Below are 57,671 nucleotides of genomic sequence, written 5' to 3'. Positions count from 1 at the left end.
GCCAGGCCGGTGCGCTCGCCGCGCTCGAGGTCTTCGGTGTTCGCGGCGACGATGCGGTCGGTGCTCGCGACCAGGGCGTCGGCCAGGGCGCTCAGCGCGCGGTCTTTCTGATCGCGCGGCGCGGTGGCCAGGGCGCGAGCGGCCTGCTTGGCGCGGCCCGCGACCTCGCGGACGGCCTCCCGCACCGGGTCGCTGCCCGCTTCGGCAGCTCCGGTCTCCGGCTCGATTGTCGTGCTCACCAGGCCACTCTAATGGGCTTCACACAGGAGCCCGTACGCCTCGGCGGCCGGCCGGGGGTTTTTGAGGGCTCAGGGACGCGTCGGTCGGCCACCGGTGATCCGGCCCGCCCGCGGTGGTTCAGTCGTCGAACGGGACGATCTCGCCGAGTGCGAAGACCCGGGGCTGATCGTCTTGGTGCCACTGCTGCTGGGCGGTGGCCAGGTCGACGACCTCCAGGCCGCTCACCCGCCAGCCCGGCAGCTCGGCGAAGACCTCGTCGTTGCCCCAGAGGCTCAGCGCCTGGGTGGTGGCCTCGGCCGCGTCGCCGCACTCGTCCCAGTAACGGACCTGGGCGCGGTTGCGGTCGAAGCGGATGCTGACCACGAAGGCCCGCTCGACGCTCAGCCGCTCCAGAGCGTCACGCACCACATCTTGCGCCAGGGCCCCGCCACCGATCGAGACCGTGACGAACCACAGGTCGCGGCCCTCGGCGGCGCCGAGGTCGCGGGCGATGTAGGGCTGCTGCTCGAGGGCGGCCCGCCGCACACACGACGTGGACGGGACGTCGTGACGTGATCCGATTGACACCCCTCTAGTTGAGCAGATGCTGACGCCAACGTCTCGGGAATCGGCCATGAACCGCTGAATTCGTAGGATCAGCACAACCACGCAGGGTGAATGCGTGGTGTGTGCGAAACGGCGCGGGGCGGGTGTTCTGCCCGGGATTGGTCCTGGGCGAGGGGTCTCAGCGGCGGCCGAGCAGCACGATGTCGTCGCGGTGCACGATCTCCCGGGCGTAGTCGGGGCCCATCTCGGCGGCCAGCTCACGGGTCGAGCGGCCGAGCAGCGGTGGTAGCTCACCGGAGTCGAAGTTGACCAGCCCCCGGGCCACGGCCGTGCCCGCCGGGTTGACCAGGTCGACCGCGTCACCGGCGGTGAACCGGCCGTCGACCCTGACCACCCCGGCCGGCAGCAGCGACATCCGGCGCTGCACCACGGCGGCGACGGCCCCCTCGTCGAGCACCAGCCGGCCCATCGGCTCGGCCGCGTGCCGCAGCCACAGCAGGCGGCTGGCGGTGCGCCCGCCCCGGGCCTCGAACCAGGTGCCGACGTCCTTACCGGCGAGCGCGTCGCCCGCGTTGGCGGCGGAGGTGAGCAGCGTCGGGATGCCGGCGACGGTGGCGATGCGGGCGGCGTCGACCTTCGTCACCATGCCGCCGGTGCCGACGTTGCTGCCGACCGAGCCGATCTCCACGCCCTCCAGGTCGGCGGGCCCGGCGACGTTCTCGATGCGGCGGGCGCCGGGCCGGCTGGGCGGGCCGTCGTAGAGCGCGTCGACGTCGGAGAGCAGCACCAGGGCGTCGGCGCGGACCAGGTGGGCGACGAGGGCCGCGAGACGGTCGTTGTCACCGAACCGGATCTCGGCGGTGGCCACGGTGTCGTTCTCGTTGACGACCGGCACCACGCCGAGGCCGAGCAGGCGACTCAGGGTGCGGCGGGCGTTCGCGTAGTGGGTGCGGCGCACCACGTCTTCCGCGGTGAGCAGCACCTGGCCCACGGTGAGGGCGCGGCGGGCGAAGGCGGCCGTGTAGTGCGCCATGAGCAGGCCCTGGCCCACGCTGGCGGCGGCCTGCTGGGTGGCCAGGTCCTTCGGGCGCTTCGGCAGGGTGAGCGGGGCCAGGCCGGCGGCGATGGCGCCGGAGGAGACCAGCACGATCTCCTGCCCGGCCAGCCGGTGCTCGGCCAGCACGGCGACGAGCCGCTCGATCGGCCCGGCGTCGATACCGCCGTCGACCGAGGTCAGCGACGACGAGCCGACCTTGACCACGATCCGCCGGGCCACGGCGACGCCCTGCCGCCCGGGGTCGGGGCTGTTTCCAGAACCTGTTGTCACGACCGTCAGTCCTACAACCTCGAGCTGAGACCCTGCACGTGCTTATCCGGACCCGGCCACGTCGGCCGGGGGACGTCGTGCGTCCCCCGGACCGACGCGTCTTCAGTTCTGGCTGTGCTCGTCGTCCTCGGCGGGATCGACCCAGTGCCCCGCGCGCCGCTCCGCGGCGAGCTCGTCCCGCGCGTCCTGCTTGGCCGTGCGCTGTGCCTCGTACTGCTCGCGCTTGGCCTCGCGGCTGAGGCGGGTGCTCTCGTCGAGCCGGATGTCGGTACCGCGCGGGGACGCGGCCGACGCGGCGGCGATGAGAGTCGGCTCCCAGTCGAAGATCACACCGTCGTCGCCACCGATGACCACCGTGGCGCCGGCGACGGCACCGGCCTTGGCCAGCGCGTCTTCCACCCCGAGACGGGCGAGCCGGTCGGCCAGGTAACCCACCGCCTCGTCGTTCGCGAAGTCGGTCTGGCGCACCCAGCGCTCCGGCTTGGAGCCCCGCACCCGGTAGAACGGGCCGTCGGCGCTGTTCTCGCGGCGCACGTCGAACGCGTCTTTCTCGGCGAGCGGCGTGGGCCGGATCACCACGCGCGGCGCCTCGGCCGGGCCGGCCGCCTCGCGTGCCCTGGCCACCAGGTCACCCATGGCGAAGGTGAGCTGGCGCAGCCCCTCGTGGGCGATGGCCGAGACGATGAAGACCTTCAGCCCGCGGGCCTCCAGGTCGGGCTTGACCATCTCGGCCAGCTCGCGGGCCTCGGGCACGTCGACCTTGTTGAGCACCACCAGACGGGGGCGCTCCTTGAGCGGCTTGGTGCCGGGCTCGACCGGGTAGGCGTCGAGTTCGGCCTCGATCGCGTCGAGGTCGCTGAGCGGGTCACGGCCGGGCTCGAGCGTGGCGCAGTCGAGCACCTGCACCAGGGCGGCGCAGCGCTCGACGTGGCGCAGGAACTCCAGGCCGAGGCCCTTGCCCTCGCTGGCCCCGGGGATGAGGCCGGGCACGTCGGCGACGGTGTAGCGCACGTCACCGGCCTCGACCACGCCCAGGTTCGGCACCAGGGTGGTGAACGGGTAGTCGGCGATCTTCGGCTTGGCCGCGGACACCGCCGCGATCAGGCTGGACTTGCCGGCGCTGGGGAAACCGATCAGGCCGATGTCGGCGACGGTCTTCAGCTCGAGCGTGACGTCGCCGCCGTCGCCCGGCTCACCGAGCAGCGCGAAACCGGGGGCCTTGCGGCGGGCCGAGGCCAGCGACGCGTTGCCGAGTCCGCCCCGGCCGCCCTCGGCGATGACGAAGCTGGCGCCGTTGCCGACCAGGTCGGCGATCAGGTTGCCGTCGGCGTCCTTGACCATCGTGCCGTCGGGCACGCTCAGGATCATGTCTTCACCGTTGGCGCCGTTGCGGTGGTCGCCCTCACCGGGCTGGCCGTTGGTCGCCTTGCGGTGCGGCGACCGGTGGAACTCCAGCAACGTGGTGGTCTGCGGATCGACGACGAGCGTGACGTCACCGCCCCGCCCCCCGTTGCCCCCGTCGGGCCCACCCAGGGGCTTGAACTTCTCGCGGCGCACGGATGCGCACCCGTGCCCGCCGTTGCCCGCCGCTACGTGCAGCGTGACCCTGTCGACGAAGGTCACCATGACGGCCTCTGCTCTCTTCGGTGGTACCCCGCCCGTAGAAATGGATCAGTTCGTGGGTACCAGCGCGAACTGACTAGCCGCTGCGGAGCCGAAGCGAGATGACGAGTACGGGGACGCCCTCGGCCCTGTTGCGTGCTTCTGATCGGTGCAACGTTGTCGGACTACCCACCGGTCGGGTGGGTTCGGTGCATGTCCCGGACCACCGCGTTTTCTGGAAACACGGCGAAGGGCGAGCCGGTCACCCGGCCCGCCCTTCGGGAAAAAGCTGTGTCGGAACCTTACTCGGCGCCGACGATGCTCACGATGCGACGGCCACGACGCTGGCCGAACTCCACCGCACCCGGCGTGAGGGCGAACAGCGTGTCGTCCTTGCCGCGGCCGACGTTCTCGCCCGGGTGGAAGTGCGTGCCCCGCTGGCGGACGATGATCTCGCCGGCGCTGACCTGCTGGCCCCCGAAGCGCTTGACCCCGAGACGCTGGGCGTTCGAGTCGCGGCCGTTACGGGAGGAGCTTGCGCCCTTCTTGTGTGCCATGTCTGTCTGCCTGCCTTCTGCTCAGCCGATGACTACTTGGAGATGCCGGTGATCTTGATCTTCGTCAGCGGCTGACGGTGACCCTGGCGCTTCTTGTAACCGGTCTTGTTCTTGTACTTCTGGATGATGATCTTCGGGCCCTTGGCGGACTCGACGATCTCAGCAGCGACGGTGACCTTGGCCAGGGCGTCGGCAGCGCTGGTGACGTCGGCGCCGTCGACCAGCAGCAGCGGGACGAGCTTCACCGCGTCGCCGGGCGCACCCTCGACCTTGTCAACAGTGAGGACGTCGCCAATGGCAACCTTCTCCTGGCGGCCACCAGCGCGAACGATCGCGTACACGTGAAATCACTCTCCGGTCGGTTCAACGGGGGTGCGGTTCTAATCCCCGACACCCCGGAAGGGTGAGGGCTCAACGCAGGCATATCGATGCCACGCGGCGCACCGCAGTAAAGATTACGGATAGCGAGGCTCAGGAGCAAACCGGCCCCCGACGGCCGAGCATCCGCAGGTCTTCTCAGGTCATCCTCGCACAGAGCCGATCAGGAGAGCCGGGAGGCGTGCGCCTCGCCAGGACGGACCTGTGGACGGGATGAGACGACGGGGGAACTCCACCGGGCACCGGGGCCGTCGGCCGGCCCGGGGGCACCGGTGGCGGAGCCGGGCCGGCCGATGGGCCGCCGCCGGGCGCGGGCTGCTGCGTGCCACCGGGGCCTGGAGCGTGCCCGACGCCACCCGTGCCGGGATCGGCATGCTGCTCGCCTCGGCCGTGCTGCTGACCGTCGACGGGCTCTCCACCACCTACACCGGCGCCGCCCTGGCCTTCAACGTCGGGCTCACCGTGCTGCTGCTCGGGTTCGCGCTGCTGCTGGCCCGCCACGGCCCGCGGCTGCCCCCGCCGAGCTTCCTGGCCATCCCGCTGGCGTCCTCGCTGATGCTCACCGGGATGAGCTTCGCCAAGGGCCAGGGCGACACCGCCGCCCTCCTCGCGTCCACCCTGCCGATCCTCTACGGCGCCGCGATCCTGCGCCCGCTGGGCAGCTACACCCTTCTCGCCTACAACGTGGCCAGCGACGCCGCCCTCACGTTCGGCCTGCTGCCCCCGCGCGAGGCGTTCCGGTCGATGGCCTACCTGCTCGTGGTGGTGGGGGCCAGCAGCATCCTGATCACCCGCGGCACCACGTCCACCCGCGAGCTCACCGCCCTGCTGCGCGAACAGGCCGGTGTGGACACGCTCACCGGTCTCGTCACCCGGCGGGTGCTCGACGAGACCGCCCACGGCGCCCTGACCGCCGGGCAGCACACCGTGGGCACGGCACTGATGCTCATCGACGTCGACAAGTTCAAGACCATCAACGACACGCTCGGCCACCCGGTCGGCGACCTGGCGCTGAAACACCTCGCCGCGGTGCTGGCGGCCAACACCCGCCCGGACTGCGTGATCGGCCGGCTCGGCGGTGACGAGCTGGCCGTGCTCCTGCCCGGGTGCGAGTACGACGTGGCCATCCGCCGGGCCGAGCAGCTCGTCGAGGCGGTCCGCGGCTCCCCGCTGGAACTGCCCGGGGGCGGCGAGCTGCCGCTGAGCGTCAGCATCGGCGTGGCCCACGCGCCCACCGACGGCGCCGACCTGCCCGGGCTCTACGAGGCCGCGGACGGGGCGCTCTACGAGGCGAAGCGGGGCGGACGGGGCCGGTCCGCGCACGCGAAGGGGGTTGGATGATCAAGACATTGGGCGCATGGGGCGTTCCTCGTGCTGCCGCCGGCCCGCTCGATCATGCTCCGGGGTGAGCCGGGATCGGGCTGAGGCGGTGAGACTCCGGCACGGGCCCGGCACGCGTGACCAAGTCGGCGCACGTGACTCGCGCGAAACCAGCAGTACAGGTGTCGGACAACGCTTAGGGTGACGACGTGGCCACGACCGACAGCTGGATCGACGAGAACATCCCTGGTCAGGACGGCCGGGTCGTGGTGGTGACCGGTGGGAACAGCGGCATCGGGGCGGTCACGGCAGGAGCCCTGGCGGCCCGCGGGGCCCGGGTGGTGCTGGCCTGCCGCGACGTGTCCAGGGGCGAGGCGGCCGCCGCCGGGATGACCGGTGACGTGCGCGTGCTGCCTCTCGACCTGGCCGATCTGGCGTCGGTGCGGGCCTTTCCGGAGCGGCTCGGGGAGCCGGTGCACGTCCTGCTCAACAACGCCGGCGTCATGGCCGTGCCGCACAGCACCACGAGAGACGGTTTCGAGCTGCACCTGGGCACGAACTTCCTGGGGCCGTTCGCTCTCACCGGGTTGCTGCTGCCACAGATCACCGAGCGGGTGGTGACGCTCTCCAGCGTGGTGCACCGGCGCGGCCGGATCGACCTCGACGACCTCAACTGGGAGCATCGCCGTTACGCCCGCTGGGGTGCCTACGCCCAGTCGAAGCTGGCCGACCTGATGTTCGCCCGGGAGCTGCAGCGCCGCCTGGCCGCCGCGGGTTCGCCGGTGCTGTCGGTCGCCGCCCACCCGGGCATCGCGAAGACCGAGCTGACCTCGCACACCGGGTCACTGGTGCAGGGAGCGGTGCTGTCGCTGAGCTCGCGCATGGCCGGGCACTCCGCCGAGATGGGCGCCCTGCCCCTGCTTTACGCGGCGGCGAGCCCGGACGCCTCCCCCGGTGGCTACTACGGTCCGACCGGTCCGGGCGAGGTGCGGGGCTACCCGGGCCTGGCCGCGTCGAGCACGGCCGCGCAGGACAAGAAGGTCGCGGCGGCCCTGTGGGCGCGGGCCCAGGAGCTCACCGGCGTGGCGTATCCCTCAAAGCGTTAGGCCGATGGTGGACGAGGTGCCCGGGATCAGCCGCACCGGCACCTCCCAGCGGCGCCGGTGAAGATGGCACACCGCACCCGGCCCCTGCTTGATGTCGCACGACGCCGCCCTCGCCTCGACGAGGAGCCGGCCGTTGACGCGTCCACCGGAAAGCTCGGCGTCGAAGACGATCTCGCGAGTCAGCCCCGCACCGCTCACCGACTCCACGAGGGCCGGCGGATGAGCCGACACGCTCAGCCAGGTCTGATCCCCCTCGCGCAGATCCACCTCCTCGCCGGGCGGCGGGACGAAGGACACGCTGATCGTGACCTTTGACGGGTCGACATCCCGCACTGCGATCAGAGTGGTCTCGGGGCGGTGTTTCTCGTCGGGCAGCTCGAGGTGGTGCACCACGTGCCGCCCGGCATCGGCGACCCAGACCTGATGGTGGACGACCGACACGGCGGACGGCTCCCCGAGGCCGGTTCGCAGGGTGGTCACCTGGTCGGTGTGCGGATCGTAGCGCCGTACCGATCCGTTGAAAGTGTCCGCGATCAGCACGGTTCCGTCGGGGAGAGCCTGCACGCCGAGCGGGTGCTGCAGGCGGGCGTCCCAGCCCGTGCCGTCGTGCGGGCCGAACTCGAAGAGCCCCTGCCCGATCACCGTCGACACCGCCAGAGTGCCGTCGTCGGCCCGGTACACCAGGCGCAGGGCCGACGACTCGGCGTCCACGACCCACAGCCCCCTGTCCCCCACCGACAGGCCGGAAGGCTGCGCGAACCAGGCATTCCCGGCCGGACCGTCGACGAGGCCCTCCTTGGCCGTGCCCGCGAAGACCCGCGGCACCGGGTCGGCCGGATCCACGGCCCAGAGCTGGTGCCGGCCGGCCACCGCCACCACGATCCGCCCGTCGAACCAGGCGACGTCCCCCGGGGTCGAAAAGCCCTGCGCGACCGTCGTGACGGTGAGGTCCGACAGGCGCAGACCCCGGATCGCATCATTACCGCTGTCGGCCACCACCACGTCGTACCCGACCCGCCCGGCCACGTCGGGCGGGAGCAGGGCCGCACCGAGCGGGTCGGCGAAACGGGCCGTGACCGCGGGGCCGTCCTCGAATCCCCGCACACCCGAACCGATCTGCGCCTGGCCGAGCAGCAGCCGCTGGTGCCCGGTGTCCGAGATCAGCGCCCGGCCGTCGGGCAGGGCGAGAAGCCCGCCCGGGAACCGAAGCCCCTCGGGCACGTCGGGGACAGCACCCACCGGGGCGACCGGGTCGTCCTCAATCCCCGGCCCGGCCGGCCCGGCCACCCCGATCAGCCCGGCCAGCTCCGCGACGTGCCCCTCCCCCGAGACCTGGGCCACCACGTACCCCGCCTGATCGATGAGAACCAGCGTGGGCCAGGCGTTCACGGCGTACGCGTCCCAGGTGTGCAGGTCGGCGTCGTCGAGCACCGGATGCCGCACCCGGTAGCGCTCGACCGCGTGGGCGACCGCCGAACGCGTCGCCTCGTAGGGGAACTTGGGGGAATGCACCCCGATGACGGTCACCCGGTCCTCGAGGGGACGCAGCTCCTCGAGCACGTGCACGCAGTTGACGCAGGCGCCGGTCCAGAAGTCGAGCACGACCCAGCGGCCCCGGAGGTCGTCCAGGGTCAGCGGGGCGGAGTTCAGCCAGCCCCGACCACGCAGACGGGGCGCCCGGATCTTCACCGGACGCCCCGCCTGTGTGCTCAAATGCTCAGTGCTGATGGTTGTTACGGCCCTTACGGCCGCCACCGCCGCCGCCGTTGCCGTTCTCCTGCTGCTTCTTCTCGACCGGCTCGTCGTGCATGATCAGCCCTCGCCCGCCGCAGTGCTCACAGGTCTCGCTGAACACCTCGAGCAGGCCCTGCCCGACGCGCTTACGGGTCATCTGCACCAGGCCGAGCGAGGTGACCTCGGCGACCTGGTGACGCGTGCGGTCGCGGCCCAGGCACTCGAGCAGCCGACGCAGCACCAGGTCACGGTTGCTCTCGAGCACCATGTCGATGAAGTCGACCACGATGATGCCGCCGATGTCGCGCAGCCGGAGCTGGTGCACGACCTCCTCGGCCGCCTCGAGGTTGTTCTTCGTGACGGTCTCTTCGAGGTTGCCGCCCGCACCGGTGAACTTGCCGGTGTTGACGTCGATCACCGTCATCGCCTCGGTGCGGTCGATGACCAGCGAACCGCCCGAGGGCAGCCAGACCTTGCGATCGAGCCCCTTGGCCAGCTGCTCGTCGATGCGGTACTTGGCGAAGACGTCCTTCTCGCCGTCCCAGTGCTGCAGACGCTCGACCAGGTCGGGGGCGACGTGCTGGATGTACCCGTGCAGGGTCTCCCAGGCCTCGTCACCGGAGATGATCAGCTTGCTGAAGTCCTCGTTGAAGACGTCACGCACGACCTTGATCGCCAGGTCCGGCTCGCCGTAGAGCATGGCCGGGGCGTTCGCGGACGACACCTTCGCGTGGATGTCCTCCCACTGCGCCTGCAGGCGCTGCACGTCGCGCTCGAGCTCCTCGTCGCTCGCGCCCTCCGCCGCGGTGCGCACGATCACGCCCGCGTTGTCGGGCACGACCTCGCGCAGGATCTTCTTCAGGCGGGTGCGCTCGGTGTCGGGCAGCTTGCGGCTGATGCCGGTCATCGAGCCGTCGGGCACGTACACCAGGTAGCGGCCGGGCATCGAGATCTGGCTGGTCAGGCGGGCGCCCTTGTGACCGATCGGGTCTTTGGTGACCTGCACGAGCACCGAGTCGCCGGCGTGCAGCGCGTGCTCGATGCGACGCGGCTGGCCGTCCATGCCCGCGGCGTCCCAGTTGACCTCACCGGCGTAGAGCACGGCGTTGCGGCCCTTGCCGATGTCGACGAACGCGGCCTCCATGCTCGGGAGCACGTTCTGCACCCGGCCCAGGTACACGTTGCCGACCGTGGAGGTCTGCGTCTTGCGGGCCACGTAGTGCTCGACCAGCACGCCGTCTTCGAGCACACCGATCTGGGTGCGGCCGTCGCGCTCGCGCACCACCATCGTGCGCTCGACGCTCTCCCGGCGGGCCAGGAACTCGGCCTCGGTCAGGATCGTGCGGCGGCGACCGGCCTCGCGACCCTCGCGGCGACGCTGCTTCTTGGCCTCGAGACGGGTGGAACCGCGCACCGACGTGACGTCGTCGCTGCTGGTGCCGCCGCTGCTGCGGCGGCTCTCACGGCTCTCGCGCACCTTGGTGACGACAGTGGTGCCACCGTCGTCGACGGTCACCTCACCGTCGGTGCCGCCCGAACCACGGCGGCGACGACGACGGCGACGACGGCTGCCCGTCGACTCACCGGCCTCCTCGCCACCGTCGGACTCGTCGTCGGACTCCTCCGGCTCCTCAGCCTCGTCCGCGACCTCGGGAGCGGCGGCCTGCTCACCGGCATCGGCCGTGGTCTCGGCGGGCTCGGCCGCGTCACCCCGGCTGCGGCCCCGGCGGCCACGGCCACCCCGGCGGCGACGGCGACGCGGGGTGACGGCCTCTTCCTGCTCGTCACCCTCCTCACCGTCTTCGTTGTCGTCGTCGGCCTCGTCCGCCTCTTCGGCTTCCTCGGTGCCGTCGAGCTCGTCGAGCTCCTCGTCGGTGAGGTCAGCGGCGGACGAGGTCGCGTCGTCGTTCTCGGCGGCGTCCGCGGCCGGGCCCTCGAGCAGGCCGGTGGCCTCCTCGGCGGCGTCCTGCGCGGAGAGGATCTCGTCGGCTTCCTCGTCCTTGGTGAGCTCGACCGGCTTCGGCGGGCCGGCCGGGCGGGAGGCGGCCCGGCGGCTGCGGCGGGCAGCCGGCTCGGGGGCCTGGAAGATCGGCATGATGCCGGCGGGGCGGGTGGGGGCCACCTGCTCGTCGGCCTGGTCGGCCTCGGTGGCCTGGTTGGCGCGGGCTTCTTCCTCGGCGGCGGCGTCGGCGGCCCGCTCGGCGGCCGAGCGCACGCGGGTGCGCGGGCGGCTGCGGGCAGCGGTGGTCTCGCCGGTCTCGGGCTGCGCGGAGAAGGGCTGGGTCACGGGCGACGCGGCGGGCGCCGGCTCGTCCGCGGTGGTGGCCGGGTCGGTCGCGGTGCCGGCGGACGTGGTGGTCACGTCGGGCGCGGTGGTGCCCGTCGCGCTCGCGTCGGGGGTGCTTGCGGACGTGTCGGGGCGGGTGGCGCCGTTCGCGCGGGTGCTGCCCTGGGCGGCGGTGGCGCGACGGCTGCCCCGGCCGGCGCGGGCCGGGGGCTGCTCGGTGTCCAGCGGCTCGGTGCTCAGCGGCTCGGTGTCCAGCGACTCGGTGCCCGCCGGGGCGATGCCCGTCTCGTCGGTCTCACCCTGCGGGCCGGCCTCGGACGCCTCGAGCGGTTCGGCGGCGCGGGTCGCCGGGGCGCTCGCCTTGCGGGAGCTGCGGCGGCGGGTCGTCTTCTTGGCCGGGGCGACGGGCTCGGCGAACAGGGCGTCCGCGGTGTCGTCGGCCTGGTCGGCGTTCTGGTCGGCGCTCGTCCCGGCAGCGGCCGGGGCGGCCGGCTCGACCTCGGTGCCGGACACGGCCGCGATCACCGCGGCGGTCTCGGCGTCGGCCGGGGACGCGTTCTCCTCGGTCGCGGCCACGCGCTTGGCGGCGGTGCGCTTGCGCGGCGCACGGACCCGCTTGACCGGGGCCGCCGTCCCGGATGTGGCGTCGGCCTCGCTGTCGGTGTCGGTCGCGGCCTCGTCGGAGGCCACGGCCTTCTTGGCGGTGCGGGTGCGGGTGGCACGGCGCCGCGTGGTGGGCGCCGGGGCCTCCGGATCGGGCACCGGGGCGTCGGCCGACGCGGTGCCCGGGCTGCTCTGCGCGGCGTCGGGCACGGCGACGGGCTCGTCGGAGGCCACGGTGACCGGCGCCGTCCGGTTCTCGGCGGCGCGGTTCGGCTCCTCGGCGGCGCTGTTCGGCTGCGGGGCCGCGCTGTTCGGCACGGCCTCGGTGCTCGTCTCCGACCGGGCGGCGGCGCTCAGGTCGCCGACCGGCGTGGTGGTCGCACCCGGATCGGGCGTCGGACCCGAGGACGGCTGGTCGCCGGCCCCCGCTGCGGTGTCCGGAACGACGTGACGCGGACCGGACGAGGCCGGACTCTCGACCGCCTCACCGCCGCGTCCTGCGTCATCCGTCGCCGCAGGTGTTTCTTCGTTGCTCGCCACGGGCGTTCTCCCGTCACCCCGGGCGCCGACCACACCGCGTCGGCGCCGCTCGAGGTACTCGTGTAGGTCGCCGCGCCAACCGGTCGCGGCGGAAGTCAAGGCCTTACGCCGTTCCGGTGCGCGCCGAGCCGGTCAGGGCGGGGGCGAGGCACTGTCAGGCGCCGGCGGCGTCCCGGTCGGGGACCAGTGGGTCGGTCACCGATCCGTCGTCCGCGTCGAGCAGCCCCTGCGCCAGGCGCGTCACTCGGGGTGGTGACGGAGGCGCGAAGTCGGCTACCGCGCGGAAGGCGGAAAGGACGTCGTCGGGTCGCACAGCCGGTGTGTTGTGCCGCACGACCAAGCTCAGTATCGCACAACCGTTACCGGGTCTTGATGTGACACTAGGCTCCACTTCGATCCGGAGGACCGCTTCCCGGGCGTCGAACGTCCTCAGCCCGTTCTTGGTCATCCGCTGCACCTCGACCCGCTCGGCCGTGAGGAAGCGCTCCACCACGTCGCGCACGCGCACGTCGTTCGCCTCAGCGGCCTCGTCGCCGGGCGTGTCGGCGAAGAGCTCGATCTGCCAGACCGAGGCCTGCAGACGGTCGGCCAGCTGCCCCGGAGCGGTCACCTCGACCACGTCGAGAATGTCCAGCCCGTCGGGCAGAGCGGAGTCGAGCGAGGCCCGCAGCTCGTCCGGGTCGACCCGGGCCGCGAGCGCGATCTCGATGTACTCGGCCTCACTGGCGGTGCCGGTGGGGGCGGCGTTGGCGTAGGAGATGCGCGGGTGCGGGTGGAAGCCGGCCGAGTAGGCCATCGGGATCGCGGCCCGGCGCACCGCCCGCTCCAGCGCCCGCTGGAAGTCGCGGTGGCTCGAGAACCGCAGGCGGCCCCGCTTGGCGTACCGGAGGCGGAGCTTCTGCACGACGGGGGGCGGCGGCGGGCCCTCGGGCTGACGTGCCATCAGGACACCGGCCCGGCGATCGGGGTGTGCGTGTGGGTGTGCGTCTGGATGCCCACGTTGATCTGGCCCTGCGAGGGCACGACCGCGAGCGGGAGCAGCGAGCGCCCGGTCGGGCCGATCTGGATCTCGGTGTTCATCTGCGGGCAGACGCCGCAGTCGAAGCAGGGGGTCCAGCGGCAGTCCTCGACCTCGTCCTCGTCGAGGGCGTCCTGCCAGTCCTCCCAGAGCCAGTCCTTGTCGAGGCCGGAGTCGAGGTGGTCCCAGGGCAGGACCTCGTTACGGCCGCGCTCGCGGGTGGTGTACCAGGCGACGTCGACCTCGGACCCGGCCAGGGCCTTCTCGGCCGAGGCCATCCAGCGGTCGTAGGAGAAGTGCTCGCTCCAGCCGTCGAAGCGGCCGCCGTCTTCCCAGACGGCCTTGATCACGCGGCCGACGCGGCGGTCGCCGCGCGAGAGCAGGCCCTCGACCTGGCCGGGCTTGCCGTCGTGGTAGCGGAAGCCGATGGCGCGGCCGTAGCGCTTGTCCGAGCGGATCGCCTCGCGCAGCTTGGCCAGCCGGGCGTCGATGACGTCGGGTTCGGTCTGGCCGACCCACTGGAACGGCGTGTGCGGCTTGGGCACGAAGCCGCCGATGCTGACGGTGCAGCGGATGTCTTTCGTGCCGGAGACCTCGCGGCCGGTCTGGATGACCCGCTTGGCCAGCTCGGCGATCTGCAGGACGTCTTCGTCGGTCTCGGTGGGGAGGCCGCACATGAAGTACAGCTTCACCTGACGCCAGCCGGCGCCGTAGGCCGCGGCCACGGTGCGCACCAGGTCGTCTTCGGTGACCATCTTGTTGATGACCTTGCGGATGCGCTCGCTGCCGCCCTCGGGGGCGAAGGTCAGGCCGGAACGCCGCCCGTTGCGGGAGAGTTCCTGGGCCAGGTCGATGTTGAACGCGTCGACCCGGGTGCTGGGCAGCGAGAGACCGGTGTTGGTGCCGTCGTAGCGGTCGGCGAGCTGCTTGGTGACGTCGGCGATCTCGGAGTGGTCGGCCGAGGAGAGGCTCAGCAGGCCCACCTCCTCGAAACCGGTGGCCTTGAGACCCGCGTCCACCATGGCGCCGATGCCCTCGATGGAGCGCTCGCGCACCGGGCGGGTGATCATGCCGGCCTGGCAGAAACGGCAGCCCCGGGTGCAGCCGCGGAAGATCTCCACGCTCATCCGCTCGTGCACGCTCTCGGCCACCGGGACCAGCGGCTTCTTCGGGTAGGGCCACTCGTCGAGGTCCATGACGGTGTGCTTGCTGACCCGGTAGGGCACGCCGGCCCGGTTCGGCAGGACCCGCTGGATGGTGCCGTCGGCGGAGTACGTGACGTCGTACAGCGACGGCACGTAGACACCCCCGGTGCCGGAGAGACGGAAGAGGAGCTCTTCGCGCCCGCCCGGGCTGCCCTCCTCCTTCCACTCGCGGATCACGTCGGTGATGATGCCCACGGCCTGCTCGCCGTCGCCGAGCACGGCGGCGTCGATGAAGTCGGCGATCGGCTCGGGGTTGAAGGCCGCGTGGCCGCCGGCGAGCACGATCGGGTGGTCGACGGTGCGCTCGGAGGCCTCGAGCGGGATGCCCGCCAGGTCGAGCGCGGTGAGCATGTTCGTGTAGCCCAGCTCGGTCGAGAACGACAGGCCGAGCACGTCGAACGCGCCCACCGGGCGGTGGGCGTCGACGGTGAACTGAGGGACGCCGTGCTCACGCATCAGCTTCTCGAGGTCGGGCCACACCGCGTAGGTGCGCTCCGCAAGGGCGTCGGGCCGCTCGTTCAGGACTTCGTAGAGGATCATGGTGCCCTGGTTGGGCAGACCGACCTCGTACGCGTCCGGGTACATGAGGGCCCAGCGAACCGTCTGCGGCCCGGCGACGTCCCACTCCTTGATCGTGGAGTTCAGCTCGCCGCCGACGTACTGAATCGGCTTGGAGACGAAGGGCAGCAGGGACTCAAGCCTGTCGAAGACCGAGTCCACCGCGCTGGTGTCCGTACGCATCGCGCCAGTTTAAGCGGGACCAACGACCCTGGACGACGTGACCGTCCGTCCGGCCCCTCCGTCAGGCCCTCACCACCGTCACGGGTGACGTCTCCGGGGCCGACTCCGGGGCTGGTTCCGGGGCCGACTCCGGGACTGGTTCGGGGGCCGACTCCGGGGCTGGTTCCGGGGCTGGCTTCTGGGCTGGCTTCTGGGCTCTCTGCACGGCCTCGAGCAGGCGACGGGCCTGCACCACGCTCTTGCCCGATCCCTTGCGCCCCGCGAACGCGGCCAGACCGACGATCGGCGTGCCGTCGGAGAACCGGGCAGCCAGGTTCGTGGCCAGCATCAGCAGGTCGGGCAGTCCGGTCGGTCTACCGTCCAGCACGTAGGGCAGCATCGCCACGATCACGTCCCAGACGTCGGCCTCCGCCCCGGCCCGCGCGGCGTCGGCCAGGGAGGGATAGACCCGGCGGCCGAGGAACGGGGTCTCCCAACGCGGCTCCCCGATCTGCTCGCCGTCGGCGATCAGCGCGCCCAGGTGATCGCCCAGGAGGCGCCCGTCGAGTTCACCGGCGGCCGACAGGTACAACAGGGCGTCGATGCCGGCGGCCCGCACCCCCGCCTCGGTCGACTCCAGGTAGTAGGCGATCAGGAGGCTGGTCGCGGGCCCGGAACGCTCGCCGGCCGAGCCTGCCATCGCCTGCGTCACCCGCCGGCTCAACGACCCCAGACGCACCGACCGCACGGAGCTCAGGGCCCAGGCCGCGATCACCTCGCGATGATCGGGGAACAGGTCGAGCGGCGGTGCCACCCAGTCGTCCTTGGTGTGGGGCGGGCGGGAGTGGTCGAGCCCGAAGAGGGTGCGGTGCAGACCCGACACCGGCGACGCGGGCGGCTGCAGCTCGACCCGGCGCAGCCCGCCGGGCCGAGCCTCGTGCGCCCGGTAGGACCCCGGGGCCGGTGGCTGCGATCCGGTCGTCACCGCGGCCGCCGGGGCCGCCAGCCCGCCCGCCTCGACCACCCCCGCGAAACGCCGGCCCGCCGCGGACCTCAGGTCTTTCGCCCCGGTGAGCAGTTCGGCGTCGGCCGGGATCCGGGCCGGCAGCCGCAGGAGGGCCTGCTCGAAGTCGAGTGGCCAGGGTTCCCAGCCCTCGGCCTCGGCCCGGCGCAGGCGGCTCAGCAGCGCACCCGGGTCGATCACCCCGCTCATCCGGGTGGGCAGGGCCATGAGCAGACGCGGTGTGTTCTCGCGACCGGCGGCCAGGCCGCTCACCACCTCGGCCATCCGCAGCACCCTCACCATGTGCGGGTACTGCGCCCAGCACTGCAGGAACTCCGTCGGCTCACCCCGCAGCAGGGCATCGATCTCGGGACGCACGACGGACTCCCGATTCCCCATCTGCATCGGCTGGAAGGGCCACTGCCGATGGATCATGTAACGGGTCTGGCAGAACGCCCACTGCGGCATCCACGAGCCCGGGTTCGGCACGTTCACCCCGTGCCCGGGATCGACCGCGGCCAGCTCGGTGAGTCCCGCCAGCGCCTGCTCCAGACCGACCCAGCCCGTGGCCGCGGTCTTCTCGTCGAAGAGCTGCTGGAGACCGGCCCGGTCGGTGATCGGGTCGGGCCAGGGTTCGTCGGTGCGGGAGAAGGGCACCGCCCGGTCCGGAGCGTCTTCAGGCGGGGAGACCGCGGTGGACGGGGAGACCGCGGTGGACGGGGAGTCGTCAGCCGCGGCGATCGTCGGGTCGCCCGCCGCCCCGGGCACTTTCGCCCGGGCGGCGCGGGCCAGGTCGGCCGGTAGTTCGCCGAGGTGCTCCCCCAGAACCGTGAGCGCCTCGGGGGGCAGCTTCGTGACCCGCGACAGCACGATCGACAAGGCCCGGTCGGCGGTGGCGAAGTCCTCGGCACCGAAACAGCCCGCCAGAACGGTCACCAGCGCGACCGCAGCGTCCGGCCGGGGCGCGGCTCCCCGCAGGGCCCGGTCGAGCACCGTGAACATGCCCTTGACCACGACCTTCTCGGGCCGTTCGAGCACCGCCGGAGCCACGTCGCAGAGGAGCTCCACGTCGAGGCGGCCCGCGTCGGCCAGTTCTCGCAGACTCCGGAGCGCGGCCCCGGCGACCGGCGACGGCGCCACCGCGGCCAGGTCGCCGTACTCGGCCGCTCTCGGCCCGACCTCGTCGGGCGTGGGCGCGAGCAGGTCGTGCAACCGGGTGAAGAAGCGCAGTGCGGAGGGACGGTCGGGCTGCCGCAGACGCCCCAGACAGCCGTCGATGAGCTCGGCGCGGTCGAGACGCCCGGCATCGGCCAGGGCCACCAGCGCCTGCGCGGCGGGCATCCCGGGCCCGCCCCCACCGAGAGGAGTCCCCACCCCGTTGAGCTCGAACAGCCGGGGCAGCAGAACCGCGAGGAAGGGACCGTGCAGGAACCGCTGGCCGATGATGGTGACCTTCTCGGGCTCGGGCCGGTCCCACCAGCCGCCGGGCGCCTCGGGCACCGACAGCCACGAGACCCAGCCGTTCACGAACCGGTCGTGCTCGGGAACCGGGGCCCCGGTGACAGCGATCAGTTCGGCGACGGGGAGCCAGTCTTCGTCGAGACGACCGGAGCGGGGCAGCCGGTCGGACATGCGCACGGCCAGGTCTCCCAGCCAGGCGACCCCGAGTTTTCCGGCCACCGCGGCCATCCGGTCGACGGGGAGGAATTCCCAGTCGGCCCGCAGAGCGGCCCGGCCGAGCAGCGCGTCGGCGGCGGCCGCCGAGGGCATCAGCCCGACCGCCGCCACCGCGACGGCGGGCAGCTCGGCCCGGTGCGCCTCCCAGCTGGGACCGTTGGCGTTCGAACGGGCCCACCGCGTGAGCTCTTTCGCCAGTTCCGGCCGGTCGACGGCGGCCACCCCGACGACGAACTGTTCCGTCGCGTCGACCTGCTTGGCCTCGAGGTGGCCGCACAGGGTCGTCGTGAGGGTCTGGATGTGGTTGCTCATCGAGCCGTTCCCGTCGTTCGGTCGATCAGGGTGTCGAAGTCGCGGACCGGTGTGCTGGCCGGGCGCGCCCGCACCGACGAGGCCACGGCCCCCGGCACGTCGGCCTCGAGCCGCCCGGTCGGGGCGAGCGCCTTCAGATGCCCCAGCGCGAACGACGCCGTGCCGTAGGCCGCGGTGGCGGCCAGATTCGCGTATCCGGCCGTGTGAGGCGCCACTTCGGCCGGTGACGGCTCGAGCAGGTCGTGGAGCCGGCAGAAGAAGTGCGACGTGGCGTCGGAGCCCGGCTGGGCCAGGCGGGCGACGCAGGCGTCGAGCAGCTCACCGCGGCCGAGAAGGCCCGTCAGGGAGACGAGGGCGGGTGCCAGCTCCTGGTGCTCCAGCCGCGACAGGAGCTCAGGAGCGGCGACCGCGAACATCCGGGGCACCAGATCGGGCAGGAAACCGTCTCGCCGCAGGCGGATTTCCAGATCGGACTCGGCCACCCACTGCATCCAGCCCGCCACGAACCGGGCCATCTCGCGCTCGCGGCGACCGGTCAGGCACTCGTGCAGCTCGGCCGGGATCACGGCTGCGCGGCCTTGCGCTGCTCGATCGCCGCCCGCAGCCGCCGCGCCTGCTGCACCGCCTTGCCCGAACCGGGGCGGTCGGCGACCGCGTCGAGCCCGGGGACCGGGCCGCCGTCGGAGAACCGCCCGGCCAGATCCGCGGCCAGGGCCAGCAGATCGGGCAGGCCCGCCGGACGACCGTCGAGCACGTAGGGCAGCATCGCGACCAGCACCGGCCAGATCTCCCGGGCCGCACCGGCTCTCGCCGCCTCGGCCAGCTCCGGGTAGACCCGGCTGCCGACGACCGGACCGTCGGCGATCAGCGCACCGAGCTGCTCGCCCAGCACCGCGCCGTCGAGTTGCCCGGCCGCGACCAGGCCGAGTACCGCGTCGACCCCGGCCGCACGACCCGCGGCACTGTCGGAGCCCAGGTGGTAGGCGATCAGGAGGGAGGTGGCCGCGCCCGCCGGTTCGTCGAGATCCGGCCCCGCGGGCAGCAGGTCGATCGCCCGGCCCTCGCGCACCGCCTCGATGTCGGTGAGAGCCCAGGCCGAGATGACCTCGCGGTGGTCGGGAAAGACGTCGGCCGGCGGCGGCGCCCCCACCCAGCTACGGGTGAACGGCGGCTGGTTGTGCTCGATCCGGAAGAGCGCCCGGTGCAGGCCGGACCGCAGCTCGCCCGAGGGTTCGATGTCGACCACGCGCACTCCCCCGGGCCGGCCCTCGGCCGCGCGGTAGCTGCCCTCGCGAGCGCGCACACCGCCCCCCACCCGCTGCTCCGGGGCGGGCAGCGGCCCGGCCTCCAGCCAGGCCGCGAACCGTAGGCCGGCGGGAGACGTCAGGCCCGATGCGGCTTTCCGGACCTCGCCGTCGACGTGCCGGGGCAATCGCAGCAGCGCCTGCTCCAGGTCGAGCGGCCACGGCTGCCACCCGTCGGCCTCGGCCCGACGCAACCGCTGCAGCAGCACCTCGGCGGACAGCCGGCCCGACCGGTCGGTGGGCGTGGCCAGCAGGAGCTCCGGTGCGGGCCCGTCATGGTCGGGCAGCTGACCGGCCAGGCCCAGGCCGGCCTCGGCCATGCGCAGCAGCACCACCCGGTGCGGGTAGTCGGACCACGTCTGCAGGTGCGGGAGCATCTCCCCGCGCAGCAGCGCATCTCGGTTCGCCACGAATCTCTCGACGCGGTGAACCTGCTCGGACAGCGTCAGCATCAGCGGGTCGTACGGCCACGAGGCCTTGCGGAGGAACTCCGCCTGGCCGACGTTCCAGTCGGCGGCCCAGTAGCCTGCCCGGCCCCAGAACCCGTGCACCCCGTTCGCCAGTGACCAGAGCACTCGCTGCAGTTCACGCACCTCGTCGGGATACCGCGCGCCGAGCCGGACCACCGCCTCCATGATGTGCTCCCGGGCCACCCACCCGGACAGCTCCAGCTGCCCCTCCAGAGCGGCCTTCAACCCGGCCAGATCGGCGATCGGCTCCGGCCAGGGCTCGAACTCGGCCACCGGCAGCGTCAGCTCCGGAGTCTCTGCGGGAGACTCCGGAGCTCCGGCCGGGACCAGCCCGGCGGCCCGGGCCTTCTCGCGCAGGTCGGGCGGCAGCAGTGCGGCCTGCTCGGAGACGACGCCGAGCTCGGCCGCGTCGAGCCGCTTCAGCCGCCGTAGCACCACCCCGAGCGCCTTCTCGGCCACGTCGTAGACCGGCGACCCGAACGTCGCCGCCAGCACGGCCGTGATGTCGCCCGCCCGCTGCGGGCTCTCACTCACCGCCCGGTCGAGCAGCGTGATCATCGCTCGCACCGTGCCCTTCTCGGACCGCTCGAGCACCGTGGGCGCCACTCCCAGCAGCACGTCGGTGTCGAGCAGCCCGGCGTCGAGCAGCGTGCGCAGGTGCCGCAGCGCGAACGCGGCGATCGGCGACGGGGCCGCCGCGGCCAGGTCGGCGTAGTCGTAGGCCCGCTCGGCCAGCTCCTTCTCGGTGGGCCGCAACAGGTCGTGGAGCTGGGTGAAGAACCGCAGCGCCCCCGGGCGGTCGGGCTGCGCCAGCCGCATCAGGCACCCGTCGAGCAGTTCGCCCCGCTCGAGGCGATCGGCCCCGGCCAGCGCCACCAGCGATGCCGCCACCTCGGCCTCGGGCTGGGCGAGAAGCAGCCCGGTGCCGTTGATCTCGAACACCCGCGGCAGCAGCACGGGCAGGAACGGCCCCTCGAGCAGGCGCCCGCACATCGTGGTGACGCGCTCCGGCACCGCCTCGGGCCAGACCCGCCCCCAGGTCGGCCGGCGCAGCCACGCGGCCCAGCCGTTGACGAACGTGTCGTGCTCGGGCACCGGCGCCCCGGTGACCACGATCAGTTCGGCGACGCCCGGCCAGCCGGTCTCGTCCGGGTCGCGCGGCAGCTTCAGCGCCAGCCGTGAGGCCAGGTCGGGCAGCCAGTCGACACCGCGGGCGGCGGCGACGGCGGCCATCCGGTGGGCGGGCAGGAAGTCCCAGTGCATCTTCAGGGAGGCCCGGCCCAGCAGCGTGGCCGCAGCCGACGACGACGGCAGCAGAGCCACCGCCGCCACGGCCACCGAGGGCAGCGCCGAACGCCTCGGGTCTTCGGTCCACCGGGGCTCGCCCATCTCCGAACGCACCCAGGCCCCGAGCAGTTTGGCCAGCGCCGGGCGCTCGGCCTCGGGCACCGCGACGACGAACGCCTCGGTCTCGTCGGGCCGGAACCGGTTCAGGTGCTCACGCAGCACGTTCCAGTCGGCGCTCATGCCGTGACCTCCGGCACCGAGACCTCGGCCACCGGGATCTGCGGCGCGGATCCCGGTGGCGCCGGGACCAGCGAAGCGGCCAGCACGTGGGCGCACGGCCCCCGGTCACCAGCGTGCTCCTGGAACCAGGTGCAGGTGCAGACCGACGCGGACCCCACGGTGCGCACCAGATGCGTGCGCCCTTCGGAGCCCACGACCTCGGTGCCCGCGGCGGTCACCCGGACCATCCCGTCGGCCAGCAGTTTGCGGGCCCTCCGCAGCCGTGGGTTGAGCTGCTCGACGCCGGGCCCCTGCGGCAGCGAGCGGTGGAAGTAGGCGGCCTCGGCCACGTCGTAGCCCACCCGCCCGGCCGTGGCCAGCACGGTGAGCGCCGCGCGCACCCGCTCGGCCGGAAGCCCGGTGGAGGCGGCGAGATCGGCCACGTCGATCGCCGTGTCCCAGGCCAGCAGCGTGCTCACCAGGTCGGAGTCGGCCTCGGCCTGCGCTCCGGCCAGGTGCACCAGCCCGGCGCCCTCACCCGCGAAACCCCGGGTGGCCTGGGGCGAGAGGGTGAGGGTGAGCCGCATCCCGGGCCCCGACAGCTCCCAGCTGCCGGTGGCCTGCGACTGCCCGGAGCCGGGTGCCGCCCCGTACAGCCGAAGGGTTTTCGCGTGCCGCAGGAACGGCGTGAGCAGCTGCAGCCGGTGCGCCCCGCCCAGCCCGACCGCCCCCGCGACCGGGCGGGCCGTGAGCCGCAGCCCGCGCCCGGCCGGCACCACCCACAGCGTGTCGCGCGTGGCGCCGTGCGGCAGCCGGGCCAGGAACGCCGAGGCGGAGGCCCGGTCGACCTCGGCCCGCACGTCGAAACCCGAGCTGATCACCTGGGTCTCGGTGAAACCGCGCAACCAGGAGCCGGGCAGCGGCACCTTGCGCTCGACCACCCGCTCGGTGCCGGTGGTGACCGTGACGTCGTCCGGCCCGACGTCGAGATGCAGCCGCCCGTCACGCACCCGGGTCAGGGCCTTGCGCAGCGGCGCGTTGATGTCGATGTTGGTGGTGCCGTGCCGCAGGAACCCGTCACCGTCGAGCGCCTCGGGCAGCAGGTCGAGCCGCACGTGCACGCCGGTGCAGCCGGAGAACGCCTCGAACCGCAGCTTGTTCTCCTCGGCGGTGACCACCGGATCGAGCAGCATGCGCATCGGTGCGCGCCGGAAGTCGGCCGCCGCCACCGCCGAGACGACCAGCAGCCCGGCCGCGGCCGCCCCCGGAGCGGCCACGTCTCCGCTGAAGAACCGGGGATTCGCCGCCGGGCCGCCACTGGTCTGCAACCGCAGCCCGGAGGAACCGGTGAGCTCGGAAGGAGCCCGGTAGGAGTAGGTCGCCAATGCCTGCACGATTCAGATCACGTCCCCGATAAACCCGCGAAAGACCAACACGGCGAAGCTAACAGCGACCACCGACAATCTTGGCAAACCGCCCTAGACCAGCACCGACAGCAATCTCCGGGCCTGCGTGAGCACCCGTCCCGCCCCCGGCCGGGCGGCGAACTCGGCGAGCCCGGGAACCGGCGTCCCGTCCCCGAACCGCCCCGCCAGATCCGTCGCCACCGCCAGCAGGTCGGGCAGCCCGGCCGGTTTCCCGTCGAGCACGTAGGGCAGCACCGCGGCGATCAGCGGCCAGACGGCCTCCCCCGGCGCGACCTGGGCCAGCGTGATCAGCTGCGGGAACACCGTGCGGCCGGAACGCGCCCCGTCGGCGACGAGAGCACCGATCTGGTCGCCCATCTCGGCCCCGCGCAGGACCCCCGCCGCCGCCAGGGTGACGGTGAGGTCCAGGGCCTCCAGCTGGCTCTCGCCCGGTTCGGCCGCCAGCAGAGGCGCCAGGATCAGGGACGTCGCCGGCCCCAGGGCCGGCCCGAACCGGGCCACCAGGTCCAGGTTCCGCCGGATCGCCCCCCGGTCGGAGAGCGCGTGGACCGCGATCACCTCCGGATGCTCGGGGAAGGCCTCCGTGAACACGTGCCCGAAACCGGGCCGCCACCGCCCCTCCCGGTCGAAGAGCACCTGGGCCAGGGATCCCGGTGGGCAGGACGCCCGGACCGCCACCCCGCGCCGCCCGCTGAGTCGCCCCGGCACCCCGTAGGTCCCGGGAACCGGCTCCCCGTAGCCGATCACGGTCATCACCGTCTCCCGGGGAGACGTCAGCCACTGTGACACCCGGAGCCCGGCCGGCGAGGTCAGGGCGGCGGCCCGCGTGACCAGGGCGGGGTCGACCTCCCGGGGCAGCCGCAGCAGCGCCTGCTCCAGGTCGAGCGGCAGCGGCTGTGCGCCCCGGGCCTCCAGGGCGTCCAGCCGGTCGAGCAGCACGTCGGCCCGCACCCGCCCGGACACGTCGGTGGGCGTGGACAGCAGCTGGTGCGGCCCGATCTCGCTCAGCCCGATCTCGGCCATCCGCAGCAGGGGCACGAACCCCAGGGCATCGGTCAGCCGACCGGCCAGCAGATCGGCTCGCGTCGACTCCAGCCGTGCCCGGGCGTCCTGGCCGACGAAGCCCAGCAGGAGCGGGTTGTCGGGCCAGCCGTTGTCCCACAGGAACGAGTACGGCTTGGTGTCCCACGGGGGCACCCAGCCCCCCGGAGTGCGCGGGTCGCCGGTCCACTGGGTCGCCAGCACCGCGCGCACCGCGTCCGGGTCGAGGGCGGCCACCGCGGCCATCACCCGTTCCCGGGCGATCCAGTCCACCGGCGGTGCGGACGCCCCGGTCGCCTCCGGGGTACCGAAACCGGGCAGCGTTCCGGCCGCCAGTTCCGCGGCCAGCTCGGCGGCCGACCCCAGGGCCTCGGGCCAGGGCTCGTCGACCGGTACCGCGAAACCCGTTGCCCCCGACGCAGAGGCCTCCGGGACCGCGAAACCTGTCACCCCTGACGCAGAGGCCTCCGGTACCGCGAAACCTGTCACCCCCGACACAGAGACCTCCGGTTCCACGAAACCCTTGGTCCCCGAGGCGGAGGCGCCCGAAGAAGAAGGATCTGGAGAGACCCCCAGTCGGGCCCGGAGGTCGCCCGGCAGAGCCTGCGCCGCGGAGACCACCAGGGCCACCGAGGACGCCGGCGCCCCGCCCAGCCGGGCCCGCACCAGCTCCACGACCTTCTCCTGCACGTCCGGCACCGGTGACCGGAAACCGGCCACCAGGGCCTCGAGCAGCTCCGGATCAGAACCCGGCTCGCGGTCCGGCAGCGCCGCGACCAGTTTCACCGCCGCCCGCGCGACCGCCTTCTCCGACCGCTCCAGCAGCACCGGCGCCACCTCGAGCACCACCTTCGGCTCCAGCCGGCCCGCCTCGTGCAGGGTGCGCAGGTGACGCAGCGCGAACCCCGCGACCGGGGAGGGCGCGCCCGCGGCCAGATCCGCGTAGGCCAGGGCGTGCGGTTCCGTCTCCTCGGCCGTGGGCCGCAGTTCGTCGTGCAGCTCGCAGAAGAACCTCAGCGACGCCGGCCGGTCCGGCTGCCGCAGCCGTACCAGGCACCCGTCGATCAGATCGGCGCGGTCCAGCGGCAGCGTGGCCAGGCTCCGCGCGATCAGTGCCCGGGGTGCGCCGAGGGTGGTCCCGACCCGGTTCACCTCGAAGATCCGGGGAAGCAGCACCGGCAGGAACGGTCCGTCGGTCAGCCGGGCGGCCATCAGGGCCACCCGCTCGGCGTCGTCCTCGGGCCATCCGAACACCGTCGAGGGCTCCCGCACCCAGCGGGCCCAGCCGGTCACGAACTCGTCGGTGCCGGGCACCGCGGCCCCTGATCGCACGATCAGGTCGGCGACCGGCCGCCAGCTGAGGTCCTCCGGGTTGCGCGGCAGACGCGCGGCGAGCCGAAGGGCGAGATCGTCGAGCTTAAGGACGCCGTGGGCACCGGCGGCGCGGACCATCCGGTCCACGGGGAGCCGGCTCCAGCGCTCGCGCAGAGCCGCCCGGTTCAGGATCGTGGCCGCCGCCGCGGCCGAGGGGGCCAGGACGACCGTGGCGACGGCGACGCCGGGCAGCGGCTCGGTCCAGGCCGAGGCGGAGGAGTCCCAGGACGCCTCCGCCTCCTGGGACCGGGCGAAGGTCTTCAGCTCCTCGAACCGCTCCCGGCGCTCGCCGTCGCCGACCCCGGCCAGGAACCGCTCCAGCGGATCGAGGTCACCGGCGAGCAGGAGCTCTCGAAGGTTCATGCCCACCGACACGCGGCCGGTGGGCACGAGGGTTCACTTCGGAACGCGCTCAGGACGAGCGCGGAACTGGCTCAGAGCGCGGGGAACCAGAGGCCGATCTCGCGCTCCGCCGACTCCGGGGAGTCCGAGCCGTGCACCACGTTCTGCTGCACCTTGGTGCCCCAGTCGCGGGCCAGGTCGCCGCGGATCGAGCCGGGCGCGGCCTTGATCGGGTCGGTCGCACCGGCCAGCGAGCGGAAGGCGGCGATGACCTGCTCCCCCTCGGCGACGGCGGCGACCACCGGGCCGGACATCATGAACTCGACCAGGCTGCCGTAGAACGGCTTGCCCACGTGCTCCTCGTAGTGCTTCTCGAGCAGCTCCGCCGTGGGCACCAACTGCTGCAGGGCGACGATGTCGTAGCCCTTCGCCTCGATGCGGCGCAGGACCTCACCGATCTGGCGGTGGCGCACGCCGTCCGGCTTCACAAGAACGAGCGTCCGCTCGGTGGCCATGGGTGTCCCTCTCAGTGATGTGTACATCAGGCGGAAGAGAGCCTACTGAACACGGATCAGTGTCCGGTGCGCCGGATGTACGAACATCACCCTGAAGGCCTCAAGACATTGCTGACACCAAACGATGGAATCATCCTGTGACGCGTCCGTCGCACAGAGTGAAGAACGATGGAGGATCGATGGACCGGCCCCCGCTGACCACCGTGCTGACGTCGGTGCTGTCCGCCGCCGTCGAGAACACGAACCGCCCCGCCCTGCTCGGCCTGCTGCGCCGGCAGCCCGCTCCGGAGCAGGACGCGCCGGTCCCCGTCGTCCCGATGCCCAGGTCGATCCCGGCGCCCCGCCGCTCGATCGACCCCCGGGTGCAGCAGGAAGACCCCACCGCCCCGGAACTGGACCCGACCCCGGCGGCCTGACCGCCGCGTCCTCAAGCACCGAAGAGCACGAGAAGCGGCGAGGAGCACGAGAAGCGGCGAGGAGCACTCAGGCCTTACGGACAGCCGCCGCGATCTCGGCGTTGCCCGAGACCAGCTCGAGCACCTTGCGCGCGGTCGCGGGAGCGTCGAGCAGGGCCACGATCGTGGCCGCGACGTCGGCGCGCGGAACCGAACCGCGCGGAACGCTCGGTGCCAGCCGGACCTGCCCGGTGCCCGGGCCGTCGATGAGCGCGCCCGGACGCAGGACGGTCCAGCCGAGATCCCGCGAGCGCAGGTCGTCTTCCGCCGCGAGCTTGGCCTGCAGGTAGGCGTAGAACACGTCGTCGACCCCGTCGGGCCGCGCCCCACCGGCCACCGAGTCGGCGCCGAGGCTCGAAACCTGCACGAACCGAGGCACTCCGGCCTTCTCGGCCGCCTCCGCCAGCAGCACCGCCGAGCCCCGGTCGACCGAGTCCTTGCGCGGCACACCGCTGCCCGGACCGGCCCCGGCCGCGAACACCGTGGCGTCGGCGCCCGAGAGCAGCCGCGCGACCGCCTCGACGTCCGCCTGCTCCAGGTCGAGCACGGCGGGAGTGACCCCCACCGCGCGCAGGTCGTCGGCCTGGTCGGGGTTCCGGATGATGCCGACCACGTCGTCCCCGCGGTCGTGGAGCATCCGGCCCAGGATCAGAGCGATCTTTCCGTGCCCTCCGGCGATGACGATGCGCATGATCGAGACGCTAACCCAGGTTCCGTGGCCTGTCCCGGGCTGGGAGGTGATGAATCTCCGGGCGGATGCGGCCCGTCGGCGGGCGGCCCACTGCTACAGGGATCCCGCGGGCCGTTCCACCTCGGACGACGCCGCTCGCTCGGCCATCTCCCGCTCGATGCGCGAACCGATCACGAGTGACGCGATCCACAGGGCGCCGAACAGCACGCCCACGAAGATCATCGCGGGCACCCAGAAGGCGATCGCGAAGAGCGACAGCTGCAGCACCGAGCCGAACACGTAACCCGCACGGCCCCGCAGCATCCCGGCGGCCAGGAAGCAGACCACGGCCAGGCTCCAGGTGATGCCCAGGGCCTGCCCGGTGGACAGTGACGAGAGCTGCATGGCCACCAGGCCGGCGAAGAACAGCACCAGCGCCTCGCTGATGAGGGTGGTCGCGGCCATCATCCGCATCGGGTTACGCACCCACCCAGTGTGTCAAAGAGCTAGCGGCTCGAGAACGCGGCGTCGAAGGCCGCCGCCGGCGGGTCGAACAGCTGCGACCGCACGAACTCCAGCGCCTGCGGGGCGCCGACCAGCCGGTCCATCCCCGCGTCCTCCCACTCCACCGAGATCGGCCCGTCGTAACCGATCGCGTTGAGCATGCGGAAGCACGCCTCCCACGGCACGTCGCCGTGACCGGTGGAGACGAAGTCCCACCCGCGCCGCGGGTCGGCCCAGGCCAGGTGCGAGCCGAGCCGGCCGTTGCGCCCGTTGCCGACCTGGCGCTTCGCGTCCTTGCAGTCCACGTGGTAGATCCGGTCCCTGAAGTCCCAGAGGAAACCGACCGGGTCGAGGTCCTGCCAGACGAAGTGGCTCGGGTCCCAGTTCAGGCCGAACGCCTCACGGTGCCCGATCGCCTCCAGCGCGCGCTGCGCCGTCCAGTAGTCGTAGGCGATCTCGGACGGGTGCACCTCGTGGGCGAAACGCACCCCTTCGGCGTCGAACACGTCGAGGATCGGGTTCCACCGGTCCGCGAAGTCCTGGTACCCGTCGTCCACCAGCGCCTGCGAGACCGGCGGGAACATCGCCACGTACTTCCAGATGGCCGACCCGGTGAAACCGACCACCGTGTTCACCCCGAGCCGGGCGGCGGCCCGGGCGGTGTACTCGATCTCGCGAGCCGCACGGGTCCGCACCCCTTCGGGGGAACCGTCACCCCACACCCGGTCGCCGAGGATGTCGCGGTGCCGGGTGTCGATCGGGTCGTCACACACCGCCTGGCCGGTGAGGTGGTTCGAGATCGCCCAGACCTTCAGGCCGTGCTTGTCCAGCACATCGACACGCCCGCGCAGATAGGCGTCGTCCTCCGCCGCCCGCACCACGTCGAGATGATCTCCCCAGCAGGCGATCTCGAGGCCGTCGTAACCCCACCCGGAGGCCAGCCGGCAGACCTCCTCGAACGGCAGATCGGCCCACTGACCGGTGAAAAGAGTGATCGGTCGCGCCATCTCGTCTCCCACGAACGAGTCGCCCGGGCCTTCACCACGAAGGCCCGGGCGACAGCCGGAACTACTTCTTCTGCACCTGCTTGATCAGATCGGCCGTGTCCCGCCTCAGCACCTTGCGGGCGTCCGCGTCCGGCACCGTGAGCCTGGTCAGCGACGCGTCGAGCACCCTCAGCGCCGTCACCGCCTTCACGGTCTTCTTCGCCACCGCCAGCTGACGGGCGGCCTCGAGCTCGGACTGCAGCAGCACGGCCCCGCCCCTGGTCACCTTCTTGTCCTTGGCGTACTGCGTGATCAGGGCCTTCACGTCGGCGAACGAGGTCACCACGGTGAACTCGACGCTCTTCGTGGTGGTCTGACCGGCCTTGTCCGTCGCCGTGACCGTCAGCGTGTGCTTGCCGAGGTCCAGCGTCGAAAGGGCGATCTTGGCACCCGACATGATCTCCTTGCCGTCGAGCGTGCCCTTCACGCTCTCGATCCCGCTGTCGTCGGTCGCCTCCCAGCCCAGGGTCACGGTTTTCGAGTCACCGACGGACGCGCCGGCCTCCACACCGGTCACGGTCACCTCGGGCGGGGTGGAGTCCACCGGGCCCTCCTCGGTGGAGAAGGTCAGCTGGTCCAGCACCACGCCCCCCGAGGAGGTGACGTAGAGCTTGCCGGTGCCCGACGGTTTCGCGGACCCCAGACCGACGGCCTTCTCGGCGATGCCCTCACTGTTCACCCTCAGCGTGGCGAACGGGGTGGCGTCCGGCGTGCCCCAGCGGAACGCGAGCGTGCCGGATCCGGACGAGGCGACGACGACCGAGTTCACCGTGCCCAGGTTGACCGGGTCCCAGCCCAGGTGGTCGCCCTCGTCGAACGACGTCACCTTGCGCAGGCCACCGGCCGCGGCGTCGTCGACGATCTCGACGCCCTGCTGCTCGTCGGCCCACTCCGCCTGCTGCACACGGGGGTTGAGGATCATCGAGACCTCACCGGTGGCGGCCGGCACCCCGTTCGCACCGGCGTCGGTGTAACGGATCACCACCACCCCGAAGATGTTCTCGGTGACCCCGTGCTCCTGGGCGTCGGCCGGCGTCGGGATGGTGAACGAGCAGCCCGTGCCCTGGCTCAGCGGGTGCGCGTGCCGGTCGTGCCCCAGCCCGAAGGTCCAGGCGACCCGCGAGCACACCGTCGCCGCCCCGTCCTCCGGATCGTCGGTGGTGACCGTGAACGGAACGCCCTCGCCCCAGGTGAAGAACGCGCCGTTCGACGGGGTGGTCACCGTGACCGTCGGCGCCACGTTGCCGACGCTGATGGCCGTGGAGGTCAGGCCGTACTTGCCCTCCGGGTCGGTGACCCGCAGCCGCGGCGTGTACTTCCCGAGTTCGGTATAGGTGTGGGACGCGGTGACGCCGGTCGCGTCGAACGTCCCGTCGGCGTCGAAGTCCCATTCATAGGTGAGGTCCTCGCCCTCCGGGTCGACCGACCCGGCGCCGGAGAACTCGACCGTCAGCGGAGCCGAGCTGCTGCTGGCCGGATCGGCGTCGATGTGAGCCTGCGGGGACTTGTTGCCCGGCGCCCAGTCGATCCGGTACAGCCCGGCGTCCGGGTTCTGCCGGAAGAAGCCGTCACCGTAGTCGAGCACGTAGAGCGCCCCGTCCGGCCCGAACTCGATGTCGATCGGGCTGTCGGTGATCGGCTGCCCGTTCGTGGTGAGGTCGGCGTTCGGCAGGAACTGCTCGATCTTCGAGACCGGGCCGGCCGGCCAGTCGACCGTGAACGCCGCCAGGTAGTCCTGGGAGAACTCGGCGAAGAACGCCTTGCTGTCCCAGTACTCGGGGAACTTGGTGGTGGAGTCGTTGTCGGCGTCGTAGTGGTAGACCGGGCCACCCATCGGGCCCTGGCCGCCCTGCGCGTCGAAGTCGGTCAGCTCCGGCCACGGCTGGTCGTCCGCGTCGTCCCCGTAGTAGAGGTCGGCGGGCGTCGCCGGCGGCAGCGTGGCCAGACCGGTGTTCCAGCGCGAGTTGTTCGCAGCCCCGGCCCCGCAGTCGAAGAACGCACCGGCAGTGGCGGTCTCGTAGTTCCACTCGTTGTAGTTGAAGTTGTTCCCGGTGCAGTACGGCCAGCCCGAGTTCTCCGGCTCGTCGATGCTCACCGTGTTCCACTCGACGTAGCCCATCGGGCCGCGCTGGGCGTTCGCGACACCGGCGTCCGGTCCGTAGTCACCCCACGAGACGCTGTTGGTCTCCGCGTCCACGTCGATACGGAACGGGTTGCGCACCCCCTGCACGAAGATCTCCGGGCGGGTCTTCTCGGTACCCTCCGGGTACAGGTTGCCGTCCGGGATCGTGTACGAGCCGTCGGCCGCGACCGTGATGCGCAGGATCTTGCCGCGCAGGTCGTTGGTGTTGCCCGCACCCCGCCGCGAGTCGAAACCCGGGTTGTAGCCCGCGCGGTCGTTGTTCGGGGCGAAGCCGTCGGCGCCCGGCGTGCCCGCCGGGGTGTTGTCGCCGGTGGCCAGGTAGAGGTTGCCGTCACCGTCGAAGTCGACGTCACCGGCCACGTGGCAGCACTGGCCGCGCTGTTGCTCCACCTTGATGATGACCTGCTCGGTGGCCAGGTCGATCTTTCCCGAGGCCGAGGAGAACTTCACCCGGGAGAGCTGGTTGTAGCCCTTCCACTGGTTCCAGTACGACTCGTCCGCGCCTGCCGGGAGGGTGTTCGGCGCGCTGCCGGTCGGGGTGGTCGTGGGGTAGGGCGCCGTCATGGTCTTCGGCGCGTAGTAGAAGTAGACCCAGCCGTTCTCCGCGAAGTCCGGGTCGAGGGTGACCGTCTGCAGGCCGTCCTCGGAGTTGTTGTAGACGTCGAACTTGCCGGCCTGCGTGGTGACGCCGGTGGCCGGGTCGGTCAGCCGTACCACGCCGTCGCGCGCGGTGTGCAGCACCCGGCTGTCGGGCAGCACGGCCAGGTCGATCGGCTCACCGGTGTCCTTGGTGAGCGTGATCTTCTCGTAGTTGGCCCAGTTCAGCGGGTCTTCGTCACCCTCGTGGCCCGGGTGCGCACTCGCCGCCGGCGGCACGAAGAGCAGTGCCCCGAACGCCAGCAGTACCGCCAGGAAGAGCTTCAGCGCGCCCTTCACAGCGACGCCAGGTGCTGCAGGCCCAGCCGGGCGTGCTGCAGCGACTGGGCCGGCGCGGCGGTGCCACCGGGGGCCGTGTCCTGCTCGACCATCGGGTTACGGGTGTCGGTGCGCCCCACCCGGTCGAAGAACCTCTCGTAGTCGATCTTGCCGGTGCCGAACGGCACGATGTCGTAGCCGTTGGCCACGTCCAGGTCGGGCTCACCGTCCTTGGCGTGGAAGAGCGGGAACCGGGCGTTGGCGCTGAGCACCGTGGCGGCCGGGTCGAAGACGTCCGTGCGGGTCGAGCCGTCCGGCGCGGTGTACTCCTTGAACTTGTACTGGGCCACGTGCGCCCAGAACACGTCCATCTCCAGGTGCACGTACTTCGGGTCGGTGACCTTGAGGAAGTACTCCAGCCGCCGGATACCGCTGCTGCGTGTGGGGTTTCCCGACGCGTCCTTCGGCCCGCTGTCGAGCAGGAAGCTGTAGGCCACGTCGTGGTTGTGCGTGTAGAGCTTCAGCCCGGCCCGCGCCGCGATCCTGCCGAGCCCGTTCCACTTCTCCGCCGCGACGTCCCAGTCGGCCTTGAAGGCGCTGTTGGTCGGGTCGGACCCGGTGCCGACGTGCTGCGCCCCGAGGATGTTGGCGATCTCCAGGTGCAGCTTGAACTTCTCCTCGTCGGCGGGCGTCAGCGGCCAGGCGGGGATGAAGCCGTGGTTGCCCTGGGCCCGCAGACCGTTGTCGTCGAGCCACTTCCGCAGCTGCTTCGCCCCGGCGACCGATTCCAGCGAGGCCCCGCCCGGCGCGTTCGCGTGCTGGGTGTAGCCGGCGAACTCGACCTGCTTGTAGCCGATCTTCGCCAGCGCCTCGAACACCTCCTTGAACCCGGACGGGCCGTTGAAGGCGTTCGGATCGCGGGAGACGGCGTCACGCACCGTGTAGAGGATGATGCCGCGCTTGCCCTTGGGGATCTTGCGGCCCGGTCGATGGATGGTGGCCTCCGCGGTGGCGGCGGGTACGGTCACGGCGGCGGCCACCGCGGCCACCCCCGTGCTCGCGGCGAAAAGCTGACGACGGTTCAGCCGCAGGGCTCTGGCCAGGGCTGATGCCTCGTTCTGCGATGGTGCGTCGAACATGCTGTTCTCCTAGACTGGAGCGGTCAGGGGTCTTCGGGGGCAATGCGGTGGTGCTGCGCTCCTTTCCTGGCGCGGGTTCCCGCCGGTGTTCACAGCACCGGCGGGAACTCAGGCGGCGTTCTGCGTCACCGCCGGCAGGGGCTGCCAGTGCGAGCCGCCGGCGGCGGAGTCCACCACCGCGGCGAGCACCTGCTGCACCTGCAGGCCGTCCTCGAACGACGGCGACGGTTCGTTCCCGGTGCCGAGATCGGCCAGCAGATCGGCGATCTCGTGGGTGAAGGAGTGCTCATAGCCGAGCAGGTGCCCGGCCGGCCACCACGCCTTCAGATAGGGATGCTCGGGCTCGGTGACCAGGATCCGGGTGAAGCCGCCGGTCCGGCTGCTCGAGGTGGCGTCGAACAGGTGCAGCTCGTTCATCGACTCGAAGTCGAAGGCCAGGCTGCCGAGGCTGCCGTTGACCTCGATCCGGATGGCGTTCTTGCGCCCGCCGGCGAAGCGCGTCGCCTCGAACGAACCCAGGGCCCCGTTACCGAAACGGCCGATGAAAAGTGCGGCGTCGTCCACGGTTACTGCACCCTTCTCGGATGCGGACTGGTGCAGCGGACGTTCCTTGACGAACGTCTCCGTCAGACCGGTCACCCCGGCCAGCCGGTCGCCCACGATGAACTGCGTGGCGTCGACGATGTGGGCACCGATGTCCCCCAGGGCCCCGCTGCCCGCCCGCTCGGCCTGCAGGCGCCAGACCAGCGGGAACTGCGGGTCGATGATCCAGTCCTGCAGGTACTGGGCCCGCACGTGCCGGATCTCCCCCAGCCGGCCCTCGGCCACCAGCCTGCGCGCCAGCGCGATCGCGGGCACCCGGCGGTAGTTGAAGCCGACCATCGAGTGCACCCCGTGCTGCCGGGCCCGGCGGGCGGCCGCGACCATCAGCTCGGCCTCGGCCACGGTGTTCGACAGCGGCTTCTCGCAGAGCACGTGCTTGCCCGCGGCCAGGGCGGCGATCGCGATCTCGGCGTGTGTGTCGCCGGGTGAGCAGATGTCGACGATCTGGATGTCGTCGCGCTCGATCAGCGCCCGCCAGTCCGTCTCCACGCTCTGCCAGCCGAGTTTCGCCGCCGCCCGCTCGGTGGCGGCCTGGTCGCGCCCGCAGATCGCGGTCATCTCGGCCCGCAGGGGAAGGTCGAAGAAGTGGTTGACCGAGCGCCAGGCCTGGGAGTGGGCCGCTCCCATGAAGGCGTAGCCGATCATGCCCACACCGATCGGGTTCGGGGCCCCCATCAGGACTCGAATCCGAGAGACAGGTACTCGTCCACGTTCTCCTTGGTGATCGTCTCGCTGGTCAGCGTGATCGACGCCGGCACACCGAGTTCCACCAGGTCGCTCATGCCCTTCTTCTGCCCGACCAGGCGAGCCAGCTTCACCGCCGACGCGGCCATGCTCGGCGGGTAGGTCACGGTCGCCTTCATCACGCCGCTGTCGGCCTTGATCAGGTCCATCATGTTCTTCGAGCCGGCCCCGCCGACCATGATGAACTCGTCGCGCCCGGCCTGCTCGATCGCCGCGAGCACGCCCAGCCCCTGGTCGTCGTCGTGGTTCCAGAGCCCGTCGAGCTTCGGCGCGGCCTGCAGCAGGTTGCTCGTGACCTGCTGGCCCGACTCCACCGTGAACTGGGCGCTGACCTTGTTCGACACCTTGAAACCGGCTGTCGCCAGGGCCTCTTCGAAACCCTTGCTGCGGTCCTGGGTGAGCGGGAGGTCGGCGATGCCCTGCACCTCGGCGATCACCGGGTCCTTCACCCCCTTGGCGGTGAGCTGCTGGGCCAGGTAGTACCCGGCGGCGGCGCCCATTCCGTAGTTGTCGCCGCCGATCCAGGTGCGGGCGCCGCGGGGCGAGGAGAACACCCGGTCGAGGTTGATGACCTGGATCCCGGCCTCCATCGCCTTGATCCCGACCTCGGTCAGCGCGTTGCCGTCGAACGGCAGGATCACCAGCACGTTGACCTTGCGGCTGATCAGCGTCTCCACCTGGGAGATCTGCTGGTTCACGTCGTTGCTGCCCTCGACCGCCTGGAAGTCGACGTCCGGGTACTTCTTCGCCTCCTCCTCGGCCTTGGTGGTGATGGCGCCGATCCAGCCGTGGTCGGCGGCGGGGGCGCTGAACCCGATCACCACCTCCTGCCCGGCCGCGTCGTTGCCGCCGCTGCTGACCGCCTGGGTGCTGGCGACCGGCGCCGCGTCGGGCTCGTTGCTGGTGCAGGCGGCGAGCAGGGCCCCGGCGCCGAGCAGACCGGTTCCGGCGAAGAGCCGTCTGCGGTCGAGCGTCAACTTGTCCATGGTGGCGAACCTCCGTGTGTCGAAGTGAGGACGACGCCGGGAGCCGGCTCGTCGTCGAACCCTTGGGTGGTGGTCAGCTGCGGTTCGCGCGCCGCTGCAGAAGCACCGCGGCCACGATGATCAGGCCCTTGGCGATGTTCTGGGTCTCGGTGGCCAGGTTGTTCAGGATGAAGATGTTCGTGATCACGGTGAAGACCAGCACACCGAGGATCGAGCCGACGATCGTGCCGCGGCCTCCACTCAGCAGGGTGCCGCCGATGATGATGGCGGCGATCGCGTCCAGTTCGTAGAGGTTTCCGTGGGTGCTGGAACCGGTGGTGGTGCGGGCCAGCAGCATGATCGCCGCGATGCCGCAGCAGCTTCCGGAGAGCACGTAGAGCAGTGCGGTGTTCAGCCGGACGTCGATGCCCGCCAGCCGCGCGGCCTCCTCGTTGCCCCCGATCGCGAACACCCGCCGGCCGAACGTGGTGCGGTTCAGCAGCACCCAGCCGGCGATCGCGACCACCGCGAGAATGATGACGAGCAGCGGGATCCCGAGGACGTCGCTCTTGGCCAGATCCTTGATCGGCTGCTCGGTGACCAGCTGGGTGCGGTTGTCGGCGATGCGCGCCGCCAGGCCCCGGGCCGTCACCATCATGGCCAGGGTCACGATGAACGGCACCAGCTTGCCGTACGCGATGAGCAACCCGTTGATCAGCCCGGCCCCGGCCCCGACGAGCAGGGCGCAGAGAGCCATCATCCACGGGCCGTACGACTGGGTGGCCAGGGTGGTCGCCCAGACCGAGGCCAGCGCCACGATCGCGCCCACCGAGAGGTCGATGCCGCCGCCGATGATGACGAAGGTGGCACCCACGATCACCACGCCGATCACCGACGAGCTGACCAGGATGTTCTCGAGATTGTCGCCCGTCAGGAAGTTCTCGCTGGTGGCCGCCCCGATCACGACGAGGACGGCCAGCACCGCGACCAGACCGAGATTGCGGATCTCGGTGCCGCGCATCCGGGCCAGTACCCCCGGCCGGTTTCCCGGAGCCACCGGAGGGGCGGTGGACTGTTCCACGCTCATCTCACGATTCCTTCCATCACCAGGTCGAGCACGCGGTGCTCGTCGAGTTCCTCGGCCGGGGCGGTGTGCACGACCTTCCCCTCCCGCATGACCAGCACCCGGTCGGCCAGGCCGAGCACCTCGGGTACCTCGCTGGAGACGAGCAGCACACCCATCCCCTGACTCGCGAGACGCCGCACCACGGCGTAGATCTCGGACCGGGCACCGACGTCCACCCCCCGCGTGGGCTCGTCGAGCAGCAGCAGCCGGGTGTCGCCGAGCAGCCAGCGGGCCAGCACCACCTTCTGCTGGTTGCCGCCCGAGAGCGTGCGGACGGGCCGGGCCACGTCGTCGGGGCGCACCTCCAGCTCACGGGTGGCCTGCTGCGCGGTGACGCGTTCACGGCGCCGGTCGAGCCAGCCGGGAACGGTTTTCGTCATCCGGGGCAGCGAGGCCAGGCTCACGTTGCGCGCGATCGGCTCACCGAGCAGCAGGGCCTGGCTCTTGCGTTCCTCCGGGGCGAGGCCCATACCGGCCCTCACCGCCGCCCGCACCGAGCTGGCCCGGAGCTCACGGCCGCCCATGGTGACCGATCCCCCGGTGCGGCGCCGCGCCCCGTAGATCGTCTCGAGCACCTCCGAGCGGCCGGCCCCGACCAACCCGGCGATCCCGACGATCTCACCGGGCGCCACGCTGAGCGAGACGTCGTCGAAAACACCCTTGAGCGACAGGTTCCGGACCTCGAGCAGCGAGGAGCCCCCGGCCGGCGCCCCGGAGCGCGGCGGGAACAGGTACTCCACCCGCCGCCCGGTCATCGACGAGACCAGCTGCTGCGTGGGTGTACTCGCGGCGGGCAGACCACTGGCGACGGTACGGCCGTCCTTCAGAACGGTCACCACGTCGCCGATCTGCCGGATCTCGTCGAGGCGGTGCGAGATGTAGACCACCGCGACTCCTTCGGCGACCAGGTCGTGGATCACCCGGAACAGGTTCTCGACCTCGTCGTGGGCCAGCACCGCCGACGGCTCGTCCATCACGATCAGCCGGGCGTCGCGGGCCAGCGCCCGGGCCAGGCTGACGATCTGCTGCTGCGCCGCGGAGAGCCGCCCCACCTCGCGGCTCACCGGAATCTCCGGGTGGCCGAGCTTTTTCAGCACCTCCCGGGCGGCGAGTCCCTGGGCCGAGCGGTGCACGAAGCCGGCCGAGGCCTTCTCGTGCCCGAGGTAGAGGTTGTCGGCCACCGAGAGACCGGGCACCAGGTCGAGTTCCTGGTAGATGGTCGCGATGCCGCGCTGGATCGCCGCCGACGGAGACGGGAAGGTGACCTCCTCGCCCCGCCAGGAGATGCGTCCCTCATCGGGCCGGTGGGCGCCGGCGAGCACCCGGATCAGGGTCGACTTGCCGGCTCCGTTCTGCCCCAGCAGACAGTGCACCTGACCCGCGGAGACGTCGAGATCGACGCCGTCCAGGGCCCGGACGCCGGGGAACTGCTTGACGATGCCGCGCATGCGCAGCAGGACGTCGTCGTCCACGGTGGCCTCCTCGTCGAGGTCGCGCAGGGAACGTACGGGTGATTCAGTTGGTTGCGAAAACCGAGTCGGAGATGAGCCTTCCGGCCCCCACGACACCCGCGGTGCCGCCGAGCTCGGACAGGACGATCGGGAGGTTGCCGGTGGCGAGCGGGAGCGAGCGGCGGTAGACGACGCTGCGGATCTCGGCCAGCAGCGGGTGACCGAGACCGGCCACGCCGCCCCCGATCACCACCAGGCCGGGGTTGAAGAAGCTGACGAGCGAGGCGAGCACCTTGCCGATGCGGTTGCCGCCGTCGCGAATGAGAGCCAGGCTGAACGGGTCTCCGGCCGCGGCGGCATCGCCCACGTCCCTGGCCGAGGGGTGCGGAAGCCGTTCGGCCAGCCACGCCGACCGGCCGCTGCGGGCGGCCGCCTCGGCGTCGCGGGCGAGGGCCGCGCCGCCGAAAGCCGCTTCGAGACAACCGGTGTTGCCGCAGGCACAGACCGGTCCGTGACCGTCGACCTGGATGTGCCCGATGTCGCCGGCCGAACCGTTCACGCCGCGGTAGATCTCCCCACCGACCACGATGCCGCAGCCGATGCCCGTGCCGATCTTGACGAAGAGCAGATCACGCACGCTGCGGGCGGTCCCGGAGTGGAGTTCGCCGAGGGCCATCACGTTCACGTCGTTGTCGACCATGACCGGGGCCCCGAGCGCAGCGCCGAGGGTGTCCCGGATCGGGAAGCGGCTCCAGCCGGGCATGATCGGCGGTGCGACCAGTGCCCCTTCGGCCTGGCTGACCGGACCGGGCACACCGACGCCGACCCCGGTGACGGGCGCGCCCTCTTCGGCCAGACCGGCCCGCACCTTGGCCACCAGATCGATGACCTGCTCCAGCACCGAGGCCGGCCCGCGGCGCACGTCGGTCTCGGCGCGGTCCTGCCCGAGCAGGTTCAGTTCGCCGTCGAGCACCGCGACATCGATCGACGTGGCGCCGATGTCGATGCCCACGAACCGCAGGCGGCGCGACAGGGCGACCATCTGCGAGCGCCGGCCACCGCGGGAGGCCGCGAGACCCACCACGTCGACCAGGCCGAGGTCGGCGAGGCGCTCGACCTCGATCGCGACCTTGGACTTGGACAACTCCACCGCGTCACCGAGCTCGGCCCGCGACTGCTGGCCGCTGTCGCGCAGGAGACGGAGAAGCCTTGCCTGGTGCCGGTTCTCCGGGCGGGTGCCGACGCGTGCCACGATGCCGACCTCCCGTCCGTGTCCGGCCGCTACCCCTGTGTAGCGCCTGTGAGGGACAGTAATGCGACTTTGTCCAGTTTGGGAAGAACTTCGGCCACAAAAAGCGGAAAGTCCGCCGAGCGGTCGGCGGACAACGTTTGCGGGCGGGCCGGATCACGGCCGGGGAAAGCCCCGGCCGTGATCACTTCTCACTTCAGGCGGAAGAGCCTTCGCACATCGGCGGCCATGGTGACCGAACCGGTCGCCAGCACCCCGCCGCCGATCATCCCGCCGATCTCGGACTGGCCCATGGCGTAGTCGAGGGCGTCGTCGAGGCGCTCGAAGGTGGTGACCCGGTCGTCGCCGAACACGTCCTCGGCGATCTCGGCCAGGTCGTCGGGCGCCATCGCGCGCGGCGAGGAGGTGCGGGTGACGACGACCTCGTGCAGCACCGGCTCGAGCGCGCCGAGGATGCCCTCCGCGTCCTTGTCTTCCAGCACGGCCACGACCCCGATGAGCCGGGTGAAGCCGAAGGCCTCCTCCAGGCTGTCGGCGAGAACCTGGGCACCGGACGGATTGTGCGCGGCGTCGACCAGCACGGTCGGGCTGCGGCGCACCACCTCGAGACGGCCGGGCGAGTCGACGTCGGCGAACGCGGCCCGCACCACGTCGATGTCGAGACCCGTTCCCTCGCCGGAGTTGTCGGTGGCCGCCCAGTCGCGGCCGTCGGAGAGCAGGAACGCCTCGACGGCGGCGAGCGCGGCCGCGGCGTTCTGGGCCTGGTGGGCGCCGTGCAGCGGGATGAAGATGTCCGGGTAGACCGCGGCGGCCCCCTGGAGGGTGAGCAGCTGACCGCCGAGGGCGACCTCGCGGGTGCTGACGCCGAACTGGTAACTCTCGCGGAAGACGGTGGCCCCGACCTCGGCCGCGCGGGACAGCAGCACCTCGGCCGCGTCGTCGTGCTGTTCCGAGATCACCGCGATCGCACCGGGTTTGATGATGCCGGCCTTCTCGGTGGCGATCGTGGCGACGTCGTGCCCGAGGAAGCGCTCGTGGTCGATGCCGACCGGCGTGACCACGGCGACGCGCGCGTCGATGATGTTCGTCGCGTCCCACGAGCCGCCCAGGCCGACCTCGACCGCGGCCACGTCGACCGGGGTGTCGGCGAACGCGGCGTAGGCCAGGGCGACGAGCACCTCGAAGTAGGTCAGGCGGGGGTTACCGGCCTCGGCGTTGCGGGCGTCGACCAGTTCCAGGTAGGGCGTGATCTCTTCGTAGGCCTCGATGAAGCGCAGCTCGTCGATGCTCTCGCCGTCGATCGCGATGCGCTCACGCACGTCGCGCAGGTGCGGGCTGACGAACCGCCCGGTGCGCAGGCCGTGCTCACGCAGCAGCCGCTCGATCATGCGGGTGGTGGAGCTCTTGCCGTTCGTGCCGGTGACGTGCACCGACTCGAAGGACCGCTGCGGGTCGCCGAGCAGCTGGGCGACGGCCGCGATGCGGTCGAGGCTGGGCACCAGGTCGTGTTCGGGGGCCCGGCCCAGGATCTCCCGGTACACCTCGGCCGCACGCTGCGAGAGCGCCTGCGCGATCTCGGCCTCCTTGGCGTCGTGCTGCGGTCCCCGGCCCGCGATCCGGGCCATCAGCGGTTCACCTTGACGAAGTGCATGCGCAGAGCCTATATCGCGGCGGGACGGCCACCGTTCAAGGACTTACTCCCCCACATTCGGGGTAAACCTCGCGCCGGTCCTGCGGCTGTGGTCAGCATGAGCACCTCACGAGGGGAAGGACCGACCGGATGCCCGCGCCGCCCGACGCCGAGCGAGACGAGGAGCGCCTGCCGATCCCAGCCCGGCCGGCGGTCGACTTCGAGGACTTCTACCGCCGCGAGTTCTCCCGCATGGTGACGCTGGCGGTCGCGGTCTCGGGGAGCCGGCTGGCCGCCGAGGACATCGCCCAGGACGCGTTGCTGCAGGCCCGGCTGAACTGGGACACGGTCGGGCGCTACGAGAAGCCGGGAGCCTGGCTGCGCCGGGTGACGATCCGGACGGCCTCGAGACGGTTGCGCCGGGCGCGGGTCGAGGCGGCGGCACTGCTGCGGCTGGGCAGCACCCCGCCGCCGCTTCCGCCGGGTCCGGACGAGGTGGAGACGGTGCTGGCGGCGATCCGGCAGCTGCCGAAGCAGCAGCGGGCGGTGATCGTGCTGGTCTACCTCGAAGACCGCTCGGTGCGGGAGGTCGCGGAGATCCTCGACATCGCCGAGGGAACCGCGAAGGCCCATCTGCACAAGGCCCGGGCCCGGCTGGCCCAGCTCCTGGGAGAGGAGGGCCGGCGATGAGTGCTCTCGACGACCGGCTGAGGGACGCGTTGCACGACCTGGATGCCCGGGTCGCCTCGGCGACGGGCCGGGTCCCGCAGGCCCCACCGCCGCGAGCGCGACGGGTACGCGTACTGGTGCCGGTGCTCGCCGCCGTCGCGGTGCTGGCCGTGCTTCTCGGCTCGGTGGTGATCGGCCGCCCGCACGACCGCAGTGCCCCGGCCAACCCGCGTCCCACCACGTCGGCGGGTGACCTCGACGGCCTGGTCAACATCGACCAGGAGAGCGGGGCCCCCAGCCAGAGCCCGGCCGACGCCACCCGGGACGGGGTCTTCCCCGCGGTCGCGGCGCTGCCTCTGGTCAACCGGCTGGCCACGATCCAGGGGATGGGGGCGATCGTGACCGACGAGGGGGTCTGGGTGATGACGCGGCCGTCGCTGGGCAGCATCTGGGGCAGCGACGGCTGCGTGGAGCGCACCGACGCCACCCCGAGGTACCCGCTGTGCAGGTCGCTGGTCTACAAGGAACTGCTGCTGCTCTCGAAAGGCCCCGCCGAGCAGCACATCCTGCGCGCCTACCCACTGCTCAACGCCGAGGACTGGTTCGCGGTCACCGACCAGGCCGTCTACTGCGGGCACGACAGCAACCGCTCGCACTACGACTCGACCGTGTGCCGGGTCGACCGGCTCACGCTCGAGCTCGAGGGGTTGTGGCTGGCCTGCGGCCCGGGTGACGCCTGCCCGGAGAGCGGCACCAGCCCGCAGATGAGCCGGCGTCCCGGCACCTGGAAGTACGGGCCCTTCGTGGACGGGGCGGCCGGCATCGAGCTGACCGCCCAGGGTGGCGTGAACCTGGTGGACCGGTACGGGCGTCTGACCGCCGAGCTCGGCACCCACCCGTTCTCGGCCCGGGAGCGGCTGGGGAGCTAGACCACCGCGTTCAGCACGGCGTCCCAGGTCAGTTCGGAGGCGACCGAGCCGAGCGCGGTCAGGGTGCCCGGGAGGGGAGGCACCCCGCCGGTGGTGACGGCGAAGAGGACGTCGCCGTCACCACCGGTGTTGAACGGCTGGATCCCCCGGTTCATCGAGCCGTGCACCTGGCGGGCGAACTGGTTCAGCTCCCGGTCGTCGAGGTCCACGTCGGTCACCACGCAGGTGATCGTGGTGTTGGCGGTGACTCCCCGCGGCTGAGGACCGGAAACCCCGCGAGCCAGCTGCGCGGCGTACCCCGCCGCCGGATGAGACCGCTCGCCCGTGTCCGGGTCGAGGTTGCCGCGCACCACCCGCCCGGAGCGGTCGACGACCACCCCGACCGCGTTCACCACCGTGACCACCAGAACCGACGCGTCCCCCGTCTGACCGAAAGCCACCCCCTGACCCGCGAACTCGGCGCGAGCGAGATCGAGTTTGCCCACCGACGTGGAGATCCCGGCCCCGACCCGCCCGAACGCGGCCCGCCCCTCGACCGCGTTCCGGAGAGCGGCCCGCCCCAGCTCGGCATCCGGGTGGACCGCGTTGTCGCGCGGCCCGAAATCGTAGACCACCGCGCTGGACACGACCGGCAGCCGATCGAACCCGACGTCATACCCTCCCCGCCGCAGCATCTCGTCGATCACCCCGGTGCCCGCGGCCAGGCCGAAGGTGGAGCCCCCGGTGAGGCAGACGGCGTGGTTCCAGGGGAATCCGCCGCTCATCCCGACCGCCCCGCCCCGCTGGTCGACGGCCGTGCGGCACAACCGCGGGAACTCGATCACCGTGCAGCCGGTGGGACCGGCCGGGTACTCGGCCGTGCCGATGCGCACGCCCGGGAAGTCGTACTCCAGCAGACCCACGGAGCCGAGGCCGACGCCGGGCGAATCCAGGCGCAGATCCGGCGAATTGCCCACCGGGCGACCGGGAACCAGTGGTGCGGGACGGGCACTGTGCGTCATGAGATCTCCCCGTAGGATCGAGTGGTGACCGACAGACCGACCCTGCTCGACGTCGCGCGCCGGGCCGGCGTGGGCAAGTCGACGGTCTCCAGCGCGTTCACCGGTTCCGGGCGGATCTCCCCGGCCACCCGTGACCTCGTGCTGGCGGCCGCCACCGAGCTGGGTTACGTGCCCAACCGCGCCGCCCGCCGTCTGCGCGGCGGGTCCACCGGCACCGTCGGCCTGTACCTGCCGCAGACGCCGACGCGGTCGGAGTACTACATGAAGTTCGTCTTCGGGGCCCTGGAAGAGGCGTCGAAGCTGGATCTCGACGTCACCGTGCTCACTCCGCACCGCGCCGCCCTGCCCCCGGCCGACGGGGTGATCCTCGCCGACCCGATGATCGGTGACGCCTTCGCCGACCGCCTGCTCTCGTCGTCGCTGCCCGTCGTGACCTGCGAGCGTGTGCTCTCCGGACCGCCGGCCGACGGCACCGTGTGGTCCGACCACGGCGCCGGGGCCACCGCCCTGCTCGACCACCTCCGCGAAAGAGGCTCCCGGCAGCCCGGTCTCGTCCTTCCCGGCGACGACGGCGACTGGACCCGTCAGTGGCGTGAGGCCTGGACCGCCTGGTGCGAGGAGGCCGGGGTGGCGTCGCTCATCGAGACCACCGACTGGATACCGACGAACGCCCAGGTGACCGACGCGTCCTCAAGCCTTCTCAAGCACGTGGACGCACTGGTCTGCGCCCCGGTGGAGACGGCGAACATGGCCCTGCCCGCCGTTCGCGCCACCGGCAAGAACGTGCTGCTCGCCTGCGGCACCGACTCGACCTCGGCCCAGCTGGGCCAGATCACCGCGCTCGACACCACTCCCCACCAGGCCGGGCTTCACTGCGCCCGTCTCCTCCACACGATCATCGCCGGTGGAGAATCGGTGTCGGAGCAGCTCCCCGTCCGCCTCGTGCACCGCCGGTCGACCTAGAGCCCGGCCTTCTCGTACTCCTCGTCGAGGATCTCGGAGGCCTCGGCGTTGCTGAGCCCCTTCTCGATCGCCTCGAAGTAGACCTGCACGAGCTGGTCGCCGCCCACCTTCTCGAAGGTCTCGTTCCAGTGCTCGGCGTCGGCCCGCCAGTAACCCACGCTCTGCACGTGGGTCAGCGGCCAGTTGTGCTCCTTGCGCATGAGCTTGCGCACGGCCCGCGACTGCGCGGCCTCTCCCGAGTACCAGACGTAACCCGTTCCCAGCTCGGCCAGTTCGGGCAGCTTGGCCGCGATCAGGTCGACCAGCGCGCCGGGGGCGACGCCGTTTCCGGTACCGATGCTCGCGTCGACGCTGCGGGCGTTGCACCGGGTCGCGGGCAGGGCCGCCAGGTCGTCGGCGTCCACGGTCTCGACCAGCGCGTACACTGCCGGGCCGTCCACCGCGCACTCCTCGATGATCCGGGCCAGGGCCGGCAGACCGGTCAGGTCGGCCGCCGCCAGAACCCATTTCGCGTCGGCCGGAGGCTCGTACCAGCAGCGCGGACGGGTGATGAGAATGACGTCGCCGATGGACGCGTGCAGGGCCCACTCCCCCGCGACCCCACCCGGGTGAACCACGAAATCAACTGTCATCCGGCCGTTCTCGAACGAGCGCACCGTGTAGTTGCGTCCGGGCGGAGCCGTCGAGGGGTCGTGGTGCCCCCACACGCCGTCCTTGAGCGTGGTCGGCGCGGGCCGGTCCTCACCCGGCTTCGGGAACCACAGCACCACCGCCTCGTCGGCCACCTCCAGCGGCCGGTACTGCGGCATCTCCTCACCGCCGAGCACGATGCGCACCAGATGCGGGCTCAGTCGGGCGGTTTCGACGACCTCGGCGTAGAGGGCCCCGGAGGTGGCGTAGGTCATGGTTGTTCAGCTCCCAGCTCGGGCAGGGTGGACGGATCGCCGTCGAGGGCGAGCACGATCTGGGGCACGAGCTCGTCGAGCACGAGCCCCAGACTGAGAACGGACGAGAACTGCAGCGCGCCGTTCCAGAGTTCGGATCCCAGGAACAACTCCCGGCGTTCCTTGCGGACGTCGAGACGGCTGTAGAGGTCGTTCTCCAGCAGGGCGACGGGCCCGGGATCGGTGGCCGCCTCCGACCAGAAGGCCACGTCGACGTCGAGCAGGTCGAGGCGTTCCTTGCTGATCACGTAGTAGGTGTCGGCGTTGTCGGTGAGCTTCGTGACCTCGTCGCTCATGGTGAGCCCCAGGTCGAGGAGCACCTGGGAGCTGGTCACCGTGGGGCTGTAGAGGTAGATCGAGCCGTCGACGCTGGAGGCGTTGACCGTGGTGGCGCCCTTGAACTCGGGGTGGTCCGTGGCCGTCTGCCGGATCCGCCGCTCGAGGTCGTCGACGAGCGCCTGCGCGGGCTGACCGGCCACCTTTCCGGCGGCCAGCGTCATCTGCTGCCAGGTCACGTCGTAGTCGCCGGGCCCACCGGGCTGGGCGAGCACCGGGGCGATCTTGACCAGCAGGTCGTAGACGTCCTGGGTGAGGCCGGCCGAGAGGCCCACGATCAGGTCGGGCCGCAGCGCGGCGATCTGCTCGTAGTCGAGCTCGGCCCGCGGCAGCACCTCCGGCTTCGCGCCCTTGAGGTACTCGGTGGCCCAGGGCCAGACCGCGTTCGGCTTCTCCCCGAACCACTCCCGCACCGCGACCGGCACGAGACCGACGGCCAGGAACGCGTCCGCCTCCTTGAAGCCGACGATCACCACGCGCTCGGGCTTCTTCTCGATCGTCAGGTCACCGAAGGCGTGGGCGATGGTGACGGGGAAGTCTCCGGCGCCCGCGGAGCTCTGGGCCGCCGGGACGACGTCACTGTCGTCGGTTCCGCAGGCGGCCAGGAGCAGCCCGACCCCGGCGCCCAGCAACAGGTGGCGGCGAGAGGGCAGGACAGAACCGATGGGGGACGCGTCGGGCTGGCTCATGGGTACTCCGGGCAGGTCTGGGCACGCCATCCGTGGATGACTTAGGCGAGCCTAACCTTAGGGGAACCTGCTGGAACGTTCCAGCACCAGTTCTGCATCTGTTGTCCTTCGCACACGACAGTGCCCCCGGTCATTCGACCGGGGGCACTGTGCTCGGTGACTAGGAGGTGACCTTCACGGTCAGGGACGTGCCCTTCTCCTTCGTGACCTCGATCTTCACGCCCGCCTTGGCGACCTTCACGCCGTGGTCGGGAACGACCGCGTCGTAGAAGCTCTTGGTGTCGTCGAAGACCGGGGTGCCCTTCAGGCCCTTGATCGGGCTCTTCTTACCGTCGACGTGCAGGGTGAGACTGTCGGCCTTCTTCAGCCCGAACGGTGCGTCGTACAGCTGCACCCGGGTGCGCCAGGGCTGGCCGTCGACCCGGTACAGCGGGGCCGGGTGCGCGTCGACCGTCAGGTTGCGGCCCTCGCCGGGGTGCACGCTGACGTTGTTGTCGACGAACGACGTGTCCCAGTAGGTGACGAGCAGCCCCTCCTGGTACGGGAAGTGCTCGGCGAAGTCGGGTTTCGTGCTGACCCAGCCGATGTTGTACGGGCCCGTCTCCAGGTACTTGTCGAAACTGACGTACGACCGGTGCGCCGCGATGTAGTAGTGGTCGAACTCGGCCGTGTCGGTGCCCGTCGTACGCCGGAAACCCACTGCGGTCCAGGCGCTGTCGGCCGTCTCGGCCCCGTCGGCGAAGACCCCCTCGACCGCGATGTCGTCGAGGTAGATGCCCGCCGGGCGGGCGGTGTCGGCGCCGGCCGCGGCCGGGTCGGTGGAGTAGCGGAACCGCAGGCTCACGGTCTTGCCGGCGTAGGCCGACAGGTCGAACGTGGCCGGCTTCCAGCCCGCACTGTCACCGTCGATGCCGTTGCCCTCGGCGGCCGTGGTGATCGAGCCCGGGATGGCCGTGAAGCCGCTCCCGTCGTCCACCTCCACGTAGGCGTAGTCGCAGGCGTCCGGGCCGCAGTCCTCGATGTTCCAGCTGGCCTGGAAGGTCAGCTGCGGAGAACCGGTGGGCACGGCGACCGAGCGGGTCAGCGTGTTGTTGAGATCGTTGCCGCTGTCGCTGTACCACTCGTACTCACCGCTCGCGGGCTGCTCCAGTTGCGTCGTCACCTGCTTCTTCGGCAGCACGACGACGGTGGCCTGGGGCTTCTTGGTGTTGTACTCCTCCGGCCCGAGCTCGATCGTGCGGGTTTTCTTCTTCTTGCCGGAGGTCGCCGTGACGCCCTCGTAGTCCAGCCAGCCCAGCTGCAGCTTCTCCCAGGCGCCGAGGTCGCCGGGACGCGTGCCGAGCGCCTCGCCCTTGGCACTGAGCCGGCTCTGGGCCATCAGCGACCACCACTCGACCGGGCTGGTGCCGCCGTTGGCGATGTCGTAGTCGTCGGGCAGGCCCAGGTCGTGGCCGTACTCGTGGGCGAAGACGCTCAGACCGCCGTTCTCGGGCTGCGTGGTGTAGTCGCCGACCCACAGGCCGGTGGTGCCGATCTGGGTGCCGCCGAGCTTGTTGCCCGCCGGGCCGGTCTGCCCCGCGTTGCCCGAGGCGACGTACCAGCGGTGGCTCCAGATCGCGTCCTCACCCTGCTGCGGGTCACCGTCGGCCTGGTCGCCGCCGGCGTGCACGATCTGGAAGTGGTCGATGTAGCCGTCCGGCTCGTTGAAGTCGCCGTCGTTGTCGTAGTCGTAGCGGTCCCACTGGTCGAACTCGGCCACCGCGGCCTTGATCTGGGCGTCGCTCTGGCCGGCGGCCTTCTGCCCGGCCACCCACACCTGCAGCGCGTCGGTGATCATCTGCCAGGTGTTGCTGCAGATGTCGGCCGCGCACGGGTAGCCGTTCGAGCGGCCGTAGCGGGCCTCGTTGTAGGGCAGCTTCACCCAGTCGGTGACCTTGCCCTCGACGCTGTAACGCCCCGAGCTCTGCGTCTCGTAGTACGTCTTCAGCGACTCGCCCTTGCCGAAATACAGGTCCTCGTAGTGCTTCTTGTTGTAGTCGGCCTGCCAGACGGTGGTGTTGTCGTCGGCACCCGGCTTGGGGATCTTGTTGTGCTGGGGCCCTTCGAAGGTCGACGGGCCCACGGTGTCCGGATCGGTGTCCTGGTCGGGGTAGCTCGGGTGCCGCTGGTCGCCGAACTCGGCCAGCACCACGAAGATCCGGTCGGTCTGCTCCCGCGCGAGCTCGACGTACCGGTCGTCCTTCGACCCCTTCTTGCCCGTGAGCTTCACGACCCGGCTACCGTTCTTGGTGGTCACGGTCGCGTCACCGTTGAGCACCTGCGAGACGGCCTCCTCGCGCAGGGCCCGGGCCTTGTCCTGCTGCGGGCTGGACAGGTCGTCCGAACCCGACGCCCCCTGCTCCGTGATCCCGATCGGGGACTGCGCGAGCGGAGTTGCTGCCGATGCTGTGCCGGGGAGCGCCAGTGCGGCTCCCGCGGCGACGGAGAGGGTCGCCAGACCCACCAGGACTTTTCGCACACAGACCTCCCAGTCCGTGGCCACCCGGTACAGGTTGCCGGGTGACTCAGGGAGAAACCTAGGCGAATTCTGTGCTCGATTTAAGGTCCTTGGCCGGATTTGTGGTTTTTCCGACGACGAAGGGCCCGGCACCACGTGGTGCCGGGCCCTCGAAGCCGCTGCTGCCGATGGTCAGGGAGTGGTGACCCGGATCGTCATCGCGGTCTTCTTCCGCTTCTCCACCGTGATCTTCACACCCGTCGCGGGCAGCTTCACCCCGTGGTCGAGCTGCACCGGGTCGAAGTAGTTCTGGGTGTCGTCGAAGACCGGGTTGGCCGGGAGCTTCGGGATCCGGCTGCGCTCACCCTCGATGTGCAGGGCGAAACTGTCGGTCTTGTCCAGGCCGAACGGCGCGTCGTAGAGCTGGACCCGGGCCCGGAAAGGCTTGCTGTCACTGCGGAACAGCGGGGCCGGGTGGGCGTCCACGATCAGGTTGCGGCCCTGCCCGGGATGCTGACTGACGTTGTTGTCGGTCTGCGAGGTGTCCCAGTAGGAGACGAGAAGGCCTTCCTGGTAGGGGAAGTGCTCGACGTGGTCGGGCCGGGTGGAGGCCCAGCCGAAGTTGTACGGGCCCGTCTTCAGGTACTGGTCGTAGCTCACGTACGAGCGGTGGCCGGCGATGTAGAAGTGCGGGAAGCTCGCCGTCTCGGTGCCCGTGGTGCGCCGGAAACCGGCTGCGCTCCAGCCGTTCGCGGCGCTCTCGGCGCCGTCCTCGAACGATCCCGCGATCGCGATGTCGTCGAGGAACAGACCGGCCGGGGCCGCGGGGTCCTGTCCCTCCACGGCCGGGTCGGTGGTGTACCGGAACCGCAGGCTCACGGTCTTCCCCGCGTAGGCCGACAGGTCGAACGAGGCCGGCGTCCAGTCGCCCACGCCGTCGATCGCGTTGTTCTCGGCCGCGTTCGTGATCGAGCCGGCGATCGGGGTGAAGCCGTTGCCGTCGTCCACCTCGACGAAGGCGTAGTCACAGGGGTCCGCACCGCAGTCCTCGATGTTCCAGGCGGCCTGGAACGTGAGCTTCGGCTGACCGGCCGGCACCGCCACCCCGGAGCGCGTCAGCGTGCGGGTGACCGAGTTCGCCGTGCCGCTCCACCACTCGTACGAACCGGTTCTCGGCTTCGGGAGCTGGGTCACGACGGTCTTGAGCGGGAGCCCGACCACCACGGCCTGGGCCCGTTCGGTGTTGTACTCCTGCGGCCCGAGCTCGACGACCCGGTCGCGACGGCCGTAGGTCACCTCCTCGTAGTCCAGCCAGCCCAGCATCAGCTTCTGCCAGGCGCCGAGGTCACCGGCGCGCACGCCGATCGGCTCACCCTCACCGCTGAGACGGCTCTGCGCCATCAGCGACCACCACTCCACCGGGCTGCCCCCGCCGTTCGAGACGTCGTAGTCGTCCGGCAGGCCCAGGTCATGACCGTACTCGTGGGCGAACACGTCCATGCCGCCGTTCTCGGGCTGCATCGTGTAGTCACCCACCCACAGGCCGGTCGTGCCGATCTGCGTTCCGCCGAGCCGGTTCCCGTCCGGCCCGGTGAGCCCCAGCGCGTCCGGGTCGACGAACGAACGGTGGCTCCAGATCGCGTCCTCCCCCTGCTGCGGGTCGCCGTCGGCCTGATCACCGCCGGCGTGGACGATCTGGAAGTGGTCGATGTAGCCGTCCGGCTCGTTGAAGTCGCCGTCACCGTCGAAGTCGTAGCGGTCCCACTGGTCGAACTCGGCCACGTCGGCCTTGATCTGGGCGTCGGTGCGGCCCGCGGCCTTCTGCTGAGCGACCCACGCGGTCACCGCGTCGGACAGCAGGCGGTAGACGTTGCCACAGTTGTTGCTCGGGCACGGGTAACCGTTCGAGCGACCGTAACGAGCCTCGTTGTAGGGCACCTTCACCCAGTCGGTGACCTTGCCCTCGACGCTGTAACGCCCCGAGCTCTGCGCCTCGTAGTAGGAGCGCAGCGACTCGCCGTCACCGAAATACAGGTCCTCGTAGTGCTTCTTGTCGTAGTCGGGCTGCCAGACGGTGCTGTTGTCGTCGGCCGCCGGCTTCGGGATCCGGTTGTGCAGCGGCCCCGAGAACGTGGTCGGCCCGGGAATGGACGGGTTGGTGTCCCGGTCGGGGTAGCTCGGGTGCCGCTGGTCGCCGAACTCGGCCAGCACCACGAAGATCCGGTCGGTGACCTGGCGGCCGAGCTCGACGTACTGGCCGTCGTCGGCCTGCCTGCGCACCCCGGCCGCCGCCGGGGCCGCGTCGAGCCGGACCACCTGACTGCCGTTGCGGTTCTCCACCTCGGCGTCGCCGGTGAGCACCTCGGTGACGGCCCTCTCACGCAGGGCGCGGGCCTTCTCCTGCAGCGGGCCGATCAGGTCGTCGGGCGAGGTCCCGTCGGCGGCGAGACTCACCTGCTCGGACGTCCCCGGCGGAACGGTCTGGGGCTGGGCCGTGGCCGCCCCGGGCAGCGCCATCACGGCGCCGCCGGTGATCGAGAGGGTCGCGAGACCCAACAACAGTTTTCGCATGTGCTCCGTATCCCCCGTGCGCACCTCGTCCCCCATTCTTGTGAGGGTCACGGGGATCATCCCGGCTCCCGACCGGTAACTGGACGCCGGGGCCGAGAATCGCGCGAACGCCTGATGCCCGGAGCCACTGCCGTGGCCCCGGGCATCAGCGAGATCAGCTGGATCAGCTAGTGACCCGGATCGTCATCGAGTCCTTCTTCTGCTTCGTCACCTCGATCCGCACCCCGGCGTCACGCACCTTGACACCGTGGTCGAGCTGCACGGGGTCGAACCAGTTCTGCGTGTCGTCGAAGACCGGGTTGCCCGGCAGCTTCTTGACCTTCGTCTTCACCTTGTCGTAGTGCAGCGTGATGCTGTCGGTCTTCTCCAGGCCGAACGGCGCGTCGTAGATCTGGATCCGGGTGCGGAAGGGCACGCCGTCGCTGCGGTACAGCGTCTGCGGATGCGCGTCGACGTAGAGGTTGCGGCCCTCCCCCGGGTGCACACTGACGTTGTTGTCCGACTGGGAGGTGTCCCAGTACGAGATCAGCAGGCCCTCCTGGTAGGGATAGTGCTCGACCCAGTCCGGGTTCGTGGCGAGCTTGCTGAAGTTGTACGGGCCCGTCTTCAGGTACGTGTCGAAGCTCGTGTACGAGCGGTGGCCGGCGATGTAGTAGTTGTCGTACTCCGTGGTCACCGTGCCCGTGGTGCGGGTGAATCCCGCTGCGGTCCAGGCACTGTCGAGCGTCTCCGCACCGTCCGTGAACACCCCGTCGACGGTGATGTCGTCGAGGAAGAGACCCGCCGGGGCCGAGGGGTCCTGCCCCTCCACGGCCGGGTCGGTGGCGTAACGGAAGCGCAGGTCCACCGTGGTGCCGGCGTAGGCCGAGAGGTCGAAGACCGCCGGCTGCCAGCCGTCGCTCACCCCGTCGATGGCGTTGCCCTCGGACGCCGTGGTGATCGAGCCGGGGACGGCCTGGAAACCACTGCCGTCGTCCACCTCCACGTAGGCGTAGTCGCAGGCGTCCGGGCCGCAGTCCTCGATGTTCCAGCTCGCCTGGAAACTGAGCTGCGGGGCACCCGCCGGCAGGGCGACCGACCGGGCGAGCATGAAGTCCCGCCCGTTGCCGGTGCCGCTCCACCACTCGTAGTCGCCGGAGGCCGGCGGCACGAGCTCGTCGGTGACCTTCTTCTTCGGCAGCACCACGACCGCGGCCTGCGGCTTGCTGGTGTTGAACTCCTCCGGGCCGAGGTCGATCGTGGTGTCCTCGTCGGTGCCCGCCACCACGGTCTCGTAGTCGAGCCAGCCGAGCTGGAGCTTCTGCCAGGCCCCGATGTCGCCGGGCCGGGTGCCCAGGGCCTCGCCCTCGGCGCTCAGCCGGCTCTGGCCCATGAGCGACCAGTGCTCCACGGCGTTGCCCACGCCACCGGCGATGTCGTAGTCGTCGGGCAGGCCCAGGTCGTGGCCGTACTCGTGGGCGAACACGCTCAGGCCACCGTTCTCGGGCTGCATCGTGTAGTCACCCACCCACAGGCCGGTCGCACCGACCTGGGTGCCGCCGAGCTTGTTGCCCGCCGGGCCGGTGCTGCCCGCCTGGCCGGAGTTCACGTACGAGCGGTGGCTCCAGATCGCGTCCTCGCCCTGGTGCGGGTCGCCGTCCGCCTCGTCCCCACCGGCGTGCACGATCTGGAAGTGGTCGATGTAGCCGTCCGGCTCGTTGAAGTCGCCGTCACCGTCGAAGTCGTAGCGGTCCCACTGGTCGAACGCCTTGAGGTCGGCCGTGATCTGGGCCTCGGTGCGGCCCGCGGCCTTCTGCTGCGTGACCCACGCGGTCAGGGCGTCCGAGATCAGCACACCGCTGTTGCTGCACACGTTGCCGCTGCACGGGTAGCCGCCCGACCGACCGTAGCGGGCCTCGTTGTAGGGCACCTTCACCCAGTCGGTGACGGCGCCGTCGACGCTGTAGCGGCCCGAGCTCTGCGTCTCGTAATACGTCTTGAGCGACTCCCCGTCCCCGAAATACAGGTCCTCGTAGTGCTCCCGGTCGTAGTCGGCCTGCCAGATCGTGGAGTTGTCGGTCTTGGCCGGCTCCGGGATGGCGTTGTGCAGCGGGCCGTCGAACACCGTGGGCCCCGGTGTGGCCGGGTTCGTGTCCTGGTCGGGATAGCTGGGGTGCCGCTGGTCGCCGAACTCGGCCAGCACCACGAAGATCCGGTCGGTGCGCTCACGGGAGAGCTCGACGTACCGGTCGTCGGTCGTGCCCTGGAGCTTCACCACCTGACTGCCGTTGCGGCTGAGCACCTTCGCGTCGCCGTTGAGGACGTCGGTGAGGGCCTCCTGACGCAGGGCGCGGGCCTTCTCCTCCATCGGGCTGAGCAGTTCGTCGGTTCCCTGCACGGGCGCCTCGGCCGCCGCCTGGACGTTCGACACCGCCGAGGCGTTCATCGGCAGCATCAGGCCGGCCCCGGCTGTCAGCGACAGCGTGGCCAGGCCCAGTAGAGCTTTTCGCACTCGAACCTCCGGTTGGGAGTCTCGCCGCGCGGTCCTTCGCACGGGATTGACAGGAAACCTAAAGGTCTTCGCGAACCGGACAATCAGCGCGCTTGTTACTTATCTGTTTCCCCGGTCGCATACCGCGAGAAACCGCAGGTCGCAAGACTCCGGGAGAGATTGTTCATATCTGGTTATTGCGGGCAACCTTTCGGGCTCGGGCTTTTGGACGCACGGGGCACCGGCGGCGGTTCGGTCACCGGTGGCGGTCTGAGGCGGCTTGGGCAGTGAGCCGGCCTGGGGATTCGGCCTGGGGATTCGGCCTGGGCAGTCGGCCTGGGCAGTCGGCCTGGGCTGTCTGCCTCGGCTGTCGGCCTGGGCGGTGGGGTGGCCTGGGCAGTGGGGTGGCCTGGGCAGTGGGGTGGCCTGGGCAGTGGGGTGGCCTCGCGCCGGGCGCGCAACGCAAGAGGCGGCCGGCCCCTTTCGGGGGCCGACCGCCTCTGATTGCTGTCGCTCGTGCCGATCAGGCCGACTTGTCGCGCCGCTCCCGCGGTTTGCGCACCGGCGCCTCACGCGGCACCAGCGTCGGGTTGACGTTCTCCAGCACGACCTCGCGGGTGACCACGCAGCGGGCCACGTCGTCACGGCTGGGCACGTCGAACATCACCGGGAGGAGAACCTCCTCGACGATGGCCCGCAGGCCTCGCGCACCCGTACCGCGCAGGATCGCCTGGTCGGCGATCGCGTCGAGCGCGTCGTCGCTGAACTCCAGCTCCACACCGTCGATCTCGAACATGCGCTGGTACTGCTTGACCAGAGCGTTCTTCGGCCGGGTGAGGATGCGCACGAGCGCCTCCCGGTCGAGGTTCGAGACCGTGGTGATGACCGGCAGACGGCCGATGAACTCGGGGATGAGCCCGAACTTCAGCAGGTCTTCCGGCATCACGTCGGCGTACGAGTCGTTGTTCGCCTTCGCCTCGTGCAGGGGGGCGCCGAACCCGATGCCCCGCTTGCCGACGCGGGACTGGATGATCTGGTCCAGCCCGGCGAACGCGCCACCCACGATGAAGAGCACGTTGGTGGTGTCGATCTGGATGAACTCCTGGTGCGGGTGCTTGCGCCCGCCCTGCGGCGGCACCGAGGCCGTCGTCCCTTCCAGGATCTTCAGCAGCGCCTGCTGAACACCCTCGCCGGAGACGTCCCGCGTGATCGACGGGTTCTCCGACTTACGGGCGATCTTGTCGACCTCGTCGATGTAGATGATCCCGGTCTCGGCCTTCTTGACGTCGTAGTCAGCCGCCTGAATCAGCTTCAGGAGGATGTTCTCGACGTCCTCACCGACGTAACCGGCCTCGGTGAGGGCGGTCGCGTCGGCGATGGCGAACGGCACGTTGAGCATCTTGGCGAGGGTCTGTGCCAGATACGTCTTGCCGCAGCCGGTCGGCCCGATCAGGAGGATGTTCGACTTGGCGATCTCCACCGGCTCGTCACCGCGCCGGCCGGGCTCGCCCGCCTGGATCCGCTTGTAGTGGTTGTACACAGCGACAGCGAGGCTCTTCTTCGCCGGCGTCTGACCGACCACGTACTGCTCGAGGAAGTCGAAGATCTCCTTCGGCTTCGGGAGCTCGACCAGGCCGAGTTCACTGGCCTCGGCCAGCTCCTCTTCGATGATCTCATTGCACAGGTCGATGCACTCGTCGCAGATGTAGACGCCGGGCCCGGCGATGAGCTTCTTGACCTGCTTCTGACTCTTTCCACAGAAAGAGCACTTCAGCAGGTCGCCACCGTCTCCGATGCGTGCCACGCGCAGTCCTTCCTCCGGGGGGCTTGCTGGCGGTCGCCCGTCGGCATCCGACCGGCCCCAGCACCATTCAACGCCACTGGGACGCCGCTGTCAGCGGCACCCCTCTTCAATCGGCGTGTCAGGCGCCGGACGGGGTGGAGACCTGGGCGCCCTTGCGGCTACCCAGAACCTGGTCGATAAGGCCATATTCCAGGGCCTGCTGAGCGGTCAGGATCTTGTCACGCTCGATGTCGGTCTGCACCTGGTCCGACGTCTTGTTGGAGTGCAGCGCGATGGTGTCTTCCAGCCAGGTGCGCATACGCAGCACCTCGTTCGCCTGGATCTCGATGTCCGACGCCTGGCCGTAGTCGCCACCGGACATGGCTGGCTGGTGGATCAGCACGCGGGCGTTGGGCAGCGCCAGGCGCTTGCCCTTGGTGCCGGCCGCGAGGAGCACGGCGGCGGCCGAGGCGGCCTGGCCCAGGCAGACGGTCTGGATGTCCGGCTTCACGTACTGCATGGTGTCGTAGATCGCCGTGAGAGCGGTGAACGACCCACCGGGGCTGTTGATGTAGAGCGTGATGTCCCGGTCGGGGTCCTGGCTCTCCAGCACGATCAGCTGAGCCATGACGTCGTCGGCGGACGCGTCGTCGACCTGCACACCGAGGAAGATGATGCGGTCCTCGAACAGCTTCGTGTACGGGTCCATCCGCTTGAAGCCGTAGGCCGTGCGCTCCTCGAAGTTCGGGAGCACGTAGCGGCTGCTCGGCGCGGCGACCTGCGGGGAGGCGCTGCGACCGGAACCCGGCAGGTGCAGGCCTGCGTGGTGGTCGGGGTAGCTCATCGGGTCACTCCTGATGCTTGCTGAGGCCTGTGGGATCGATGTCGGACGGGGCGGTTCGGCGTGCCTGAGCGGGGCTCAGACGCCGGTGCCGCCGCCACCGCTGACGTCACGCGCGGAACGGACCACGTGGTCGACGATGCCGTACTCCAGGGCCTCCTGCGCGGTGAACCAGCGGTCGCGGTCGGAGTCCTTGGTGATGGTCTCGACCGTCTGCCCGGTCTGCGCGGCGATCAGCTCGGCCATCTGCTTCTTGATGTGAAGGATCTGCTCGGCCTGGATCTTGATGTCCGTCGCCGAACCGCCGATGCCGCCCAGCGGCTGGTGCATCATCACGCGGGCGTGGGGGGTGGCGGAACGCTTGCCCTTGGCGCCGGCGGTCAGCAGGAACTGCCCCATCGAGGCGGCCAGGCCCATCGCGATGGTGGCCACGTCGCAGGAGACGTACTGCATCGTGTCGTAGATCGCCATGCCGGCGGTCACCGAGCCACCGGGCGAGTTGATGTAGAGGTAAATGTCCTTGTTCGGGTCTTCCGCGGCGAGCAGCAGCATCTGCGCGCAGATCGCGTTCGCGTTCTCGTCGCGCACCTCGGAACCGAGGAAGATGATCCGGTCTTTCAGGAGACGGTTGTAGACGTGGTCGTCATAACCCATGCCGGGTGACGCCGAGCGGGCCACCGGCTGGTCGAACGAATTCGTCGCCGGGGCGCTCCCCGGAACGATCAAGTGGCTCACGATGTCGCTCCCCAAAACCTTGGCACCAATCCCCGGCGTACCGGGGAGTCCGGGTGACCACCCGGTGCATTGACCCTAACGCGACCAGCTCCCGGTGATCCTCCCCTACCGACCGTTGTTCGCTGTCGGCGCATCGGACTCACGGTGCATCAGCCATATGGCCTCTGACCAGGCGACACGCGGGAACGGGGCGCGGTGGCTCGTCGCCACACGTGCCCAATCGGCAGGATCCGCACCGTCTTTCACTTCTCGTCCAGGATTTATTGCCCGGGGACGACGTGGTAGCCGTACGCGGAAAGCAGAACCGGCACCCCGGCCGGCTCGGGAGCCGTGGGGTGCCGGTTGCGTGCTCGGCTTACGTCAGAGGGACGGCAGCGCGGCCGGGTCGTCCTTCTTGGCGCCCTCTTCGACCGCTTCGGTCTCCTCGGGAGCCTCCTCGGCGGCCTCTT

The 57,671-nt window shown here is 71.0% G+C and carries 43 protein-coding genes (2 of these 43 running past the window's edge); 6 read left to right on the top strand and 37 right to left on the bottom strand.

Annotated features, from left to right (window positions below; genetic code table 11):
• The 6 genes from J2S57_RS18060 to rplU form a co-directional block, all read right to left on the bottom strand.
• Positions 1-239: the beginning of a glutamate-5-semialdehyde dehydrogenase gene (locus tag J2S57_RS18060; RefSeq protein ID WP_307244441.1), read on the bottom strand. Its footprint begins 1,072 nt before the window's first position; 239 of the gene's 1,311 nt are visible here — the first part of the coding sequence; the start codon lies at positions 237-239; the stop codon falls past the left edge of the window.
• Between the two features lie 118 nt (positions 240-357).
• Complete coding sequence (locus J2S57_RS18055; protein WP_307244439.1) at positions 358-807, bottom strand: DUF8830 family protein; 450 nt, start codon at positions 805-807, stop codon at positions 358-360.
• Between the two features lie 157 nt (positions 808-964).
• Positions 965-2,113, bottom strand: coding sequence for a glutamate 5-kinase (gene proB, locus J2S57_RS18050; protein ID WP_307244437.1), 1,149 nt, complete (start codon positions 2,111-2,113; stop codon positions 965-967).
• 102 nt (positions 2,114-2,215) lie between these two features.
• Complete coding sequence (obgE, locus tag J2S57_RS18045; RefSeq protein WP_307244434.1) at positions 2,216-3,739, bottom strand: GTPase ObgE; 1,524 nt, start codon at positions 3,737-3,739, stop codon at positions 2,216-2,218.
• Between the two features lie 278 nt (positions 3,740-4,017).
• A complete protein-coding gene (gene rpmA / locus J2S57_RS18040; RefSeq protein ID WP_307244431.1) occupies positions 4,018-4,272 on the bottom strand; it encodes a 50S ribosomal protein L27 in 255 nt (84 codons plus the stop codon).
• Between the two features lie 32 nt (positions 4,273-4,304).
• On the bottom strand, positions 4,305-4,613 hold the full coding sequence (gene rplU / locus J2S57_RS18035; RefSeq protein WP_307244430.1) for a 50S ribosomal protein L21: 309 nt from the start codon (positions 4,611-4,613) through the stop codon (positions 4,305-4,307).
• 250 nt (positions 4,614-4,863) lie between these two features.
• Here rplU and J2S57_RS18030 point away from each other — a divergent pair, with 250 nt between their 5' ends.
• Both J2S57_RS18030 and J2S57_RS18025 read left to right on the top strand, forming a co-directional pair.
• Entirely contained in the window at positions 4,864-5,991 is a 1,128-nt protein-coding gene (locus J2S57_RS18030) for a GGDEF domain-containing protein (protein ID WP_307244428.1), read from the top strand.
• Between the two features lie 188 nt (positions 5,992-6,179).
• Entirely contained in the window at positions 6,180-7,076 is an 897-nt protein-coding gene (locus J2S57_RS18025; protein ID WP_307244426.1) for an oxidoreductase, read from the top strand.
• Here J2S57_RS18025 and J2S57_RS18020 read toward each other — a convergent pair.
• From J2S57_RS18020 to ndk, 10 genes are all read right to left on the bottom strand, one after another.
• Positions 7,065-8,789, bottom strand: coding sequence for a redoxin domain-containing protein (locus J2S57_RS18020; protein WP_307244424.1), 1,725 nt, complete (start codon positions 8,787-8,789; stop codon positions 7,065-7,067). The genes J2S57_RS18025 and J2S57_RS18020 overlap by 12 nt on opposite strands.
• A gap of 4 nt (positions 8,790-8,793) precedes the next feature.
• The gene (locus J2S57_RS18015; RefSeq protein WP_307244422.1) at positions 8,794-12,240 is read right to left on the bottom strand and encodes a ribonuclease E/G; all 3,447 of its coding nucleotides are present in this window, start codon (positions 12,238-12,240) and stop codon (positions 8,794-8,796) included.
• A 154-nt stretch (positions 12,241-12,394) separates the two neighbouring features.
• On the bottom strand, positions 12,395-13,183 hold the full coding sequence (locus J2S57_RS18010; protein ID WP_307244420.1) for a TIGR03936 family radical SAM-associated protein: 789 nt from the start codon (positions 13,181-13,183) through the stop codon (positions 12,395-12,397).
• Positions 13,183-15,204, bottom strand: coding sequence for a TIGR03960 family B12-binding radical SAM protein (locus J2S57_RS18005; RefSeq protein WP_307244418.1), 2,022 nt, complete (start codon positions 15,202-15,204; stop codon positions 13,183-13,185). The genes J2S57_RS18010 and J2S57_RS18005 overlap by 1 nt, the downstream gene beginning before the upstream one ends.
• A 61-nt stretch (positions 15,205-15,265) precedes the next feature.
• Positions 15,266-18,175, bottom strand: coding sequence for a hypothetical protein (locus J2S57_RS18000; RefSeq protein WP_307244416.1), 2,910 nt, complete (start codon positions 18,173-18,175; stop codon positions 15,266-15,268).
• The gene (locus J2S57_RS17995; protein ID WP_307244414.1) at positions 18,172-18,741 is read right to left on the bottom strand and encodes a hypothetical protein; all 570 of its coding nucleotides are present in this window, start codon (positions 18,739-18,741) and stop codon (positions 18,172-18,174) included. Before J2S57_RS17995 ends, J2S57_RS18000 begins: the two co-directional genes overlap by 4 nt.
• The gene (locus J2S57_RS17990; protein ID WP_307244411.1) at positions 18,738-21,476 is read right to left on the bottom strand and encodes a DUF6493 family protein; all 2,739 of its coding nucleotides are present in this window, start codon (positions 21,474-21,476) and stop codon (positions 18,738-18,740) included. Before J2S57_RS17990 ends, J2S57_RS17995 begins: the two co-directional genes overlap by 4 nt.
• Complete coding sequence (locus J2S57_RS17985; protein WP_307244408.1) at positions 21,473-22,849, bottom strand: SWIM zinc finger family protein; 1,377 nt, start codon at positions 22,847-22,849, stop codon at positions 21,473-21,475. Before J2S57_RS17985 ends, J2S57_RS17990 begins: the two co-directional genes overlap by 4 nt.
• An 84-nt stretch (positions 22,850-22,933) precedes the next feature.
• Positions 22,934-25,687: a DUF6493 family protein gene (locus J2S57_RS17980; protein WP_307244406.1), complete on the bottom strand. Its 2,754-nt coding sequence runs from the start codon at positions 25,685-25,687 to the stop codon at positions 22,934-22,936.
• Positions 25,688-25,731: 44 nt separating this feature from the next.
• Positions 25,732-26,154 (bottom strand): nucleoside-diphosphate kinase, encoded by a 423-nt coding sequence (gene ndk, locus J2S57_RS17975; RefSeq protein ID WP_307244404.1) that lies wholly within the window; start codon positions 26,152-26,154, stop codon positions 25,732-25,734.
• Between the two features lie 179 nt (positions 26,155-26,333).
• Between ndk and J2S57_RS17970 the strand changes: the two genes are divergently transcribed.
• Positions 26,334-26,570: a hypothetical protein gene (locus J2S57_RS17970; RefSeq protein ID WP_307244401.1), complete on the top strand. Its 237-nt coding sequence runs from the start codon at positions 26,334-26,336 to the stop codon at positions 26,568-26,570.
• 67 nt (positions 26,571-26,637) lie between these two features.
• On the opposite strand, the gene J2S57_RS17965 is transcribed toward J2S57_RS17970, so the two are convergent.
• The 11 genes from J2S57_RS17965 to J2S57_RS17915 form a co-directional block, all read right to left on the bottom strand.
• A complete protein-coding gene (locus J2S57_RS17965) occupies positions 26,638-27,300 on the bottom strand; it encodes an SDR family oxidoreductase (protein ID WP_307244400.1) in 663 nt (220 codons plus the stop codon).
• Between the two features lie 93 nt (positions 27,301-27,393).
• Complete coding sequence (locus J2S57_RS17960; RefSeq protein WP_307244397.1) at positions 27,394-27,765, bottom strand: DUF4233 domain-containing protein; 372 nt, start codon at positions 27,763-27,765, stop codon at positions 27,394-27,396.
• Between the two features lie 20 nt (positions 27,766-27,785).
• Positions 27,786-28,790 carry a sugar phosphate isomerase/epimerase family protein gene (locus J2S57_RS17955; protein WP_307244395.1) on the bottom strand — a complete coding sequence of 335 codons (1,005 nt, stop codon included), beginning with the start codon at positions 28,788-28,790 and terminating at the stop codon, positions 27,786-27,788.
• Between the two features lie 61 nt (positions 28,791-28,851).
• A complete protein-coding gene (locus J2S57_RS17950) occupies positions 28,852-31,908 on the bottom strand; it encodes a PQQ-dependent sugar dehydrogenase (RefSeq protein WP_307244393.1) in 3,057 nt (1,018 codons plus the stop codon).
• Positions 31,905-33,026: a sugar phosphate isomerase/epimerase family protein gene (locus J2S57_RS17945; protein WP_307244390.1), complete on the bottom strand. Its 1,122-nt coding sequence runs from the start codon at positions 33,024-33,026 to the stop codon at positions 31,905-31,907. The genes J2S57_RS17950 and J2S57_RS17945 overlap by 4 nt, the downstream gene beginning before the upstream one ends.
• Before the next feature lie 108 nt (positions 33,027-33,134).
• Entirely contained in the window at positions 33,135-34,304 is a 1,170-nt protein-coding gene (locus J2S57_RS17940; protein ID WP_307244387.1) for a Gfo/Idh/MocA family protein, read from the bottom strand.
• Entirely contained in the window at positions 34,304-35,359 is a 1,056-nt protein-coding gene (locus J2S57_RS17935; RefSeq protein ID WP_307244385.1) for a substrate-binding domain-containing protein, read from the bottom strand. Before J2S57_RS17935 ends, J2S57_RS17940 begins: the two co-directional genes overlap by 1 nt.
• 73 nt (positions 35,360-35,432) lie before the next feature.
• A complete protein-coding gene (locus tag J2S57_RS17930; protein WP_307244383.1) occupies positions 35,433-36,425 on the bottom strand; it encodes an ABC transporter permease in 993 nt (330 codons plus the stop codon).
• Complete coding sequence (locus J2S57_RS17925) at positions 36,422-37,912, bottom strand: sugar ABC transporter ATP-binding protein (RefSeq protein ID WP_370882672.1); 1,491 nt, start codon at positions 37,910-37,912, stop codon at positions 36,422-36,424. Before J2S57_RS17925 ends, J2S57_RS17930 begins: the two co-directional genes overlap by 4 nt.
• Positions 37,913-37,979: 67 nt before the next feature.
• Positions 37,980-39,167, bottom strand: a complete 1,188-nt coding sequence (locus tag J2S57_RS17920; protein ID WP_307244379.1) for an ROK family transcriptional regulator — start codon at positions 39,165-39,167, stop codon at positions 37,980-37,982.
• A 188-nt stretch (positions 39,168-39,355) separates the two neighbouring features.
• Complete coding sequence (locus tag J2S57_RS17915; RefSeq protein ID WP_307244377.1) at positions 39,356-40,789, bottom strand: bifunctional folylpolyglutamate synthase/dihydrofolate synthase; 1,434 nt, start codon at positions 40,787-40,789, stop codon at positions 39,356-39,358.
• Between the two features lie 155 nt (positions 40,790-40,944).
• Between J2S57_RS17915 and J2S57_RS17910 the strand changes: the two genes are divergently transcribed.
• Together J2S57_RS17910 and J2S57_RS17905 are read left to right on the top strand one after the other, a co-directional pair.
• The gene (locus J2S57_RS17910) at positions 40,945-41,484 is read left to right on the top strand and encodes an RNA polymerase sigma factor (protein WP_307244375.1); all 540 of its coding nucleotides are present in this window, start codon (positions 40,945-40,947) and stop codon (positions 41,482-41,484) included.
• Entirely contained in the window at positions 41,481-42,392 is a 912-nt protein-coding gene (locus tag J2S57_RS17905) for a hypothetical protein (protein ID WP_307244372.1), read from the top strand. Before J2S57_RS17910 ends, J2S57_RS17905 begins: the two co-directional genes overlap by 4 nt.
• On the opposite strand, the gene J2S57_RS17900 is transcribed toward J2S57_RS17905, so the two are convergent.
• Positions 42,389-43,393, bottom strand: a complete 1,005-nt coding sequence (locus J2S57_RS17900; RefSeq protein ID WP_307244370.1) for a P1 family peptidase — start codon at positions 43,391-43,393, stop codon at positions 42,389-42,391. The genes J2S57_RS17905 and J2S57_RS17900 overlap by 4 nt on opposite strands.
• Positions 43,394-43,417: 24 nt before the next feature.
• Here J2S57_RS17900 and J2S57_RS17895 point away from each other — a divergent pair, with 24 nt between their 5' ends.
• A complete protein-coding gene (locus J2S57_RS17895; protein ID WP_307244367.1) occupies positions 43,418-44,356 on the top strand; it encodes a LacI family DNA-binding transcriptional regulator in 939 nt (312 codons plus the stop codon).
• Here J2S57_RS17895 and J2S57_RS17890 read toward each other — a convergent pair.
• From J2S57_RS17890 to tig, 9 genes are all read right to left on the bottom strand, one after another.
• The gene (locus J2S57_RS17890; protein ID WP_307244364.1) at positions 44,353-45,261 is read right to left on the bottom strand and encodes a siderophore-interacting protein; all 909 of its coding nucleotides are present in this window, start codon (positions 45,259-45,261) and stop codon (positions 44,353-44,355) included. The genes J2S57_RS17895 and J2S57_RS17890 overlap by 4 nt on opposite strands.
• A complete protein-coding gene (locus J2S57_RS17885) occupies positions 45,258-46,325 on the bottom strand; it encodes an ABC transporter substrate-binding protein (RefSeq protein WP_307244362.1) in 1,068 nt (355 codons plus the stop codon). The genes J2S57_RS17890 and J2S57_RS17885 overlap by 4 nt, the downstream gene beginning before the upstream one ends.
• 160 nt (positions 46,326-46,485) lie before the next feature.
• Positions 46,486-48,843 carry an immune inhibitor A domain-containing protein gene (locus J2S57_RS17880; protein ID WP_442358349.1) on the bottom strand — a complete coding sequence of 786 codons (2,358 nt, stop codon included), beginning with the start codon at positions 48,841-48,843 and terminating at the stop codon, positions 46,486-46,488.
• Positions 48,844-49,014: 171 nt separating this feature from the next.
• A complete protein-coding gene (locus tag J2S57_RS17875; RefSeq protein ID WP_307244357.1) occupies positions 49,015-51,393 on the bottom strand; it encodes an immune inhibitor A domain-containing protein in 2,379 nt (792 codons plus the stop codon).
• Positions 51,394-51,556: 163 nt separating this feature from the next.
• Positions 51,557-53,884: an immune inhibitor A domain-containing protein gene (locus J2S57_RS17870; protein WP_307244355.1), complete on the bottom strand. Its 2,328-nt coding sequence runs from the start codon at positions 53,882-53,884 to the stop codon at positions 51,557-51,559.
• Positions 53,885-54,386: 502 nt separating this feature from the next.
• A complete protein-coding gene (gene clpX, locus J2S57_RS17865; protein ID WP_307244353.1) occupies positions 54,387-55,667 on the bottom strand; it encodes an ATP-dependent Clp protease ATP-binding subunit ClpX in 1,281 nt (426 codons plus the stop codon).
• Positions 55,668-55,785: 118 nt separating this feature from the next.
• Positions 55,786-56,490, bottom strand: coding sequence for an ATP-dependent Clp protease proteolytic subunit (locus J2S57_RS17860; protein WP_307244351.1), 705 nt, complete (start codon positions 56,488-56,490; stop codon positions 55,786-55,788).
• A 75-nt stretch (positions 56,491-56,565) separates the two neighbouring features.
• Positions 56,566-57,141: an ATP-dependent Clp protease proteolytic subunit gene (locus J2S57_RS17855; protein ID WP_232810179.1), complete on the bottom strand. Its 576-nt coding sequence runs from the start codon at positions 57,139-57,141 to the stop codon at positions 56,566-56,568.
• Positions 57,142-57,582: 441 nt separating this feature from the next.
• A protein-coding gene (tig, locus tag J2S57_RS17850; protein WP_307244349.1) for a trigger factor crosses the window boundary here: on the bottom strand, positions 57,583-57,671 show its 3' portion. Its footprint extends 1,276 nt past the window's final position; only the last 89 of its 1,365 coding nucleotides appear in the window; the start codon falls outside the window, past its right edge — the gene reads right to left on this strand; the stop codon is at positions 57,583-57,585.

This window comes from Kineosporia succinea, assembly GCF_030811555.1.
GTDB lineage: Bacteria > Actinomycetota > Actinomycetes > Actinomycetales > Kineosporiaceae > Kineosporia > Kineosporia succinea.
This window is presented reverse-complemented; position numbering and strand designations above follow the sequence as displayed.

What these genes read in the sequence shown, in the direction of transcription:
- obgE (WP_307244434.1), bottom strand. Translation starts at nt 3,739, where the DNA reads ATGGTGACCTTCGTCGACAGGGTCACGCTGCACGTAGCGGCGGGCAAC.
- rpmA (WP_307244431.1), bottom strand. Translation starts at nt 4,272, where the DNA reads ATGGCACACAAGAAGGGCGCAAGCTCCTCCCGTAACGGCCGCGACTCG.
- J2S57_RS18030 (WP_307244428.1), top strand. Translation starts at nt 4,864, where the DNA reads ATGAGACGACGGGGGAACTCCACCGGGCACCGGGGCCGTCGGCCGGCC.
- J2S57_RS18010 (WP_307244420.1), bottom strand. Translation starts at nt 13,183, where the DNA reads ATGGCACGTCAGCCCGAGGGCCCGCCGCCGCCCCCCGTCGTGCAGAAG.
- J2S57_RS18005 (WP_307244418.1), bottom strand. Translation starts at nt 15,204, where the DNA reads ATGCGTACGGACACCAGCGCGGTGGACTCGGTCTTCGACAGGCTTGAG.
- J2S57_RS18000 (WP_307244416.1), bottom strand. Translation starts at nt 18,175, where the DNA reads ATGAGCAACCACATCCAGACCCTCACGACGACCCTGTGCGGCCACCTC.
- J2S57_RS17990 (WP_307244411.1), bottom strand. Translation starts at nt 21,476, where the DNA reads ATGAGCGCCGACTGGAACGTGCTGCGTGAGCACCTGAACCGGTTCCGG.
- ndk (WP_307244404.1), bottom strand. Translation starts at nt 26,154, where the DNA reads ATGGCCACCGAGCGGACGCTCGTTCTTGTGAAGCCGGACGGCGTGCGC.
- J2S57_RS17970 (WP_307244401.1), top strand. Translation starts at nt 26,334, where the DNA reads ATGGACCGGCCCCCGCTGACCACCGTGCTGACGTCGGTGCTGTCCGCC.
- J2S57_RS17965 (WP_307244400.1), bottom strand. Translation starts at nt 27,300, where the DNA reads ATGCGCATCGTCATCGCCGGAGGGCACGGAAAGATCGCTCTGATCCTG.
- J2S57_RS17955 (WP_307244395.1), bottom strand. Translation starts at nt 28,790, where the DNA reads ATGGCGCGACCGATCACTCTTTTCACCGGTCAGTGGGCCGATCTGCCG.
- J2S57_RS17945 (WP_307244390.1), bottom strand. Translation starts at nt 33,026, where the DNA reads ATGTTCGACGCACCATCGCAGAACGAGGCATCAGCCCTGGCCAGAGCC.
- J2S57_RS17940 (WP_307244387.1), bottom strand. Translation starts at nt 34,304, where the DNA reads ATGGGGGCCCCGAACCCGATCGGTGTGGGCATGATCGGCTACGCCTTC.
- J2S57_RS17935 (WP_307244385.1), bottom strand. Translation starts at nt 35,359, where the DNA reads ATGGACAAGTTGACGCTCGACCGCAGACGGCTCTTCGCCGGAACCGGT.
- J2S57_RS17930 (WP_307244383.1), bottom strand. Translation starts at nt 36,425, where the DNA reads ATGAGCGTGGAACAGTCCACCGCCCCTCCGGTGGCTCCGGGAAACCGG.
- J2S57_RS17925 (WP_370882672.1), bottom strand. Translation starts at nt 37,912, where the DNA reads ATGCGCGGCATCGTCAAGCAGTTCCCCGGCGTCCGGGCCCTGGACGGC.
- J2S57_RS17915 (WP_307244377.1), bottom strand. Translation starts at nt 40,789, where the DNA reads ATGGCCCGGATCGCGGGCCGGGGACCGCAGCACGACGCCAAGGAGGCC.
- J2S57_RS17910 (WP_307244375.1), top strand. Translation starts at nt 40,945, where the DNA reads ATGCCCGCGCCGCCCGACGCCGAGCGAGACGAGGAGCGCCTGCCGATC.
- J2S57_RS17905 (WP_307244372.1), top strand. Translation starts at nt 41,481, where the DNA reads ATGAGTGCTCTCGACGACCGGCTGAGGGACGCGTTGCACGACCTGGAT.
- J2S57_RS17900 (WP_307244370.1), bottom strand. Translation starts at nt 43,393, where the DNA reads ATGACGCACAGTGCCCGTCCCGCACCACTGGTTCCCGGTCGCCCGGTG.
- J2S57_RS17890 (WP_307244364.1), bottom strand. Translation starts at nt 45,261, where the DNA reads ATGACCTACGCCACCTCCGGGGCCCTCTACGCCGAGGTCGTCGAAACC.
- J2S57_RS17885 (WP_307244362.1), bottom strand. Translation starts at nt 46,325, where the DNA reads ATGAGCCAGCCCGACGCGTCCCCCATCGGTTCTGTCCTGCCCTCTCGC.
- J2S57_RS17875 (WP_307244357.1), bottom strand. Translation starts at nt 51,393, where the DNA reads ATGCGAAAACTGTTGTTGGGTCTCGCGACCCTCTCGATCACCGGCGGC.
- J2S57_RS17860 (WP_307244351.1), bottom strand. Translation starts at nt 56,490, where the DNA reads ATGAGCTACCCCGACCACCACGCAGGCCTGCACCTGCCGGGTTCCGGT.
- J2S57_RS17855 (WP_232810179.1), bottom strand. Translation starts at nt 57,141, where the DNA reads ATGGGTTATGACGACCACGTCTACAACCGTCTCCTGAAAGACCGGATC.